Origin of the sequence: uncultured Sphingomonas sp., assembly GCF_964250165.1 — a bacterium.
GTDB lineage: Bacteria > Pseudomonadota > Alphaproteobacteria > Sphingomonadales > Sphingomonadaceae > Sphingomonas.
The window spans coordinates 1-41608 of record NZ_CAXUEK010000023.1 but is presented as its reverse complement, the minus strand read 5'-3'; the positions used below and the strand labels follow the sequence as shown (position 1 = coordinate 41608).

General features: G+C 68.1%; 44 protein-coding genes, 1 tRNA gene and 1 pseudogene. 20 read left to right on the top strand and 26 right to left on the bottom strand.

Annotated features, from left to right (window positions below; translation table 11 throughout):
• The 5 genes and pseudogenes from ACFE64_RS07150 to ACFE64_RS07130 form a co-directional block, all read left to right on the top strand.
• A pseudogene (locus ACFE64_RS07150) lies at positions 1-368 on the top strand (Ti-type conjugative transfer relaxase TraA); the annotation flags it as partial.
• A gap of 10 nt (positions 369-378) precedes the next feature.
• Positions 379-1125, top strand: coding sequence for a DUF6118 family protein (locus ACFE64_RS07145; RefSeq protein ID WP_375391771.1), 747 nt, complete (start codon positions 379-381; stop codon positions 1123-1125).
• Between the two features lie 62 nt (positions 1126-1187).
• Complete coding sequence (locus ACFE64_RS07140; protein WP_375391770.1) at positions 1188-1529, top strand: HigA family addiction module antitoxin; 342 nt, start codon at positions 1188-1190, stop codon at positions 1527-1529.
• A gap of 78 nt (positions 1530-1607) precedes the next feature.
• Complete coding sequence (locus ACFE64_RS07135) at positions 1608-2123, top strand: DUF488 family protein (RefSeq protein ID WP_375391769.1); 516 nt, start codon at positions 1608-1610, stop codon at positions 2121-2123.
• Positions 2086-2874 carry a hypothetical protein gene (locus ACFE64_RS07130; RefSeq protein WP_375391768.1) on the top strand — a complete coding sequence of 263 codons (789 nt, stop codon included), beginning with the start codon at positions 2086-2088 and terminating at the stop codon, positions 2872-2874. The genes ACFE64_RS07135 and ACFE64_RS07130 overlap by 38 nt, the downstream gene beginning before the upstream one ends.
• 23 nt (positions 2875-2897) lie before the next feature.
• Here ACFE64_RS07130 and ACFE64_RS07125 read toward each other — a convergent pair whose 3' ends face one another.
• The 9 genes from ACFE64_RS07125 to ACFE64_RS07085 form a co-directional block, all read right to left on the bottom strand.
• The gene (locus ACFE64_RS07125) at positions 2898-3470 is read right to left on the bottom strand and encodes a hypothetical protein (RefSeq protein ID WP_375391767.1); all 573 of its coding nucleotides are present in this window, start codon (positions 3468-3470) and stop codon (positions 2898-2900) included.
• Positions 3470-4516, bottom strand: a complete 1047-nt coding sequence (locus tag ACFE64_RS07120) for a hypothetical protein (RefSeq protein ID WP_375391766.1) — start codon at positions 4514-4516, stop codon at positions 3470-3472. Before ACFE64_RS07120 ends, ACFE64_RS07125 begins: the two co-directional genes overlap by 1 nt.
• 35 nt (positions 4517-4551) lie before the next feature.
• Positions 4552-8649 (bottom strand): Eco57I restriction-modification methylase domain-containing protein, encoded by a 4098-nt coding sequence (locus tag ACFE64_RS07115; protein WP_375391765.1) that lies wholly within the window; start codon positions 8647-8649, stop codon positions 4552-4554.
• Positions 8650-8926: 277 nt separating this feature from the next.
• Positions 8927-9002: transfer RNA gene (locus tag ACFE64_RS07110), tRNA-Lys, on the bottom strand.
• A 79-nt stretch (positions 9003-9081) separates the two neighbouring features.
• Positions 9082-10194: a rod shape-determining protein RodA gene (gene rodA, locus ACFE64_RS07105; RefSeq protein WP_375391764.1), complete on the bottom strand. Its 1113-nt coding sequence runs from the start codon at positions 10192-10194 to the stop codon at positions 9082-9084.
• Positions 10191-12272 carry a penicillin-binding protein 2 gene (gene mrdA / locus ACFE64_RS07100; protein WP_375391763.1) on the bottom strand — a complete coding sequence of 694 codons (2082 nt, stop codon included), beginning with the start codon at positions 12270-12272 and terminating at the stop codon, positions 10191-10193. The genes rodA and mrdA overlap by 4 nt, the downstream gene beginning before the upstream one ends.
• Positions 12269-12784, bottom strand: a complete 516-nt coding sequence (locus ACFE64_RS07095; protein WP_375391762.1) for a rod shape-determining protein MreD — start codon at positions 12782-12784, stop codon at positions 12269-12271. Before ACFE64_RS07095 ends, mrdA begins: the two co-directional genes overlap by 4 nt.
• The gene (gene mreC, locus ACFE64_RS07090; protein WP_375391761.1) at positions 12781-13650 is read right to left on the bottom strand and encodes a rod shape-determining protein MreC; all 870 of its coding nucleotides are present in this window, start codon (positions 13648-13650) and stop codon (positions 12781-12783) included. The genes ACFE64_RS07095 and mreC overlap by 4 nt, the downstream gene beginning before the upstream one ends.
• A 63-nt stretch (positions 13651-13713) precedes the next feature.
• Entirely contained in the window at positions 13714-14757 is a 1044-nt protein-coding gene (locus ACFE64_RS07085) for a rod shape-determining protein (RefSeq protein ID WP_375391760.1), read from the bottom strand.
• Between the two features lie 118 nt (positions 14758-14875).
• On the opposite strand from ACFE64_RS07085, the gene mutL reads away from it, so the two are divergent.
• The 3 genes from mutL to ACFE64_RS07070 all read left to right on the top strand — a co-directional run bounded on the left by mutL (position 14876) and on the right by ACFE64_RS07070 (position 17324).
• Complete coding sequence (gene mutL / locus ACFE64_RS07080; protein WP_375391759.1) at positions 14876-16678, top strand: DNA mismatch repair endonuclease MutL; 1803 nt, start codon at positions 14876-14878, stop codon at positions 16676-16678.
• A gap of 251 nt (positions 16679-16929) precedes the next feature.
• The gene (locus ACFE64_RS07075; protein ID WP_375391758.1) at positions 16930-17130 is read left to right on the top strand and encodes a hypothetical protein; all 201 of its coding nucleotides are present in this window, start codon (positions 16930-16932) and stop codon (positions 17128-17130) included.
• Positions 17124-17324 (top strand): PEP-CTERM sorting domain-containing protein, encoded by a 201-nt coding sequence (locus ACFE64_RS07070; RefSeq protein WP_375391757.1) that lies wholly within the window; start codon positions 17124-17126, stop codon positions 17322-17324. Before ACFE64_RS07075 ends, ACFE64_RS07070 begins: the two co-directional genes overlap by 7 nt.
• A gap of 427 nt (positions 17325-17751) precedes the next feature.
• Here the strand turns inward: ACFE64_RS07070 and rplI are convergent, their stop codons facing one another.
• Genes rplI through rpsF form a run of 3 tightly spaced genes read right to left on the bottom strand, consistent with a single transcriptional unit; the run spans position 17752 to position 19040 of the window.
• Positions 17752-18339, bottom strand: a complete 588-nt coding sequence (rplI, locus tag ACFE64_RS07065; protein ID WP_375391756.1) for a 50S ribosomal protein L9 — start codon at positions 18337-18339, stop codon at positions 17752-17754.
• Between the two features lie 12 nt (positions 18340-18351).
• Complete coding sequence (gene rpsR, locus ACFE64_RS07060; protein WP_095996642.1) at positions 18352-18576, bottom strand: 30S ribosomal protein S18; 225 nt, start codon at positions 18574-18576, stop codon at positions 18352-18354.
• Positions 18576-19040 (bottom strand): 30S ribosomal protein S6, encoded by a 465-nt coding sequence (rpsF, locus tag ACFE64_RS07055; RefSeq protein ID WP_375391772.1) that lies wholly within the window; start codon positions 19038-19040, stop codon positions 18576-18578. The genes rpsR and rpsF overlap by 1 nt, the downstream gene beginning before the upstream one ends.
• Before the next feature lie 199 nt (positions 19041-19239).
• Here rpsF and fabD point away from each other — a divergent pair, with 199 nt between their 5' ends.
• The 7 genes from fabD (at position 19240) to mltG (ending at position 24622) form a co-directional block, all read left to right on the top strand.
• Complete coding sequence (gene fabD / locus ACFE64_RS07050) at positions 19240-20199, top strand: ACP S-malonyltransferase (RefSeq protein ID WP_375391755.1); 960 nt, start codon at positions 19240-19242, stop codon at positions 20197-20199.
• Positions 20196-20519: a hypothetical protein gene (locus tag ACFE64_RS07045; protein WP_375391754.1), complete on the top strand. Its 324-nt coding sequence runs from the start codon at positions 20196-20198 to the stop codon at positions 20517-20519. Before fabD ends, ACFE64_RS07045 begins: the two co-directional genes overlap by 4 nt.
• Positions 20519-21151 carry a hypothetical protein gene (locus ACFE64_RS07040; protein WP_375391753.1) on the top strand — a complete coding sequence of 211 codons (633 nt, stop codon included), beginning with the start codon at positions 20519-20521 and terminating at the stop codon, positions 21149-21151. The genes ACFE64_RS07045 and ACFE64_RS07040 overlap by 1 nt, the downstream gene beginning before the upstream one ends.
• Positions 21152-21205: 54 nt before the next feature.
• Positions 21206-21949: a 3-oxoacyl-[acyl-carrier-protein] reductase gene (gene fabG, locus ACFE64_RS07035; RefSeq protein ID WP_375391752.1), complete on the top strand. Its 744-nt coding sequence runs from the start codon at positions 21206-21208 to the stop codon at positions 21947-21949.
• 100 nt (positions 21950-22049) lie between these two features.
• The gene (locus ACFE64_RS07030) at positions 22050-22286 is read left to right on the top strand and encodes an acyl carrier protein (protein WP_375391751.1); all 237 of its coding nucleotides are present in this window, start codon (positions 22050-22052) and stop codon (positions 22284-22286) included.
• 85 nt (positions 22287-22371) lie between these two features.
• Positions 22372-23631 (top strand): beta-ketoacyl-ACP synthase II, encoded by a 1260-nt coding sequence (fabF, locus tag ACFE64_RS07025; RefSeq protein WP_375391750.1) that lies wholly within the window; start codon positions 22372-22374, stop codon positions 23629-23631.
• Between the two features lie 25 nt (positions 23632-23656).
• Complete coding sequence (mltG, locus tag ACFE64_RS07020) at positions 23657-24622, top strand: endolytic transglycosylase MltG (protein ID WP_375391749.1); 966 nt, start codon at positions 23657-23659, stop codon at positions 24620-24622.
• A gap of 113 nt (positions 24623-24735) precedes the next feature.
• Here the strand turns inward: mltG and pgl are convergent, their stop codons facing one another.
• Genes pgl through ACFE64_RS06995 form a run of 5 tightly spaced genes read right to left on the bottom strand, consistent with a single transcriptional unit; the run spans position 24736 to position 28493 of the window.
• Positions 24736-25443, bottom strand: coding sequence for a 6-phosphogluconolactonase (pgl, locus tag ACFE64_RS07015; RefSeq protein ID WP_375391748.1), 708 nt, complete (start codon positions 25441-25443; stop codon positions 24736-24738).
• 30 nt (positions 25444-25473) lie between these two features.
• A complete protein-coding gene (zwf, locus tag ACFE64_RS07010; protein ID WP_375391747.1) occupies positions 25474-26937 on the bottom strand; it encodes a glucose-6-phosphate dehydrogenase in 1464 nt (487 codons plus the stop codon).
• 14 nt (positions 26938-26951) lie between these two features.
• Complete coding sequence (gene argC, locus ACFE64_RS07005) at positions 26952-27866, bottom strand: N-acetyl-gamma-glutamyl-phosphate reductase (protein ID WP_375391746.1); 915 nt, start codon at positions 27864-27866, stop codon at positions 26952-26954.
• Complete coding sequence (locus ACFE64_RS07000) at positions 27863-28141, bottom strand: SH3 domain-containing protein (protein WP_375391745.1); 279 nt, start codon at positions 28139-28141, stop codon at positions 27863-27865. The genes argC and ACFE64_RS07000 overlap by 4 nt, the downstream gene beginning before the upstream one ends.
• A 25-nt stretch (positions 28142-28166) precedes the next feature.
• Complete coding sequence (locus ACFE64_RS06995) at positions 28167-28493, bottom strand: MarR family transcriptional regulator (protein ID WP_375391744.1); 327 nt, start codon at positions 28491-28493, stop codon at positions 28167-28169.
• Between the two features lie 207 nt (positions 28494-28700).
• On the opposite strand from ACFE64_RS06995, the gene secG reads away from it, so the two are divergent.
• The 3 genes from secG to ACFE64_RS06980 all read left to right on the top strand — a co-directional run bounded on the left by secG (position 28701) and on the right by ACFE64_RS06980 (position 31618).
• Entirely contained in the window at positions 28701-29084 is a 384-nt protein-coding gene (gene secG / locus ACFE64_RS06990) for a preprotein translocase subunit SecG (protein ID WP_375391743.1), read from the top strand.
• Between the two features lie 75 nt (positions 29085-29159).
• Positions 29160-30794 carry a CTP synthase gene (locus ACFE64_RS06985; RefSeq protein WP_375391742.1) on the top strand — a complete coding sequence of 545 codons (1635 nt, stop codon included), beginning with the start codon at positions 29160-29162 and terminating at the stop codon, positions 30792-30794.
• A 65-nt stretch (positions 30795-30859) separates the two neighbouring features.
• On the top strand, positions 30860-31618 hold the full coding sequence (locus ACFE64_RS06980) for an EAL domain-containing protein (RefSeq protein ID WP_375391741.1): 759 nt from the start codon (positions 30860-30862) through the stop codon (positions 31616-31618).
• 46 nt (positions 31619-31664) lie between these two features.
• Here the strand turns inward: ACFE64_RS06980 and ACFE64_RS06975 are convergent, their stop codons facing one another.
• From ACFE64_RS06975 to ACFE64_RS06960, 4 genes are all read right to left on the bottom strand, one after another.
• Positions 31665-32132: an Hsp20 family protein gene (locus tag ACFE64_RS06975; RefSeq protein ID WP_375391740.1), complete on the bottom strand. Its 468-nt coding sequence runs from the start codon at positions 32130-32132 to the stop codon at positions 31665-31667.
• A gap of 301 nt (positions 32133-32433) precedes the next feature.
• On the bottom strand, positions 32434-33084 hold the full coding sequence (locus ACFE64_RS06970; RefSeq protein ID WP_375391739.1) for a hypothetical protein: 651 nt from the start codon (positions 33082-33084) through the stop codon (positions 32434-32436).
• Between the two features lie 22 nt (positions 33085-33106).
• Complete coding sequence (locus ACFE64_RS06965) at positions 33107-33412, bottom strand: hypothetical protein (protein WP_375391738.1); 306 nt, start codon at positions 33410-33412, stop codon at positions 33107-33109.
• Positions 33413-33531: 119 nt separating this feature from the next.
• Positions 33532-33795, bottom strand: a complete 264-nt coding sequence (locus ACFE64_RS06960) for a GlsB/YeaQ/YmgE family stress response membrane protein (protein WP_375391737.1) — start codon at positions 33793-33795, stop codon at positions 33532-33534.
• 259 nt (positions 33796-34054) lie between these two features.
• Between ACFE64_RS06960 and ACFE64_RS06955 the strand changes: the two genes are divergently transcribed.
• Positions 34055-35482: a PAS domain S-box protein gene (locus tag ACFE64_RS06955; RefSeq protein ID WP_375391736.1), complete on the top strand. Its 1428-nt coding sequence runs from the start codon at positions 34055-34057 to the stop codon at positions 35480-35482.
• 25 nt (positions 35483-35507) lie between these two features.
• Here the strand turns inward: ACFE64_RS06955 and ACFE64_RS06950 are convergent, their stop codons facing one another.
• The 3 genes from ACFE64_RS06950 to ACFE64_RS06940 form a co-directional block, all read right to left on the bottom strand.
• Complete coding sequence (locus ACFE64_RS06950; protein ID WP_375391735.1) at positions 35508-35942, bottom strand: DUF3617 domain-containing protein; 435 nt, start codon at positions 35940-35942, stop codon at positions 35508-35510.
• Positions 35943-36007: 65 nt separating this feature from the next.
• Positions 36008-36997 (bottom strand): Gfo/Idh/MocA family protein, encoded by a 990-nt coding sequence (locus ACFE64_RS06945; RefSeq protein ID WP_375391734.1) that lies wholly within the window; start codon positions 36995-36997, stop codon positions 36008-36010.
• On the bottom strand, positions 36994-37968 hold the full coding sequence (locus ACFE64_RS06940; RefSeq protein WP_375391733.1) for a zinc-binding dehydrogenase: 975 nt from the start codon (positions 37966-37968) through the stop codon (positions 36994-36996). Before ACFE64_RS06940 ends, ACFE64_RS06945 begins: the two co-directional genes overlap by 4 nt.
• Positions 37969-38039: 71 nt before the next feature.
• Here ACFE64_RS06940 and ACFE64_RS06935 point away from each other — a divergent pair, with 71 nt between their 5' ends.
• Positions 38040-39917, top strand: a complete 1878-nt coding sequence (locus ACFE64_RS06935) for an APC family permease (protein ID WP_375391732.1) — start codon at positions 38040-38042, stop codon at positions 39915-39917.
• A 9-nt stretch (positions 39918-39926) separates the two neighbouring features.
• Here the strand turns inward: ACFE64_RS06935 and ACFE64_RS06930 are convergent, their stop codons facing one another.
• Together ACFE64_RS06930 and ACFE64_RS06925 are read right to left on the bottom strand one after the other, a co-directional pair.
• Positions 39927-40847 (bottom strand): beta-xylosidase, encoded by a 921-nt coding sequence (locus tag ACFE64_RS06930; protein ID WP_375391731.1) that lies wholly within the window; start codon positions 40845-40847, stop codon positions 39927-39929.
• Positions 40844-41608 (bottom strand): TIGR04290 family methyltransferase (locus ACFE64_RS06925; RefSeq protein ID WP_375391730.1); only part of this gene is annotated, 765 nt, incomplete at its 5' end. The genes ACFE64_RS06925 and ACFE64_RS06930, both read right to left, overlap by 4 nt.

Below are 41608 nucleotides of genomic sequence, written 5' to 3'. Positions count from 1 at the left end.
AGCTTGAGGCGGAGGTGCGCACCAACCCCGAGCTGCGCGCCGACCGGTTCGTCGCGCAGTGGCGCCAGCTCGGCGAACAGCGCGACGGCCTCTCCGGCTGGCAGAACGATGCCCGGAAAGAGATCGAGACACGCATGCGCGCGCTCGCCAAGGGTCTGGAAAAGGACCCGGCGCTCGACCGGGCCTTGGCGACGCGTCACGGCCAGCTCGGGCTTGGGCCGCGCCAAGCGCTCGAATGGAGCCCCGGCAGTCGCTCCGGCGACATGGGCCGCGAGCTTGCCGACCGAACGCGCACCCGCTCGGTCGCGCAGGCGCTGATCGACTCCCTTGGAAGCGGCCGCAGCCGCGATGTCGGACTCAGCCTGTGAGGAGGATGCTATGGACCATCAGGTGATCGAAGCGCAGCCGGACAGCGATGCGGACGCGCTCGCCGCGTTCGAGCGGATGAGCGGCCAACTCGCCATGCTCACCGCTGCGGTGGAGGGGTTTGCCGCGCGGCAGGCGCGAATTGAGCAGCGCGACTACAGCCAAGACCTCGCGCAAATTGCCGAGCGTCAGGATAAGACGACCGCCGCCATCCATACGCTCGCCGATCGACCGGGGGTGAAGCTCACCCCCGACGGGTTTGCCGCCGACATCGACCGAGCCGCCGCCAAGCTGCGCGCGCCAGATCAGGTGGCGCTGACCTCAGCAAAGGCCGCGATGGGCGATGCGCGCGCTGCTATGTCCGCCGTCGTCGCGGCCGCTCGGACAAGGCGGGCACAGCGCGACGCGCTGACCTGGGCAGCTATCCTTGCCATAGGAGCGACAGCGCTGCTGCTCGCGCTTGCACCACTCCTCATCAATGCACTCTGGCCGGCGGGGGCAGAAGACCAAGCTGCCGCGATTCTCCACAAGAGCCGTTGGGAGGCCGGTGTGGAGTTAATGGCGAGCGGTGACCCCGCGCGTTGGCGTCAACTCGTCGACGCCGATAGCTTCCAGCACGACACCGCTCAAGCGGTATCAGCATGTCGGAACCGGGCCACCGAGGCGAGGCGGCCGGTGCGCTGTTTGGTACAGATCGCACCTACTGATAGAGGTTCAGCGCTTCTCCTTCCCAAGCATCCCGCGAATGAGAAACCGTAGGGCGTCACTTGACACCGAACGCACCATAGCGGATTTGAAGGGCGATCGTATAGGAGCTAGCCATGGATGCGACTGCCAACATTCGCATGAAGAGCCCGGCGCATCCGGGAAGCTTCCTGAAATCCGAGGTAATAGAGCCGCTAAGCCTCTCGGTCACAGCGGCGGCTAAGGTGTTAGGCGTTACCCGCGCGACGCTTTCTACGTTGATCAATGAACACTCTCAGCTTTCGCCCGAAATGGCGCTCAGGATCGAAAAAGCGTTCGGGGTGTCGATGGACACGCTGATGCAGATGCAAACCAGCTACAACATCGCGCTAACCCGCGGTCGGGCGAGCGAAATTAAGGTAGCGCCGTTTAGGGGTAAACCTATCAAGGCGCGCTCGGCTGATGGCCGAGCCCGTTAACGGTATGCGGGTACACAGCCGTTTTGCCTCACTAAAGACTCGATTTCCGGCCAGACGCATCACCGTCGGGGAGCTATAATGACCGAAACGCTGTTCACGATTGGGTATGAAGGCGCGGAGGTTAACCACTTCCTCGCAACGCTTGCGGATGCTGGCGTGATGCACGTCATCGACATCCGGGACGTTCCGGCGTCTCGTAAGCGCGGTTTTTCAAAGTCTTCTTTATCGTTGGCGCTTGAAGAACAGGGAATTGGCTACACTCATCTTAAACCATTAGGCGATCCGAAGCCAGGTCGCGAGGCGATGCGGCGCGGCGATTTTGCAGCGTTTCTTGAAATCTACAACGATCATGTCGATCAGCCGATAGCGCAGGCGTCGCTTCTTGAGGCGGTCAATATAGCCGTAGCCGAGCCGTCGGTTCTCCTATGTTATGAGCGTGATCCCAAGCATTGCCATCGGACCCTCGTGGCGGGCATGATGAAAGGAATAGCCTCATTCACAGTCCGTCACCTTGGGATAAATCCTCGGGGCACGCGAGCAGAGGCAAGGGGGGTTGATGGCGTTGAGTTCGGGGCAGCCTACGCGGTCATCTGAGATCGAGGCGACGATCCTCGTAAAGGCGCTGCCGCAGGTATCGGAAAATCATGGCGAGACGGTCTGTGTTGCCGCGTTGGACGACAACCGGAGGTGGTTTCGCTTCTACCCCGTGGCTTTCCGTCAGCTTGAGGATCCGCAGAAATTCAGCCGATGGAATCGCGTTCGGTTGAAGGGGCGTCTGCCCGACGTGCAAAAAGATAATCGGGCAGAGTCGCGTAACGTCGATCAGAGTAGCATCAGCTTAATGGGGAAAATGCCTGCCGATCGGAGAGCCGCTTTCCTGGAACCGGCGATCGTCCGCAGTACGAAGAAGGAACGGGCGGAAGGCCGCAGCCTTGCGCTGATAAAGCCGGAGGAACCCATATTCTTCCATCGGCGTCGGGACGCCACTGAGATCGCTAAGCGTCAAGCTATGTATACGCGTTTGCTTGCGTCTCCTGATATGTTCGCGGCCAAAGAGATCGTGCCGCTCACGCCTGCACCCTACGAATTCGGCTATCGCTACCGCGATGATGATGGTCAGCATGAATGCCTTTGCCATGACTGGGAGGTCGAGCAGACATTTCTAAATTGGCGACGGACCAATAGCGAACAGCGGACACTGGAACTTGTTACCGAGACGTTCGGCGACCGATATCCGAGGGAGGGTATGGTTCTCGCGATGGGAACACACTCTCGATATCCCGATGTTTGGATGATAATCGGGGTTATTCGGATGCCGCCGGTTACTCAGCTAGCGTTGTTTTAGGAAGACCACAGTAGCCGCAAGCCTCACTCTCCCCAAGCCTTCGGTTCAGCTACGCTGATTTTCCGAAGGCCAGCGGATCGAATGTCCGCGATTTTATCGATCGAGGCCTTTGTTTCAACCGCTTCGACATCTCGTGCCGCCGAGGCGTCAATCAAGTGTTTTTGGAGCTTCACAATGTCGAGATCACGCCAGACAACATAAGCCATTCGAGCGACGCAAAGGGCAGCGCCACCGCCGATCGCGCCCGAGGTGATATACCGAAGCCAACTCGGCCAAGCTGCTTGTACTTCCGTCTTCCCAACCACGGTCAGAGCGACCAAACCAGCTAACGCCGTCGCGTTGATCGCTATGATCCGGCCATACTCCCGCGAAAGATCGACAATGCGTGAGGTCAGTTGGGTTCGCTTCTCTAGTTCGAGGCTCTTCCATTCGAGGGTCGGCATCCCCCGATTAAGCCGGACAAAGATCGCGGCGATCATGATCGAAAGCGCGACCATCATGGGCTGAAAGGCGTCGAAGAGTCGCACTAGCGGAACGCCCCAGCCGAAAAGCGCGGCGAAGCAAAAAACCGGGATAATGGTCAGCCAGCGGGCCATCAGGCCTTGATCTTCCCGTCCTTGACGAACCGGGCATACACCTCTTGAAGCTGGTCCGACACGTTATCAAATTCAAGCAGATTGCTTCCTTCGTGAGGCAGGTGAAATGGCATACGCGTCCGAAGGATGGCGTCGCCGTCCGATACCTTGCCATCCTTGCCTTCCACCTGAACCTCGCCCTCGGTCATATCGGCCAGATCGTTCGCGATCTCTCGGAGCTTGGCGCGAGACTCCTCTGTCCGACGCCCTCGGACCTTCACAGACGCGTCGACGGCTAGATATTCCCCATCGCCAAGGCTGTTGACGAGCGAGTCAGCTTTTGATTTGCCAAACAGAGCTTCCACCACCGGCACCGCCTGACCGAACTGGACAAACTTGTCCGCGACAGTGCGGGAGGTTTTCACCACCCGGCTCTCGCCGGGCACCTCTTTGGGCGGAGTCACCGATAGCTGCGGAGCAGCCTTGCCACGGACACGAAGGCTACGGATGTCTCCGACATCCCCGGCGACTTGGGATGGGTCGAACTCAGCTTGCAGCGTGAACCCAACCGATTTGTCCACCGTTGACGTGCAGGTCTTGAATAGCCAGTCCAAATAGGAGTGTAAGTAATCAGAGGTCATCGAATGCGTCTTTACGAAGAAGATATGATTTCCAATCGCTAGCCAATATGCCATGCCACGCACGAACTGAGAGCCCTTGGGCGCACTTCGCTCATCAAGATTGAAAATCTCAGCCATCGTTATATTGGAAAGCTGAACCTTAGATGGTGTGAGTTCAAGAAGAGCTTGCAGATCACGACTTTGCACGAGGCACATTTCGCCGAAGACAGCGCTGGAGAGGTCGGCGACTTTGTTGAGCAGGATTTGACGGCCGTCGCTTTCCGCTATGTCGAACAGCCGATCCTGCGCCCGCTCCCACAGCTTGACGCTTGTCTTATCCGTAACGTCCAGAGCCGATCGGCACAGCGTCTCTATCGTATCACCATTCAGGTTGGCACCGCCTGCATCGAAGCGGCGATAATGAACCATGTGGTAAGCGGTCGGCATCTTGTTCCTCTCTCAAATCTCGCGTGACCCATAGATCATGCTGCTACATCCGTATCCGGCTGACCAGCCATCAAGGCATTGATCCAGGCGAGGCACAGGTCGCGACTTCGGTAGCTGCCCCAAAGCGCCGTTTGCTCGCGTTCGACTATGGGGAAAGTTGAATAGATATAGCGGATGTCGTCGCGGCTTTGGACTGCGTCGGCAGGATCGAAGACCCCGTAGAGAATGAAATAGAGCGCATCGAGCTTGGCGCGGAGGTGAAGGCGGCGTTGTTCATCCCACACAAAGGGCGGCAGCACGTCGCCGTTCGCGTCGACGTGGCCCATGTCGCGCGCGAACGGGGCGAGATCGTTTGCGGTGTAGCTGAGTTCAAGTACGGCTTCGCAAGCGATATCGGCGGCGGATTTGGGGCCGAACGTACGGGCGTATGCGCCCGGCGGCACGACCGGTAGCTGCTCGACGATGAACCAGTTGAGGTGCTGGCCCTGGATTTTCTGACGGGCGATAAAGTCGTAAATCAGCGCGTTGAGATTCGCCATCAGCAGAGCCAGCCGAGCCGCATCAGGCTTGCCGCTTCCGGGATCGACTTCGATCAAGGGCAGGGTGTTGCCCGCCGCTCCACTCGGAATGATGGCAGCGATCATAGACCGCATATTCGTTGGCGACGATACGTCCTTAAATCCTAGAACGTAGGGATGCCGTCCCAACTCTGGCGGAGCCTGTACCCAGAACTGGGGATCGGCGACCCACGCGGGATCAGAATGCTGCGCCTTCGTGGCGGGCAGCGGCTGCGCCGGACGGTTGGCGTTGGCCGGATTGACGACAATGCTGGCGGCGCGGTGATCGAACGCCTGGACCATCTTCCCCTCGTAGAGCGGCACCCACTCGCCTGTCGCCGATTGGTAGCGATTGCCGCCGATGCTCCACGCGCCTTGCGTCTCCTCCAGTTCGGCGCGGGTGCGGAACAGGTGACTATCGTTCGTCATGTGGAACATAGTCGCATAGCGCACCGGCCATGCCGCGACCGGCGCGGTACCCGAGCGATCGACGAGGACTGGTAGGCGCGAGTAGATCGCGATGGTGATCGCCATGTCGCGGCGCGATCGAAAGATCGGCGCCGTGCCGGTGTTCGGATTCACACTGGCGAAGTCGGCCGCCGTGATCGCGAAGCCGCGTTCCGGATCAAGCCGTTCGCGCACGTCGTGCAGGAAGAAGGCGCAGGTCGCGGCCGTGAAGGTCCGCGCCGGGCTGGCGACGATCGCCGTGAACTTGAACCGGCTGTCAACGTCAGGGAAGAAGGCGTCGAGGCCGTAGCGGGTACGCCGGTTCTCGAAATCATAAAGCGCCTTCAGATGCCCGCCGGTGGCGACGCCGCGAAAGAAGGCGCTGGCCGAGAAGTCCGACGCGATACCGCTCGGCACCAGCAGCCCGATCATGCCGTCCGGCTTCACCAACGCGTGGGCGCGCTCCACGAACAGGCTGTAAAGATTGATATCGCCCCGGCTGAGCAGCGGATAATGCCCCGAAGCCCGCGTCATCCGCGCCGCGTCGGCCGCGCGGGCATCGGCATGGGCGAAGTCCTCCCAGAGTGGATCGGCGTCGGTTTTCAGCAGGGCTATCATGCGGCCTCGATCCGAGGCGCGTTGCGCGAGGGCGATTTCAGGCCGCCGGGCCGCGAACCATTCGACCTGTTGCAGCTTGATCCGGTCCCACGGCGGGTTGCCGACCACCGCATCGAAGCCGCCTTCGCGGCCCTTGCTCGCCCAATTGTCCCACACGCCGGGAAAGCCGATTTGCCAGTTGAGGAAACGCTCTTCCTCGATGAGCGCGCGGGCGCGTTCCCATATCGCGGTGAAGGCTTCGACCTCTTCCGGCTTGGCGCGCACGGGCGCGGGCCGTGTCTTGCCGCGCGCGATCGACAGCGGCTCGCCGAACTGGCCGTCCAGCCAAAGCCGCGCAAGCCCCGTCTCAGCGGTCGACAGGCGCAGCCAATCAAGCGCGTGCATGAAGCTGACGAAGCCGTCGAGCGGGCCGGTCTGGAACTCCACATCGGTCCACATTTCGGCGGAGCGATGCGCCTCGGCGATCTCGGCGTCGGTCGCCAGCTCGATTGTCCTCATCGCGCGCGCCTGGCGCTCAGCATTCTTGAGCGCCTCGTTCCACAGCAACTCGCCGCCGAGCGCCCCGGCCTTGTCGATCGCGTCGCGCACCCACAGGCCGAATAGGCTGTCGCCGGCGCGGAGGTGATGGTCGATAAAGGAGAGCGGCGCGCCGACCGTGAAGGTGTGCAACCACAACGCGACCTTGGCGAGTTCGACCGCCATCGGGTTCTTGTCCACGCCATAGACGCAGCGTTTGAGCACCATGCGGCGGATGATATGACGATCGTCGAGTTGACCTTCGTCGATCGTCCAGTTGGCGGCTCGCGCGTTCTTCAGGATGGTGGCACGGATATCCTCGATCTTGTCGGCCAGCGGCGACGTGTAGGCCAGATCGGCGCCCAGCGACGCCGCTTCCGCCATCGCGTCGAGGACATGGTCGGCGAGCGTGTCGACCAGGCTGACGAGGAAATGACCCGACCCCATCGCCGGGTCGCAGACACGCAGCGACAGGATCGCGTTCGCCGGATCGGCATCGCGCAGCTCCCGCCGCCGATAGTCTTCGGCGTCCCTGGGGTTCAGCTTGCCGAGCGTCGCGCGGAAGGCATCGAGGCGTTCCAATATGAGCGGCTCCAGCGTCTCATCGAGGATCAGCCCGACCAGCTCGTCGGGGGTGTAGTAGCTCCCCGTATTCTTGCGCGCGAAGAGGTTCGGGCGGACGACGATCGCGCTCGCCTCGTCACGCACGATCTCGAACTCGAGCAGCCGTTCGTAGATCGACCCGAGCTGCTGCACGGAGAGGTCGCGATAGTTGATGTAGCGCCGCTCGCCGGTGGAACGCTCATACGAAAGAGCATCGAGCGCGGGAGCCATGACGCTATCGGGGATGCGCACCGTTTCCAGCAGCGATGCGCCGTCCATGGCGAAGAGTCCGCCATTGTAGGGCGGGATACCGACCGAGGCATCGCCCTTGTCGATGATCCGGGACAGGTCCGCGATATGGCCCCAGATGCGCGCGGCCGACGAAGACAGCGCATCCCCGTCGGACACTCGCTTGCCCACGTCGATGCGCAGCGGGCGCAATGCATAATCGTCGTATCGCGTATCAGTGACGGGGAGCAGGTCGCGATCTTCCGCGTATAGCAGGAACAGCAGGCGGTAGAGCAGCACGAGCGACGCTTCACGCACATCCTGGAGCGCGGCTTGCGGAGCAGCACGGGCGATGGCCGTGGCGAGGCTGGGGAACACTTGCTCGAACACCAGCCGCGACAGGCTGGCCGCCACCCGCTCCTCGTAGAACGCCGCCGCCGCCCGCGCGCGCTCGTGGAACGAGCGGCCATCCGTACCTTCCTTGAGGAACGCTTCGCGCGAGAACATGACAGCAAAGACGCGGAGCCAGTGATCGCGATCAGCCTCGCTCGCGAACAGGTCGCTGCCGCCAAGGAGCGCCAGCACGCGCCCGAGATCGACTTCCAGAAACTCCTCCGAGACCGACCGCGCGCCAGCCCAATAGAGCCGCCATTTCGTGCCGTTGGTAAGGATACCCCAGCGCAGCCTGCCGCTCGTCAGGTCGTCGATCCGACGCAGGTAACGGAGCATCTGCGTGGATGGCGCAGTAGCTTCGTCGCGCCCCGACGCTCGGTCCAGAGGCCGTGCCCACCGCTTGCTCTCCACGACCGCAAGGCCGTGAGCATAGCGCCGCCATTGCTCCCCATGGGCGTTCGCGTGTGCCTTTGCCGCCGAGTCCTCGAACAACAGCCCGTCTGGCACGTCATCGCGGCCAGAGACGGTCAGGTTTTGCTGGCGAAGCGATTCCGACCAGCCTAGCGCCGTCAGCACCGGCCAGATAAAATCATCCTCCGTCTGGCTCTCATTGGTTCGAGCATTCTGCGGGAACGCGTCCGCGATCCCGGTTAACCGAGAGCGAAGTCCGGCGATATCTACCGCGAGATAGGCCGGCGTCGCGGTGATTGCCTCGACGAGATAGTCGGTCGTGAAGAGCGAACCGGAAACAAACAGCGCAGAATCAGCCAAGCGATACTCCCCCTGCCATCCTGATTAGCGGGGTAGGGGCGACCCGGAAAGCGGAAGCCGAGCGGGGGCGGCTCCTGAGCTGGCTCGTGCGATCGGCCCACTTGGTCGCAACGGCGGCACGAACCGGTTTTAAGCAGACCCAATGGGATAGCTTGCGCATCCCTAGCACAAAATAATCTCGCGCCGACGCTGTAACCTAGAATGTAACCTACGCCAAAGTCGCTTCTCGCCGACCGGCTGCTGGAAGTCGATAAGTTATTGATATATAAGGAAAAAATGGTGGACGCACTTGGGCTCGAACCAAGGACCCGCTGATTAAGAGTCAGCTGCTCTACCAACTGAGCTATGCGTCCGGGACCGGCTCGGGGCCTCGGGGGCCCGGCGATCGGAGGCGCGTCGTTAGCATCGCGCGGGCGCGATGCAAGCGCTTTCTCACCAGCGCTGCGCGCGGCGATTCGACCGGTCGATCGACAGCAGGATGGCGAGGCACAGCAGCACCGTCATCTGCGCCGAACCGCCGAAGCTGACCAGCGGCAGCGGGATGCCGACCACGGGCGCCAATCCCATGACCATCGCCAGGTTGATCGCCACATAGAAGAAGATGGTCGTCGCCAGCCCCGCCGCCGTCAGCCGGGCGAAGCGGCTTGCGGCACGCTGGCCGACCTCCAGGCCCCAGCGGATGACCAGGAGAAAGGCGAGGATCAGCGCGCAGCCGCCGGCGAGGCCCCATTCCTCGGCCATGGTGGCGAACACGAAATCGGTCTGCTTCTCGGGCAGGTATTCGAGCGCGCTCTGCGTGCCGTGCAGCAGGCCCTTGCCCCACACCCCGCCGGAGCCGATCGCGATCTTCGACTGGCTGATATGATAGCCGGTGCCGAGCGGGTCGCTTTCGGGATCGAGGAAGATCAGGATGCGGTTGCGCTGATAATCGTGGAGCAAGAAATTGAATGCGAGCGGCGCCGCCACGCCGACGAACAGCGCCGCGCCGGCGAACAGCCGCAAGGGCGCGCCGGCGAGGAACATGACCGTGACGCCGCCCGCACCGATCATCAGCGCCGTGCCGAGATCGGGCTGCAGCATGACGAGCGCGACGGGCACCCCGATCAGCGCCAGCGCCGGCCACAGCCCGGACCAGCTGCGCGTCTCGGCTGCCGGCAGCAGATCGTAGAAGCGTGCGCAGGCGAGCACGATGGCGGGCTTCATCAGCTCGGACGGCTGCAGGCGGATGAAGCCAAGGTCGAGCCAGCGCTGCGAGCCGCCGGCGATATGGCCGAGCGCCTCCGTGCCGATCAACCCGAGCAGCAGCAGGCCATAGGCCGGGATCGCCGCCGCCTTCCACCAGCCCTCCGGCACCCGGGAGCCCACCACCGCGGCCGCCAGGAACACGAACAGGCGCAGCCCCTGCGAGAACGCCCATGGCCGAACATGGCCGCCCGCCGCCGAGTACAGCACCACCAGCCCGAAACAGCCGATGCCGAGCACCAGCAGGATGATCCGCCAGGGCAGCTCCGCGAGCGGGGCGGGAACGACGGACTGACCGCTCATTCGTTCACCCGCTCGGTGGTGCCGTCCTCGGCGACCGTGTTGCCCTGCGGCCCGTCGACCGCGAGATTCTCCTGCGTCGCGCTGGCCGATGCCGCAGCGGCGCTGACCGCGGCCGATGTGCTCGGGACGGCCGCATCCGTCTTGGTCGCGACGGCGGCGGGGGAGGGCTGGCGCGCCGCCTTGTATGCCTCGCTTTGCGCCGCCATGCGGGTCTGGATATCGCCGCCCCAGGTCGGCTCCAACGCGGCGAGAGAGGCCAACGCCCGCTCGCGGTCGAGCAGGTAGGTCATGACGTCGCGGCCGATGCCCGGCGTGTCAAGATTGCGTTCGGTGTGACCGCCATGCTCGAGCACGATCGCCGCGGCGTAGCGGGGATCGTCCGCCGGGGCGAAGCAGATGAACAGCGCATGATCGCGCATCTTGAACGGCAGCGCCGCGTTCTTCAGCACCCCCGTCGCGCGCTCGGCCATGGTGATGCGCCGGACCTGCGCCGTGCCGGTCTTGGCGGCGATCTCCACGCCCGGAATGTTGAGGCGTGCTGCCGCGCCGGTGCCGCCGCCGTTGACGACCTTGACCATGCCCTCGCGGACGATCTGGAGATGGGCGGGATCGACGGGGAGCGCCGGGGCGGGGCGCGCGGTCCCCGCCAGCAGGCTCGGCTGCAGCACGCTGCCCGACCCGATCCGTGCCGCCGCGACCGCGAGCTGCAGCGGATTGACGAGCACATAGCCCTGTCCGATCGATGCGTTGACCGAATCCGCGACCGTCCATTTCGCCTTGTATTTGCGCTGCTTCCAGCTCGCGTCGGGCACGGTGCCGAAGCGCTGGGTGGAAAAGGGCAGGTCGAACTTCTGGCCCAGGCCGAGCATCCTGAGCGCGGGCGCGAACCGGTCGTATCCCAGGCGCCGCGCCATCTCGAAGAAATACACGTCGCAGCTCTGGGCGATGGCGTTGCGCAGGTCCAACGCCCCATGCCCGCGCTTCTGGTGGCAATGGAAGATGCCGTTGCCGACGCGGATCGAGCCGGTGCACAGCACGCGATCCGCGGGCGAGACGCCGGCGGCGAGCAGCGCGAGGCCGTTCATCGGCTTGACGGTGGAGCCGGGCGGATAAAGACCCTGGGTGACCTTGTTCATCAAGGGCACATGGTCGTCTTCCGACAGCATCGCCCATTCCAGGCGGCTGATGCCGGCCGAGAAGCTGTTCGGGTCGTAGGCAGGCATCGACACCAGCGCCAGGATCTCGCCCGTTCGGCAGTCCAGCACCACCGCCGAGCCGGAATTGGTGCCGAGCCGGCGCGCGACATAGTCCTGCAGCCCGGCGTCGATCGTCAGGCGCTGGACATGGCCGGGCACATCGGGCCGGGTGGCGAGCTCGGCCACCAGCTTGCCGCGCGCGGTCACCTCCACCCGCTTGGCGCCGGGCTGGCCGCGGAGCTTGGCCTCCAGCACCTTTTCCAGCCCGTCCTTGCCCAGCTTGAAGCCGGGGGTGACGAGCAGCGGATCGTGGTTCGCCTTGTACTGCTCGGCGTTGGCCGCGCCGACATAGCCGGTCAGGTGCGCCACCGCCGCGCCGCCGGGATAGTTGCGCGAGAAGCCGCGCGAGGGCGCGACGCCGGGCAGCTCGGGCTGCCGCAGCGACACCGCCGCGAAACGCTCCCAGCCGATATTCTCGGCCACCTGAACGGGCTGGAAGCCGGCCGCCTGCTTGACGTCGAGCCGGACGCGTTCGACGTCTTCGGGCGGCAGGCCCAGCAGGCGCGCGAGCAGCATCAGCTCCTGTTCCAGGTCACCCAGCCGTTCGGGGATGATGTCGACGCGGAAGTCGGTACGGTTGTTGGCGATCGGCTGCCCGTGGCGATCGACGATCCAGCCGCGTCGCGGCGGCACCAGCGTGGTGTTGACGCGATTGCTCTCCGACAACGTCCGGTAATGCGCGTTTTCGGCGACCGCGAGCCAGCCCATCCGCGCCGCGAGCAGCAGCCCCACCGCGCCCTGGCCCGCGCCCAGCAGCCAGGCGCGACGTGAGAAGCTCAGCGCCTGGGTCGCCTCGGTGACGATGCGGGGCGAGCCGCTCACGCGTAGTTCCGACGCGCGTCGACGGCGGCGGCGATCCAGGTCGCCAGCGGAAACAGCAGCGCGGTGCCGGCGATCTGCAGCAGGATCGCGGTATCGACGGGCGCGGTCAGCGGCAGCGCGACCAGCCGTCCACCCATCAGGCAGAACGCGATCGCGGCGGCGGCGAGCAGCCAGTCTTTGCGGAAATCGCGAAACAGCAGCCGCGTGTCGACCAGTTCCAGCGCGAGGAAGCAGAGCGACCAGAGCAGCACCGCCGAGCCCAGCGGCTGACCGCTCACCAGATCGTCGAAAAAGCCGAGCGGCGCCGCCGCCCAGCGTCGCAGCGCAAAGGGGGAGAGCAGCCGCCAGGCGAGCAGCATGAGCAGCCCGCATGGTGGCAGCAGCGGCGCGGGCGCGATCACCGGCACCAGGGGAACTGCCGCCGAGCCGGCCACCACCGACAGCCAGGGCAACGCGCGGGCCGGCGCGCGCGGGATCAGCGGCGCGAACGCGCGCCCGCCCGCGTCGCTCATCGGCCGGGCTCCGGCGCGGCCGGCGGCAACGGCAGGAAGGCCCGCTCGACCAGCGCAAAATCCAGCCCGTCGGCGCGCGCGAACGGCTCGGCGGCGGCGTTGTCCAGCCCGACCGCGGTCACCTGCGCGACGGGAACGCCGGGCGGATACAGGCCGCCGGTGCCCGTGGTGACGAACAGGTCGCCGGGCCCGAAGCGGACGTTGGTGGCGACCGAGCGGATCTCCATCCGGCCGTCGCCACGCCCGGCCGCGATCGCCGGCGTCCCGTCGCGGGTGCGGCGCACCGGCACCAGGCTCTCGACATCGGTAAGGAGCAGCACGCGCGCGACCGCCGGGCCGGTCTCCACCACGCGGCCCACCACGCCCTCGGGACCGAGCACCGGCATGCCGGGCTCGACGCCCTGCCAGCGCCCGGCGTCGAGCAGCGCGAAGCGCCGGCCGGACGCCGCGGTGGAGCTGACCAGCCGCGCGGTCACGACCGGCTGTGCCGACCGATCGCGCAGGCGGAGCAACGCGCGCAGGCGACGTTCGTCATAGGCGATGGCGCGGGCGCGAATGAGGAGCGCGCGCTGGCGCTTGAGCTCGGCCCGGAGTGCCGCATTGTCGGCATGGACGGCGACATGATCGGCGATCGCACCGGGCACGCCCGCGATGGCGCCCACCACCGCATCGAGGCCGGCAGCGACCGGCGCGGTGAGGCTGGCCGCCGTCATCCGCAACGCGGCGAAGGCCGGCGGGTCGAACCGGGACGCAACGAGCAGCGCCGCGCCGATCGCCGCGCCGGCAACGGCGAACACATAGCCGAGAAAAAGACCATATTGCCGCCGCCGCGAGAAACCCGCCCGGCGATCCCTGACCGGCGCCATGCGCCCGCTCCTACCCCGAAACCCGAGCCTTGGCGAACCCCGCGCCGGGCGTCGTCACCCCGCTCACCCGTTGTGCAGCACCCCGCGGAACATCGGGTCCTCCAGCGCGCGGCCGGTGCCGAGCGCGACGCAGGTCAGCGGGTCCTCCGCCACCGTCACCGGCAGCCCGGTTTCGTCGCGCAGCACCTCGTCCAGACCCTGCAGCAGCGCGCCACCGCCGGTCAGCACGATGCCCTGGTCGACGATGTCGGCGGCGAGCTCGGGCGCGGTGTTCTCCAGCGCCACGCGCACGCCCTCGACGATCGTCGCCACCGGCTCGCTCAGCGCCTCGGCGATCTGGCCCTGGTTGATCTGGATCTCCTTGGGGACGCCGTTGACCAGATCGCGGCCCTTGATGTAGATGATCGCGCCGATGCCGTCGGCGGGCGGCTTGGCGCAGCCGACCTCCTGCTTGATCCGCTCGGCGGTCGCCTCGCCGATCAGCAGGTTGTGGTTGCGGCGGACATAGGAGACGATCGCCTCGTCCATCTTGTCACCGCCGACGCGGACGCTGGTGGTGTAGGCGAGGCCGCGCAGCGACAGCACCGCCACCTCGGTCGTACCGCCGCCGATGTCGACGACCATCGACCCGATCGGCTCCGTCACCGGCATATCGGCGCCGATCGCGGCAGCCATCGGCTCCTCGATCAGGAAGACCTGGCTCGCGCCGGCGTTGGACGCGGCGTCGCGGATGGCGCGGCGCTCGACCTTGGTGGACCCCGACGGCACGCAGATGATGATCTCCGGCCGCCGCCACGGCCAGCTCTTGCCGCCGTGCACCTTCTGGATGAAGAACTTGATCATCTGCTCGGCGACGTCGATGTCGGCGATCACGCCGTCGCGCAGCGGCCGGATCGCCTCGATGTTGCCGGGCGTCTTGCCCATCATCAGCTTGGCGTCGTCGCCGACGGCCTTGACGCGCTTGGCGCCGTTGATCGTCTCCACCGCGACCACCGACGGCTCGTTGAGCACGATGCCGCGGCCCCGGACATAGACCACCGTGTTCGCGGTGCCGAGATCGATCGCCATGTCGTGGGACATGAACTTGAGGAAGCCGGGGAAACGCATCGGGGGTGACGGGTCCAGTTCAGGCGGGCTCGGGCGGCCCCGCGCGCTCGCTGCGACGCGGGCGGCGTCCGGTTCAGCGGGGTCGCGGGATGAGGCGGATTGGGGTAGTGGCTTCCCCGTGTCAATACGCCGACTGCCCGAGCATCTGGTCAACCGCATCGCGGCGGGCGAAGTGGTGGAAAGACCGGCCAGCGCGTTGAAGGAACTCGTCGAGAACGCCCTCGACGCCGGCGCGACGCGGGTCGCGGTGACGTTGGCGGCGGGCGGCACCGATCGGATCGAGGTCGCGGACGACGGCTCCGGCATGACGCCGGACGAGATCGCGCTGGCGCTGGAGCGGCACGCGACGTCCAAGCTGCCCGAGAGCCTCGTCGGAGAGAGCGGAGCGATCGAGGCGGTGGCTACGCTGGGCTTTCGCGGCGAGGCGCTGCCGTCCATCGCCAGCGTTGCGCGGCTGACCATCGAGAGCCGAGTCGCCGGCGGGGAAGGGTGGTCACGCACCGTCGACAACGGCCTTGTCGCGCGCGACGGCCCCGCCGCGCTGCCGCCCGGCAGCCGGGTGGTGGTGGAGGGGCTGTTCGCCCGCGTCCCGGCGCGCCGCAAGTTCCTGCGCTCGCCGCGCGCCGAATATGCGGGCTGTCTCGACGTGCTGCGCCGGCTGGCGATGGCGCGGCCGGAGGTCGCCTTCCAGGTCGAGCATGACGGCCGCCGCGTGCTGTCGGTCGGCGCGGCCGACAGTCGCCCGGCGCGCGTCGCGGCGTTGACCGATCGGGCGCTGGCCGGCAACAGCGTCGCGGTCGATCTGGTGCGGGACGGCCATGCGCTGGGCGGCGTCGCAAGCCTGCCGACCTTCAACCGCGGCGTCGCCGACCACCAATATCTGTTCGTCAACGGCCGGCCGGTGCGCGACCGGCTGCTGCTCGGCGCGATCCGCGGCGCCTATGCCGAGATGCTGCCGCGCGATCGCCATGCGGTGGTGGCGCTGTTCCTCGACCTGCCGCCGAGCGAGGTGGACGTGAACGTCCATCCCGCCAAGACGGAGGTGCGGTTCCGCGATGCGGCGCTGGTGCGGGGGCTGATCGTCTCCGGCCTGCGCCGCGCGCTCGACATGGCGGGGTTCCGCGCCGCGCAGCCGGCGGGCGTGGACCTGAAGGCGCTCTTTCGGCCTGAATCCGCTGAACGGCCTCCCGCTTGGCCGGAGCTTGCCGGCGATACCGCAGCACGCGGCCGGATGGCACCGCCGGGCCGTGCCACCCAGCTCCGCGATCGTCCGACCTTCTTCACCCCGCCGCCCCAGGCCCGCGCGGAGCCGGCGCTCGCGCCGCCGCCCGCCAGCGTGGATCACCCGCTCGGCGTCGCGCGCGGGCAGGTGGCGAAGACCTACATCGTCGCGGAAGCCGCCGACGGGCTGGTGCTCGTCGACCAGCATGCCGCGCACGAGCGGCTGGTGCTGGAGCGGATGCGCGCCGCGCTGGCCGGTGGGCAGGTCGCCGCGCAGGCGCTGCTGATCCCGGAGGTGGTGGAACTGGATGAGCCGGCCTGCGACCGGCTGGAGGCGCGGATCGACGAACTGGCGCGGTTCGGGCTGGAACTGGAGCGGTTCGGCCCGGCCGCGATGCTGGTCCGTGCCACCCCCGCGCCGCTCGGGACGGCAGACCCGGCCGGGCTGGTGACCGACCTGGCGGACGAGCTCGCCGCCTACGACCAGGCGCTGGCGCTGACCGAACGGCTCGACCATGTCGCCGCCACCATGGCCTGCCACGGCTCGGTACGCGCCGGCCGGGTGCTGTCCGTCGCCGAGATGAACGCGCTGCTCCGCGAAATGGAGGTAACCCCGCGCTCTGGCCAGTGCAATCACGGCCGCCCGACTTGGGTCAAGCTGGCGCATGGCGACATCGAGAAGCTGTTCGGCCGCCGCTGAGCGGCTTGGCAGCTGCGTCGGGCGTCCCGCATCCGATGGGACAGCGGTCTGGCCTCATCGGTCCCGACAATGGCGTCTGTTTGCGCCTCTCCGTTAGCCTTACGCCCTCCCACCAGGAGACAAGCTTAAGGTCGCCGAGGCCGGCGACGTGGCGGATATTCCAATACGCGGCGTCCCCCATCCGACGGCTTTGACAGGCATTACCGACCGGCGAGCCGGAACGGTCATGGCAGCACCGGGGAACCAAGACCATGAACATGAAGATCACCAGCCGCATCGTTGGCCATCGCATCGCCCGGGTCGGCGGCGACGATTGCCGCCTCTTCAACAAGGGCGTGGGTGCCGACGGCACCACGCCGCTCGCGGTCGGCACTGCCGATCCTCATTACATCCTGAATGGCGGGACCAGCAGCCCGACACCGGGATCGGCGTCAACGGTTTCGGCGTGCTGACTCTCTTCAGCGTCGCCAGCGGCTTCGTCAGCGGGCAGAATGTCCTCGCATTTTGGGTGATCGACATTGCTGGGCCGCCGTCTGCGTTGGTCGTCGATCGGATCGAAGGCTCCGTGCAGCCGCAGGCCACGGGCGCCGTTCCCGAGCCCGCCGGTTGGGCGATGATGCTGTTCGGCTTCGGTGGTGTCGGCTAGGCCATGCGTCGCCGCTCCAAGGTCGCGACCCGCGCCCGGTTCGCCTGAGCTGCGACAATCGAGGGCCGCGCAGGGAGCTGTCGGCGCCCGGGACGCGAGGTCTCGTCCGCGTGAGAGGCGACGACGCGATCCGTGGCGGCAGCGCTGCAGTGAGAGGCGCGCCGTCCGAAGAGCCATTAACCAATCTTAACTTTTCCGTTCAGCGCGGCAACCTTTCCGGTGGAGCGTGCATTATCGGAGGCGAACCGATTTCCTGATCAAGGTTGCGCCATGAAGCAGATTTTCCCCGTCATGCTCGCCCTCATCCCGCTGTGCGCGGTGATCAGCGCCTGCGTGACCTGCCCCTGACCCGCGTTCCCCGGCGCCAACGAAAAAGGGCCGCCCGGCATCATGCCGGACGGCCCTTTCTTCGTGTCGATCGCTCGGATTATGCCGGCTCGGCGCCCGCCGGTGTCTCGGCGGTCGCGCCCGGCTCGGCGTTGGGGTCATAGGCCTCGGTGAAGCCCGCCTCGTCGCGCTCGAACATCTGCGTCATCACATCGACGCCGGAGGCCTGCATCTCGGCCTCCTCGGGCGAGCGGGCGACGTTGACCTTGACGGTCACCGCCACCTCGGGGTGCAGCGCGACCTTCACCTCGTATAGGCCGATGGCCTTGATCGGCTTGTCCAGCGCGACCTGGCTCTTCGACACCTTGTGTCCGGCGGCGGTGAGCGCATCGAGCAGATCGCGCACGGCGACCGAGCCGTAGAGCTGGCCGGTGTTCGAGGCCTGGCGGATCAGCGTGACCGACGCACCCTTGAACGTACCCGCCTGCTTTTCCGCGTCACCGCGCCGCGAGGCGTTGTCCGCCTCGATGCGCGCGCGGTTTGCGTCGAACACCTTCCGGTTCGCCTCGTTGGCGCGCAGCGCCTTCTTGCGCGGCAGCAGGAAATTGCGGGCGAACCCGTCCTTGACCTTCACCACGTCGCCGATCGCGCCGAGCTTCTCGACGCGCTCCAGGAGAATGACGTCCATTGCCTCAGCTCCTCACTTCACGACGTAGGGCAAGAGGCCCAGGTGCCGTGCGCGCTTGATCGCGACGGCCAGCTCGCGCTGCTTCTTGGCGGAGACCGACGTGATCCGGCTCGGCACGATCTTGCCGCGCTCGGAGACGAAGCCCTGCAGCAGGCGCACGTCCTTGTAGTCGATCCGGGGCGCATCCTTGGCCGAGAAGGGGCAGGACTTGCGGCGGCGGAAGAAGGGGCGAGCCATTATGCGTTCTCCTCGTCACGGCGCGCGCGCGGGGCACCGCCATCGCGGCCGCCGTCACGGCCCCCATCACGGCCATCGCGACCACCGTCGCGGCCGCCATCACGACCACCCTCGCGGTCGGCGCGACGCTCGCGGTCGCGCTCCTGCTTGCGCATCATCACCGACGGGCCGGCCTCGCCCTCATCGACCTTGACGGTCATGTAGCGGATGATGTCCTCGTTGATCGCCGCCTGGCGCTCCAGCTCGGCGACGGTATCGCCCGGCGCATCCAGCTCCAGCATGACGTAATGCGCCTTGCGGTTCTTGGCGATGCGATAGGCAAGGGAACGCAGCCCCCAAGTCTCGGTCTTCGTCACCCGGCCCTGATGGGCGATGACGATGTCGGTGGCGGCCTGCGCCATCGCGTCCACTTGCGCCTGCGCCAGATCCTGGCGCGCAAGGAAGACGTGCTCGTAAAGAGCCATGTGCTTCATTCTCCATGCCGATCGCTGGTGCGGCCCCATGCCGCGCCCCTCCGGCTGTCGTGCAAATCAAAGCGGGCGAACAGCTCAACGCCTTCGCCCGCTGCCGCTGTAGTTAGCCCAAACGCCACCGTATCGCAACTCTTGCCGCGCGCCTCCTCCTGCTCCTAACGACGGGGCAGCAGCATAAGAGAGGAAGCCCATGCGCGCGTTCATCTTTCCCGGCCAGGGCAGCCAGGCGGTCGGCATGGGCGCGGCGCTGGCGGCGGCGAGCACTGCGGCGCGCGAGGTGCTGGAGGAAGTCGACGACGCGCTCGGCGAAAAGCTGTCGCGGCTGATGGCCGAGGGGCCGGCCGACGAGCTGACGCTGACGGAGAATGCCCAGCCCGCGATCATGGCCAACGCGATCGCGACGCTGCGGGTGCTGACGCGCGAGGGCGGCGTGCGGCTGGCGGAGAAGGCGGACTATGTCGCCGGCCACAGCTTGGGCGAATATTCCGCGCTCTGCGCCGCGCAGACGATCGACCTGCCGACCGCCGCGCGGCTGCTGCGCACCCGCGGGCAGGCGATGCAGGAAGCGGTGCCGGTGGGAGTGGGGACGATGGCGGCGCTGCTCGGTGCGGATGTGGCGCTGGCGGGCGTCATCGCCGGCGCCGCGGTCGACGCGCTGCTGGCGGAAGGGGGCGCCGCGCTGACCTGCACCGTCGCCAACGACAATGATCCGTCGCAGGTGGTGATTTCCGGCCACCGCGCCGCGGTCGAGCGCGCGGTCGCGCTGGCGAAGGAGCTGGGGGCGAAGCGGGCGGTGCTGCTGCCGGTGTCCGCGCCCTTCCACTGCGCGCTGATGCAGCCCGCCGCCGAGGTGATGGAGAACGCGCTGCTCGACGCCGACTTGGGCGCGCCGCTGCTGCCCCTCTACTGCAACGTCGACGCCGCGCCGATCGCGACGGTGGCCGAGATCCGCGTCGCCCTGGTCCGGCAGGTCACCGGCATGGTGCGCTGGCGCGAATCGGTGCTGGCGATGGTCGCGGCGGGGGTGACTGAGTTCGTGGAGTTCGGCGGCAAGGTGCTCACGCCGATGGTCAAGCGGATCGCGCCGGACGCCACGGCGACCAGCGTGACGACGATGGACGAGATCGAGGCGCTGGCGGCGGCGCTGTGATCCGCGCGGTGCTCCTGCTGCTGGCGTTGCTGCCCGCGCCGGCGCTCGCGCAACGCGCCGAGCTGCCGGTGCGGGAGGTCGATTTGCCCAATGGCGATCGGCGTTTCGCGACGACGCTCAGCATCGACGGGCAGGTAGTCGAGGTCGGCATCGACACCGGCTCCACCGGCCTGCGCGTGCTACCCCGCGGGCTGAGCGCTGCCGGGCGGGCGACGAACGGCGCGCGCGTCACCTACAGCTTTGGGGCCGGCACGGGCTTCGCGGGCGAGGCGGTTACCGTGCCGGTCGTCGCGGGCGCGGTCGCCGGACCGGTGAGGTGATGCGCGTCACGACGGTGGGCTGCACCAGGGATCACCCGGACTGTCCGGTCGCTCATGCCGATCTGTCCGCTTACGGCATTCAGGGCGACGGCATCGCCGGCCAGGGGTTCGCGGCGATCCTCGGTATCCGGCCGAAGCGCGACCCGATCGACAATCCCTTCGCGCAGCTCGGCGTCCGTCGCTGGATCATCGAGTTGCCACGCTCGGCGGCCGAGCAGGGGCGCATCATTCTCAATCCGGATGACGCCGAGCTTGCCGGCTATGTCCGGCTCGGGGTGGATGCCGACGGCACGACGCCCGGCTGTCTGACCGGCCCGGACAGGATCTGCGGCCGCGCCTTCTTCGACAGCGGCGCGGCGGGCCTGCGCGTGCTCCGCGCCGCGCCGTTCCGGCCATGGCCCAACGGCACCCCCGCGACCATCACCGTCGGCGCCGGAGCGTCGGCGCAGAGCATGGCGGTGACGATCGGCCGCCGCGACCAGGCGAGCGGGCTGTTCGGCGCGCCGGGTAGTGTCGACACCCGCCTCTCGCTGGGTTTGCCCCCTATTTCCATTGGTCGGTACTCTACGACGCCGGCGCGCGCGCGATCGGGCTCAAACGCTATCGTGGATGCAACGCGCTTTGGCGGGTGACGCCAATCTCTGGAAAACGGTAAGAACCGGCGCCTCACGGCAGGACGCGACACCATGTTCGATCTCACTGGCATGACCGCGCTCGTCACCGGCGCGTCGGGCGGCATCGGCGCGGCGATCGCCCGCGCGCTGGCGGGGCAGGGGGCGCGGCTGGCGCTGTCCGGCTCCAATGCGGAGAAGCTCACCGCCTTTCGCGCCGAGCTCGGCGGCGCGCATGTCGCGGTGCCGGCGGATTTGGCCGATTCGGTCGCGGTCGACCATCTCGTGCCCGCCGCGGCGGCGGCGCTGGGCGGGCGACTGGACATCCTGGTCAACAATGCCGGGGTGACGCGCGACAACCTCGTCCTGCGGATGAAGGACGACGAGTGGGACACCGTCATCCGCGTCAATCTGGAGGCGGCGTTCCGCCTGATCCGCGCCGCCGCCAAGCCGATGATGAAGCAGCGGTTCGGACGGATCGTCTCCATCACCTCCGTGGTCGGCGCGACGGGCAATCCCGGCCAGGCCAACTACGCCGCCTCCAAGGGCGGGCTGACGGCCATGTCCAAGGCCCTGGCGCAGGAACTCGCCAGCCGGCGGATCACCGTCAACTGCGTGGCGCCGGGCTTCATCCGCTCGGCAATGACCGACGGGCTGCCGGAGGCGCAGAAGGCGGCGCTGCTCGGCCGCATTCCTGCGGGCGATCTGGGCAGCGGCGAGGATGTCGGCGCGGCCGTCGTCTATCTCGCGTCGCGCGAGGCGGGGTACGTCACCGGGCAGACGCTGCACGTCAACGGCGGCATGGCGATGCTGGGGTGACGGGCGGGCGCCGTCCTGATCTGGATCCGTCCCCCGCTTGCACGGCAACGCCCTGCGTTCTACGGACGTTCAGGAAACACCACACCCAAGAGGGAAGACCATGAGCGAGACCGCCGACCGCGTGAAGAAGATCGTCGTCGAGCACCTCGGCGTCGAGGCCGACAAGGTGACGGAGGATGCCAGCTTCATCGACGATCTCGGCGCGGACTCGCTCGACATCGTCGAGCTGGTGATGGCGTTCGAGGAGGAGTTCGGGGTGGAGATCCCCGACGACGCCGCCGAGAAGATCACCACGGTCAAGGACGCCATCGCCTATATCGACGAGCATCAGGGCTGAGCCACGGCTGACGAAGGTTTCGAACGGCTCCCGCCCGGGCCACGGGCCGGGAGCCGTTTTCGTCAGGGCACGAGAGGGATAAGGGATGCGTCGCGTCGTCGTCACCGGACTGGGGCTCGTCACGCCGCTGGGCAGCGACGTCGAGACGGCTTGGGCCAACATCACCGCCGCCAGATCGGGTGCGGCCACGATCACGCGCTTCGACGCGACCGATTACCACACCAATTACGCCTGCGAGGTGAAACCCGCGGATCACGCCTACGGGTTCGATCCGAACAAGCGCGTCGACCACAAGGTGCAGCGCCAGGTCGACCCCTTCATCGTCTACGGCATCGACGCCGCTGGGCAGGCGATCGAGGACGCCGGCCTGCTCGACATGAGCGAGGAGGAGCGGTTCCGCGCGGGCTGCTCGATCGGCGCGGGCATCGGCGGGCTGCCGGGGATCGAGAGCGAATCGCTGGTGCTGGCCGAGAAGGGGCCCAAGCGCGTCAGCCCGCATTTCGTCCACGGCCGCCTCATCAACCTCATCTCCGGCCAGGTCTCGATCAAATACGGGTTGATGGGACCGAACCACGCGGTGGTGACCGCGTGCTCGACGGGCGCGCACTCGATCGGCGATGCGGCGCGGATGATCGCGATGGACGATGCCGACGTCATGCTGGCGGGCGGCGCGGAGGGCGCGATCTGCCCGATCGGCATCGCCGGCTTCGGCCAGGCACGCGCGCTGTCGACGGGCTTCCGAGACGAGCCGTGGCGCGCAAGCCGTCCCTACGACAAGGACCGCGACGGCTTCGTCATGGGCGAGGGTGCTGGCGTCGTCGCGCTGGAGGAATATGAGCGTGCCAAGGCGCGCGGTGCGAAGATGTATGCCGAGGTGATCGGCTATGGCCTGTCGGGCGACGCCTATCACGTCACCGCGCCGCACCCGGAAGGCTCGGGCGCCTATCGCGCGATGCAGATGGCGATGAAGAAGTCCGGGCTGGCGCTGGACGACATCGACTATATCAACGCGCACGGCACCTCGACGCCATTGGGCGACGAGCTGGAACTGGGCGCGGTGCGGCGGCTGTTCGGCGATGCGATGGGCGGCCTGTCGATGAGCTCGACCAAGTCGGCGATCGGCCACCTGCTCGGCGGCGCGGGCGCGGTCGAGTCGATCTTCTGCATGCTCGCCCTGCGCGACCAGATCGCGCCGCCGACGCTCAACCTGGACAATCCCAGCCAGAATTGCGCGGGTGTCGATCTGGTGCCGCATCGGGCGAAGGAGCGGCCGATCCGGGCGGTGCTGAACAACAGCTTCGGCTTCGGCGGCACGAATGCGTCGCTGGTGATGAGGGCAGTGTGACGGCGCGAGCCGGCGGGCAGGCCGGGTGAGGCGGCTCGGCTGCTCCGGGCTGACCGCGGCGCTGATCGCCGTTGCCGCGCTGCTCTGGGTCGTTCATGGCTGGAGCGGCGCGGGGCCGAACCCGCGCACGCTCGCCTTCCAGGTGCCCGACGGCGCCACGCTCGCCACTACCGCGCGCGACCTGGAGAAGGCGGGCGCGATCCGCTCCGCCCGCACCTTCCGGCTGTTCGCGCGCGCCTTTGGTTCGGGCGCCGGGGTCAAGGCGGGCGAATACCGCCTGCCCGCCCACATCAGCGCCGCCCGCCTGCTCGGCCTGCTGCAAAGCGGCCGCACGATGCAGCGCCTGGTGGTCGTGCCGGAGGGCTGGCCGGCGGTGCTGGTGCAGGAGGCGCTGGAGCATGCCGACGGGCTGACCGGTCCCGCGCCGCTGCCGCCCGAAGGCTCGGTGCTGCCCGACAGCTACGCGTTCGGCAAGGGCGACACGCGTGCGAGCGTGGCCAAACGGATGCAGCGCGCGATGCGGACCTATCTCGCCGAGGCGTGGGCGCACCGCAAACCGGGGATCGCGGTCAAGACCCCCGCCGAGGCGATCGTCCTCGCCTCGATCGTCGAGAAGGAAACCGGCAAGCCGTCCGAGCGGCGGCTGGTGGCGGCGGTCTATGGCAACCGGCTGAAGCGCGACATGCCGTTGCAGGCCGACCCGACCGTCATCTACCCCATCACCAAGGGCAAGCCCCTGGGTCGCCGCATCCTGGCATCCGAGCTGCACGCCAAGAATGGCTACAACACCTATGCCGAGCGCGGGCTGCCGAAGGGGCCGATCGCCAATCCCGGCCGCGCCTCAATCGACGCGGTGCTCGATCCGGCGGCGAGTCAGGCGTTGTATTTCGTGGCCGACGGGTCGGGCGGGCACGTGTTCGCGAACACGCTGGAGCAGCATAACGCCAATGTCGCGAAATGGCGGGCGTACCGCAAAGAGCACGGGATCTGAGGGAGGTTCATGTGACCAGGCCGTCATCCCCGCCTGCGCGGGGATGACGAACTCAGCGGCGAAACCTGCGGTTTAACCGCCCCAGCGAACTTCGGTCGGCGTCGCGGCCCCGCTCACGCCATCCAGTGGATATCCACCGGCTGCTCCGCGCCCGCGAGCACGCGGCCGATCGGGTAGGGGGACGACTCACCCGCCGTCAGCGCCTGCTCCAGCACCTCGCGCTTCTTGGCGCCGGTGATGACGATGGTCAGCGCCTTGGCCGTGACGATCCCCTGCCGCGAGAGCGTGACGCGCGGCACCGGCGCTTCCTCGGGCAGCGGCTCGGGCATGACGCCCAGCGCCCGACGCTCGCGCGGGCCCGAGAGCGCCTCGTCATAATCGGGGCCGTGGAAGATCGACGCGGTATGCCCGTTCTCGCCCATTCCGAGCAGGCAGAGGTCGAGCGGCCAGTGCAGGTCCTGCAGCAGCGCGTCGGCGGAGCGGCCGGCCGCCTTGTAGTCCGGCGTCGCGGTTGGGACGATCGGCATCACCCGCGCGCCCTTGGGCAGGAAGGTCTTGGCGATCATCGTCACGTTGGACAGCGGGTCGCCCAGCGGCACGATCCGCTCGTCGCCCGGCACGATCGTGACGCGCTTCCAGTCGAGCTTGGCCGCGGCCAGCTTGGCGTAGATCGGCGCGGGCGTCTTGCCGCCGGCGAGCGCGATCACCGCGCCGCCCCGCGCGTCGAGCGCGCTCTCGATCACGAACTGGACATCGCCCGCCACCGCCTCGGCCAGTTCGGTGGCGTCGTCATATTCCCACCATTCGACTTCTTCGGTCATCAACGTCGTCCTCGCTTGAGCGCCTGCATCTCAATCATCCTGCCACGTCACGCCGTCCCGCTCGGTGAGCGCGATGGCGGCAGACGGTCCCCAGCTGCCCGACGCATAGCTTTTGGGCCGCGTGCCGTTCGCCGACCAGCCGGCCCGGATCGAATCGATCCAGGTCCATTGCGCCTCCACCTCGTCGCGCCGCACGAACAGCGTCTGATCGCCCTCGATCAGGTCGAGCAGCAGCCGCTCGTACGCGATCCGCCGCCGCGCGCCCGCGAACTCGGCGTCCAGCGACAGGTTGAGCGGCACCTCGCGCAGCTTGACGCCGTCCCGGTCGAGCCCCGGCTCCTTCGCCATCACCAGCAGCTGGATATATTCCTCCGGCTGCAGCCTAATTACCAGTACGTTGGGCTGGAGCATGCCACCGCGCCCGGCGAACATCGAGTGCGGCACCGGCTTGAACTGGATCGCGATCTCGCTGCGCCGGACGGGCAGGCGCTTGCCCGTGCGCAGGTAGAAGGGAACGCCCTGCCAGCGCCAGTTGTCGACATTGGCCTTGATCGCGACGAAGGTCTCGGTGTCCGATGCCTTGCCGAGCTCGTCCGTATAGCCCTTGACGATCTCGCCGCCGGACGCCCCGGCGCCGTATTGCCCCGTGACGACGACCTTGCCCACGTCCTCGGGCGTGATGCGGCGCAGCGAGTGGAAAACCTTGGCCTTCTCGTCGCGGATCGCCGTCTTGTCGTAGCGCGCCGGCGGCTCCATCGCGACGAGCGCGAGCAGCTGCAGGATGTGGTTGGCGACCATGTCACGCAGCGCGCCGGCGCCATCGTAATAACCGGCGCGCTCTTCCAGCCCCACCGTCTCGGCAATGGTGATCTGGACGTTCTCGATCCCGCGGGCATTCCAGATCGGTTCGAAGAAGGTGTTGCCGAAGCGCAGCGCCATGATGTTCTGCACCGTCTCCTTGCCGAGATAGTGATCGATGCGGAAGGTGCGGTCCTCCGGGAAGACCTTGGCGACCGCGTCGTTGATTTCCTGGCTCGACGCGAGATCATAGCCGAGCGGCTTCTCCAGCCCGATCCGGACGGTCGGGCCGCCCAGCCCGGCCTGTTCCAATCCCGTGATGGCGGCCTCGAACAGCGACGGCGCAGTGGATAGATAGATCGCCAGCCCGCCCGTCACATCGCCGACCTTTTCCGCCAGCGGCTTGAACTGGGCGAAGTCGCTCATGTCGATCGGCTGATAGGCCAGCCGCTGGAGATAGGTGTCGACCGCCGACTCGTCCTTGCGATCCTCGGGCAGGAACTTGTCGAGGGCCTTTTTCGCGAACTCGCGATAGCTGTCGTCGGTGTGCTCGGTCCGCGCCGCGCCGACGATCGTCAGCCCCTGCGGCAGCAGGCCGTCGGCGTGCAGGCCATACAGCGACGGCAGCAGCATGCGCTGGGCGAGATCGCCGGTCGCGCCGAACAGGAGAAGCTTGTTGACGGGATCGCGCGGCATGGGCGCTCCTTTGCTTAGAGGACGAGGCCGGCGAGCGGATCGAGCCCGGCCATCAGGTTGAGGCTTTGCACGGCAGCGCCGCCGGCGCCCTTGCCGAGATTATCAAGCGTCGCCACCAGTCGCGCCTGCGTCTCCGCCGCGTCGGTGAAGACGTAGAGATCGAGGCGGTCGCTCGGCGCCGCGCCGCTCGCCATCAGCAGCTCGTCGGGCGCCTCGTCATGGACGTGGATCAGCGGCCAGCCTGCAAAGAAGGCCGCCAAGGCGTCGTGGATCGCCCGCCGGCTCGGCCGCGCCGGCAGCGCGACGAGCGGCAAGGGCACCTCGACGATCATGCCGCGATAGGCGCGCGACACCATCGGCGCGAACACCGGAGGATGGCTCAGCCCGGCATGAACGGTCATCTCGGGCACATGCTTGTGGGCAAGGCCGAAGCCATAATCGCGAAACGCCAGATCGGGCGCCGCGTCGAACCGCTCGATCAGCGTTTTGCCGCCGCCGGAATAGCCCGAAACGGCATTGACGGTCAGCGGCCAGTCCGGGGGCAGGAGACCGGCACGGAGCAACGGCACGACCAGCGCCAGGAAGCCAGTCGGATAGCAGCCCGGGTTCGCCACCCGGCGTGCGTCGGCCACCTCGAACCCCAGCTCCGGAAAGCCATAGGTCCAGCCGTCGGCCGTCCGGTGTGCGCTGGAGGCGTCGATCACCCGCGTCGTCCCGTCGATCAGCGCCACCGCCTCGCGCGCCGCGTCGTCGGGCAGGCACAGGATCGCGACGTCGGCGTCGTTCAGCGCCTCGCGCCGTGCGGCCGGATCCTTGCGCCGCGCGTCCTCGAGCGTCAGCAGCGACAGGTCGGTCCGCCCCGCCAGCCGGTCGGCGATCTCCAGGCCCGTGGTCCCCGCCGCCCCATCGATGAAGACGCAGACGGTCACGCCAGCTCCAGCGCGGCGCGGTCGACATAGCCGACGCGGCCCGCCGCCGTGGCGATGCCCCAGCCATGCATACCGGCTAGCTCGAGCAGCTCGAACGCGTCGCCGGGCGCCAGCTCGGCCAGCCGTTCGCCGCCGTCGCGCTCGGCGAACACGCCCGCGGTTCGCCCCGCCACACAGGTGATCGGCGCGGCGTAGTGCGGCGCGAACACCTGCGCCGCCAGCCGCACATCGGCCAGGTCGCCGCGCACGGCGTGCGTCTGCGGGTCAAAGCGCACGGAAGGGCCGGTGAGCGCGAAGACGCTACGCGGCGACGTGATGGAAGAGCGCGGGCCGGGGGTCTCGTTCGCCGATGAATTGCCCGAACTCTTCAAGAAACTCGGCTCCCTGGGACGTGCGCGCGACGAAGATGTTGCGCTTGTCGCTGTCGTCCCGCTGGCGGCGCAGATAGCCGAGCGCGCCCAGCCTGTTCAAGGCGCGCGTCACCACCGGCTTGGAGACGTTGAGCGCGCGCGCCAGACCGCGGACGGTGTGTGGCCCGGGATTGAGGTAGACCACCATCAGCAGGGCCATCTGCCGGTTGGTGAGGTCGGGCTCGCCCGAGCGGACATAGTCCACCAGCGTGGCCATCCAGTTCGACAGGGTAGGGCCGGCCGTCGCCAAGCGCATCGCTCTTTTCCGATCGTGTGCCCCACCATAACGCCCTGCCGAAGCCCTGGTTTCGCGCGGCCCGGCACATTGCGGGGCAGACCGGCGGACCGGCGGCGCGGTTGATCGCGCGGGGGGGCTCGCCTATGTCCCCGCCGACGTCCCGGTCAGAAAGAGCACGCCCGCGCCATGTTTCCCTTCCTGCTCGTCCTCCACGCGATCGTCGCCGCGGTGCTGGTGACCTTCATCCTGATGCAGCGCTCGGAGGGCGGTGGCCTGGGCATGGGCGGCAGCCCGTCCGGGCTGATGAGCGCGCGCGGAGCGGCCGATTTCCTGACGCGCGCCACCTCGGTGTCCGCGGCGCTGTTCGTGGCGCTCTCGATCCTGCTCGCCTTCCTGGCAGCCACCCGGCACAATCAGGCGCTCGACACCTCGCTCGCCCGCCGCGCCGCGACCGCGCCCACCGCGGTGCCGCCGCCGGCGATCGATCCCGGCGCGCCGCCCGCTGCCGCGCCCAATGCCGCCGCGCCGGCGTCGCCCCCCGACAACTCGTCGGTCCCGCTCGCCCACTGATCCGCCGGCGCGAGCGATCTTCCGTCGCGCGGGTGCTTGCCGCGCGCGTCCGTTTGCCGCTATCCGATGGTTCCCATGGCCCGGTTCATCTTCATTACCGGCGGCGTGGTGTCTTCGCTCGGCAAAGGCCTCATGGCCGCCTCGCTCGCCGCCCTGCTGCAGGCGCGTGGCTACCGTGTGCGCCTCCGCAAGTTCGATCCCTATCTGAACGTCGATCCGGGGACGATGAGCCCCTACCAGCACGGCGAGGTCTACGTGACCGACGACGGCGCCGAGACGGACCTGGATCTGGGACATTACGAGCGCTTCACCGGCGTCGCCTCGCGCCAGTCGGACAACATCACCAGCGGCCGCATCTACAAGACGATCATCGAGCGCGAGCGCCGCGGCGACTATCTCGGCGCGACGGTGCAGGTGATCCCGCACGTCACCGACGCGATCAAGGCCTTCGCGCGTGCCGAGACCGACGATCTGGATTTCGTGCTGTGCGAGATCGGCGGCACGGTGGGCGATATCGAGTCGCTGCCCTTCATCGAGGCGATCCGCCAGCTCAGGAATGATCTGGGCCGCGGCCGTTCGGTGTCGGTCCACGTCACGCTCGTCCCCTACATCTCGGCGGCCGGCGAGCTGAAGACCAAGCCGACCCAGCATTCGGTGCGCGAGCTCGCCGCGCTCGGCGTCCGGCCCGACGTGCTGGTGTGCCGCTGCGAGCAGCCGCTGCCCGCGTCCGAGCGCGCGAAGATCGCGCTGTTCTGCAATGTGCCGGCCTCCGCCGTGATCCCGGCGCTGGACGCCAAGAGCATCTATGCGGTCCCCCTCCAATACCATGCCGAGGGGCTGGACGAGGAGGTACTGCGGGCCTTCGGGATCGAGCCCGGCGCCGCGCCCGATCTCGGCCGCTGGCGCGACATCGTCGACCGGCTGACCAACCCCGAGGGCGAGGTGACCGTCGGTGTCGTCGGCAAATATGTCGGGCTGCAGGACGCCTACAAGTCGCTCAACGAAGCGCTGGTCCATGGCGGCATCGCCAACCGGGTGCGCGTCAACATCCGCTGGATCGACGCCGAGCTATTCGAGGGCGAGGGGGAGGACGTCGCCGGGGCGCTGGAGCCCTGCCACGCGATCCTCGTTCCCGGCGCGTTTGGCGAGCGTGGCGCGGAGGGCAAGATCGCCAGCGTCCGCTTCGCGCGCGAGCGTCGGGTGCCATATTTCGGCATCTGTTTCGGCATGCAGATGGCGTGCGTCGAAGGCGCGCGCGACCTGGCCGGCATCGCCGCGGCCTCCTCGACCGAGTTCGGTCCGACGTCCGAGCCGGTGGTCGGTCTCATCACCGAATGGATGGGGCCTGCCGGGCTGGAAAAGCGCGAGGCGGCGGGCGATCTCGGCGGCACGATGCGGCTCGGCGCCTATGAGGCGCGGCTGGACGGCAACTCGGTCGTCTCGACCATCTATGGCGAAACCACGATCAGCGAGCGCCACCGGCATCGCTACGAGGTCAATACCGGCTATCGCGACGCGCTGGAGAAGGGCGGGCTGGTGTTCAGCGGCATGTCGCCCGACGGCACGCTGCCCGAGATCGTCGAGCGCCCCGATCACCCCTGGTTCGTCGGCGTTCAGTTCCACCCGGAGCTGAAGAGCAAGCCGTTCGACCCGCACCCGCTGTTCGCCAGCTTCATCGCCGCGGCGGTGAAGCAGAGCCGGCTGGTCTGACCGGAAACGCCTTCTTAGGCACTGGCCGCTAGTCGCGGTGTTCGGTCAAGCGAGGCAAGGTCAGCATGACGTGTGAGGGTTGCCGGACACGGGCGGAGGATTTCGGCCTGTCGATGGCGTTTCAGCCGATCGTCGATGTCGAGACCGGGCGACCCTATGCCTATGAGGCACTGCTGCGCGGCAACAATGGCGAGGGTGCGGCCGAGGTCCTGTCCCGCGTCACCTCGGCCGACCGCTACGCCTTCGATCAGCAGTGCCGAATCGCCGCGATCGAGCAGTCGGTGGCCGCGGGCATCATCGACACCGGGGCCAGGCTGTCGATCAACTTCCTGCCCAACGCCATCTACTCGCCCGTCGCCTGCATCCAGGTGACCCTCAAGACCGCACGCGCCGTCGGTTTCCCGACCGGGCGGCTGATCTTCGAGTTCACCGAGAACGAGCAGATGACCGATACCGCGCATGTCGCCAATATCGTCGACAGCTATCGCCGGATGGGCTTCGCGACCGCGCTGGACGACTTCGGCGCCGGCCATGCCGGGCTGGGGCTGCTCGCCCGCTTCCAGACCGATCTGGTCAAGCTGGACATGGAGCTGATCCGCGACATCGACGCAAGCCTGCCGCGGCGGCTGATCGTCGAAGGCATCGTCAGGATGCTCACCAAGATGGATATCGCGGTGATCGCCGAGGGCATCGAAACCGAGGCGGAGTACCGCGTGCTGCGCGACTTGGGCATCCGGTATCAGCAGGGTTACTGGTTTGCCCGGCCCGGCTTGAGAACGCTGCCCGCGATCGCGCCAAACTCGGCTCGGCGTATCGCCGCCTGAGAAAGGCAAGGCCCCGGATTATCGCCGGAGCCTTGCCTGAGGTCGATTACGCGGCCTGCGCCGTGTCGGTCGCATTCTCGACGGCGGCCAGCGGCGCACCCGTCTTGATCGCCACGGTCTTGGGCTTCATCGTCTCGGGGATCTCACGAACCAGGTCGATCACCAGCAACCCGTCGTTCAGTCGTGCATCCTGCACCAGCACGAAGTCGGCCAGTTCGAAGCGGCGCTCGAACGAACGGTTGGCGATGCCGACATGAAGGAAATCGCCGGAGGGCGCCTTATCATCCTTGCGGCCGGCGACCAGCAGCAGGTTCTGCTGCGCCGTGATGTCGATTTCGTCGCGGGTGAAACCGGCGACCGCGAGCGTGATGCGATAGCGATCCTCGGCCAGTCGCTCGAGATTGAAGGGCGGGTAATTGTCTGCGGTCGTGCCGCGGGCGCTGGTCTCGAGCATGTCGAACAGCCGGTCGAAACCGATCGTCGAGCGGCGATAGGGGGTGAGATCGAGTCGCATATCAAATCCTCTGCTGAGCGAGTTGATGTTGACCGAGCGCCCGCCGATGGCGCGACGCCCGTGCGGCCCATCCGGCGCCGCAGCGGTGATCTGGGGGCCGTTTCGGCCATTTCAAGCATGAATCCGGCTCGAATGCGCGCGCTGGCGACAGGCGCCGAATGCGGCCGACACACAGCCGAGGGCGGGAGATCGAACGACCTCCCGCCCCGATTGTCGGCCGTAGCGAGCTAATTCGCCGGCCGCCGGCGCGCTCTGAACCAGCGCTCCGGCGGATGACCCAGGACCGGGCTGCGGCACGCCATCAATATCGGTCAACGCCTGCTGCGGCCGTGGCCCCGTAGCGGTTACGCTCCTGGTCGACCTGATCGCGTGTGTACGCCGGAGCATCGGCATCGAAGGAACTCCAGCCGGACTGGCGATATGCGGCGCCGCGGGTCGTCGCGTCGACCGACTTGTTACGGTCCAGCACCGCCTCGGCCTGCGCGACATGGCCGTCGGCCACCTTGGCGCTGACCAGCGTGCCGCCGCGCCGCACGCCTTCGGAATAGACGTTCGCCTCCTCCTCGCTGTGGCCGCTGTTCTTGAGCGCGCCGACGAGGCCGCCGGTCGCGGCGCCCCCCGCCGCACCGATGCCCGCGCCGACCGCTGTGGCGGCGAGCCAGCCGGCGGCGACGACCGGGCCCAGCCCCGGGATCGCCAGCAGACCGAGGCCCGCCAGCAGACCGCCCGCGCCGCCCAGCAGCGCGCCCGTCGAGGTGCCGCGGCTGACGTCGCCGTGGTCGTTGACGCCGTCGTGATCGTTGACGCCGTCGTGATCGTTCACCTCGCGACCATGGGCGTTGTTGGCGACGATGCTGATCTCGTCATGGCTGATGCCCAGCCCCTCCAGTTCGCGCACTGCGGCGGTGGCATCGGAGTAATCGTCGAACAGGCGGGTGATGGTCTTTGACATGGTCGCTCTCCGTAATTGGGGATCAATGGACGGTGACGTTGCCCTTGTAGTCGAGCGCGACGTTCACCTTGGCGCCGCCCTTCATCGCCGTGCCCTGCCAGACGCCGTTCCGGTTCTTGGTGAGCTTGCTCACCGCGCTGTAGCCGCCCTTGGCGATGCGCCCGCGCGCCTGTGCCTCGGTGAACGAGTTGCGGCCCTTGGCCGCCATCGCGGTCGTATGGACCGCGGCGTTCTTCATCGCCGGGTTGTGGGATCCCGCGTTGGCCTGGGCGAACGCGCCCGTGGCCACGGTCGCCGCCGCGGCGGCCAGGATAATCGAGATGCGCATAGCTCTCTCCTTGGTGAACTTTTATCGTGTGCGCGGATCAACGCCCCGGTAGATGAGATGGGGCCGCCCGGGCGCCGGGGGCGTCGATCCGCGCTGCCCGCCGCCCGAGCGATCGCCGCTCAGCGCACGGAGCCGCGACGGACCAGGTTGATGATCGCGAGCAGCACGATCGCGCCCAGCAGCGACACGATGATCGACTGAATGCCGATGACGCCGCTGGTGATCGGCGCGCCGCCGATCAGCGGGGTGACGATGAACCCGGCCAGGATCGCCCCGACGATGCCGACGACGATGTTGAGGAAGAGGCCGGTGTTGTCCCGCATGATCATGCTGGCGATCCAGCCGATGATGCCGCCGACGACGAGAAGAACGAGAAGACCCATGTTACCCTCCGACTTCGCTGCACACGCGGCGGAATACCGGTGCACCTGGATAGTCCGGCTGCATCAACGCCGATTGCGAGAGGACGTTCAGCGGACGCTGCTGCAGTTCGGGCATCGATAGGTGCTGATGTAACGATGCCGTTGGTAGCATATGGGGTTGTACCCAGGAACTCCGCGAGGATCACGGCGCTTTCACGACATGGGACAAGATCGGACGAACACGCCCCCGCCGCCGACGCTGCGCCACCTGGAGCAGCTGATGGCCGACCTGACCGCCGGCATTATCCTCGTCGATCCGTCCGGCACGCTGATCGGGGCGAACGCCGCCGCGCTGCGGATGCATGGCGTCGGCAATCGCGAGGAGCTGGGCGCGACCGCCGACGACTATTGCCAGCGTTTCTGCCTGCGCTACCGCAACCACCACCGCCTGCCCAAGCGTGAATACCCCATCATGCGGATGCTGGCGGGCGAGAGTTTCCCCGACATGGTAGTCGAAGTGGCGCCGATCGGCACCAACGAGCCGCGCTGGACCCACGCCGTCCACGACGTCGTGATGGACGAGGACGGCGGTGACCCCGATTGCCTGGCGCTAGTGATCCAGGACGTGTCCGAGCGCTATGACGCCGAGGCGCGGTTCGAGGCGATGTTCCAGGCCAATCCGGCGCCCGCCCTGATCCTGCGCCTGGCGGACCAGCGCTACATCCGCGTGAACGCGGGCTTCGCCGAGCTGTGCGGCTGCCCGCGCGACGCGATCGAGGGGCGGCACCTGCGCGACCTCGACATTCTCGCCCGGGCCGAGCGCCACGCCTATGTCGCCGAGCGGCTGGCGGCCGGCGCGACCATTCCGCAGGTTGAGGCGCAGCTGCCGCTGCCGGACGGTTCGACGCGGCTCGTGATCCTTGCCGGCCAGCCGATCGAGGTGGCGGAGCAGGCCTGCATGCTGTTCACCTTCGCCGATCTGGAACCGCGGCGGAAGGCGGAGCACGCGCTGCGATCGAGCGAGCACCGCTCGACGACGATGTTCCGGCTCGCGCCGGTGGCGATGGCGGTCACGTTGCTGCCGGATCATCGCCTCGTCGAGGTCAACGAGGCGTTTTCACGGCTGACCGGCAGGACCGGGCATGAGCTCGTCGGTCGCGTGGCGGACGACTTCCAGCTGTGGAACGACGCAGCCCTGCGCCAATCCATGGAGGAGGAGATCGAACGCCGCGGCGGGCTCCGGACGTGCGACGTCCGCATCCTGCCGAAGGACGGCGATCCCGTCGATTGTCTCGTTTCCGCGGAGGCGGTCGACGTCCGCGGCGAGCGCTGCGTGCTATGGCTCTATCAGGATGTAACCGCGCGGCGCCACAGCGAGATCGAGCTGGTCGAGGCGATCGAGGCCGTGATGAAGGATGCGAGCTGGTTCAGCCGCTCGATCATGGACAAGCTCGCCACCCTGCGCGGTAGCGGCGTCGCGTCGGCGCCGGCGACGGGCGAGCTGAGCAGGCGCGAGCGCGAGGTGCTGGAGCTGCTGTGCGAGGGGCTCGACGACCGGGCGATCGCCGGTCGCCTGGGCCTGTCCGGCAACACGGTGCGCAACCATGTGTCGCGTCTTTATGCCAAGATCGGCGTCAATCGGCGTAGCGCGGCGGTAATCTGGGCGCGGGAACGCGGGATCGGCGGACGCGCCGCAGACCGAGATTGAAGGCGTTGCGAAAGGCCGTCCGCCGCTAGCGGCCGACGCGGGCGGCGCGCTGGTCGAGCGCGATGCGCAGCGCCCCTCGCGGGGTCGTCCCCGTCACGGTGGCGCGACCCGTAAAGCCGGTCGCGTCATAAATGCCGGTCCGGACGATGCGGACCGGCTCGCCGCGCTTCTGCGGACAGGTGAGCCCTTGAGCGTAGCGGCCGTCGGCGATGCTCTGGCTGTCGACGTGACAATTCGCCTTGGGATCCGGCGCGAGCAGTTCGGCCACACCCTGGCCGGCCGCCAGACGCTTGTGTTCGGCCTTGGCCTTGCCGCGCGCCATCCGTTGCAGGAATCTCGGCACGCCGGGAATAGAAAACTCGACAACGGTCGAGGTGACGTCCCAGGCGCCCGGCGCGACGGTCTGTGCCGTCGCCAGGCTCGGGAGCAGGGTCAGCAGGATGGCGAGCAGGCTGCGCATGAGCAGGCCCTGCCCCGCCGACGAGGTGGGGGCAACCGAGGATGTGAGATAAGCCGGTTGGGCGGTCAGCCTGCCGCGGCGTACACCGCATCGAGCGCGCGGGCGACCTGCGCCAGCTCCGCGGTAGCGGGGTCGAAGCGTTCGCCCCCCGCCAGACGGCGCGCCCAGTCGGCCGCGGCGCGCCCACCCCAGTCGTCCGGACCTTGCGTCAGCCCTTCCGCGCGCGTGCCGTCGAACCGTTCGGCGGTGAAGTCGTAGAAGCTGCCCGCGACATTGCGTAGCGCCGCGCCGCCGCGCGTGCCGTAGAACGCCGCCTCGATGACCGCATCCTGGCCGGCATGCAGTCGCCAGGAGCAGGCGAGCCGCACCGCGACGCCGTTCGCCAGCCGGAACTGGGCGGCGGCATAGTCCTCCACCTCGCTCGATCCGGACGACAGCAGCTGGCCGCCGGCGCGCAGCTCGGCCGCGACGGCGCCCTCGACTGTCGGAAAGTCCAGCGCCCAGAGCGCGAGGTCGACCAGGTGAACGCCCAGATCCATCACGCACCCGCCGCCCGATTGCGCGCGGTCGTAGAACCAGGGCTTGTCCGGGCCGTAGGCGTTGTGGAAGGTCAGATCGACCGCAAACAGCTCGCCCAGCGCGCCGTCGCGGACCAGCGGCGCGATCGCCTGCATGCCGGCGGTGTAACGGTAGGAGAAGTCGACGCAGAGCAGCCGATCCATGGCCCGCGCCGCGGCGATCACGGCCTCCGCCTCGCCGGCGTTGCGCCCCAGCGGCTTCTGGCAGAACACCGCCACGCCGGCGTCGAGCGCCTTGATCGACTGCTCGGCATGGAGCGCGGACGGGGTCGCGATCACCACGCCGTCCAGGTCGAGCGCGAGCAGGCCGTCGAGCCCTTCGACCACGGCCGCGTCGGGCGCGAGGGCGTGCGCCTCCGCGGCCATCTCCGGCGAAGGATCGGCGATCCCGACCGCCGCGACCAGGCCCGTCTCCAGCATCGCCGCCATCCGGTGCCGCCCGATCCAGCCGGTGCCGAGAAATCCGATGCGCTTCATGACGGGTCGAGATCGATCCAGGCCTTCACGAAACCCGCCGGCTTGTCGCGCGTCGCCGCGATCGCCGCACCGACCTGCGCGAGCGGATACCGGTGGGTCAGCAGCGGCGCGAGCTCCAGCCGGCCGCTCGCCACCGCGTCGATCGCCTCGCGCAGCCCGCGCATCTGCACCGCAGGATCGCGCTCGTGGGCGTTGACCACGTCGATGCCCTTCCAGTTCCACATCTGCATTGACACCTGACGTGGGCCATCCTGATGATAGCCCGCGATCACCAGCCGGCCGCCCTCGGCGACCAGCTCGCCGGCAAGATCGAGCGGCCATTGCTTGCCCACCGCCTCGATCACCCGATCGCAGCCGCGGCCGTCGGTGAGCCGCTGCACCTCGGCGATGATCGCATGGTGATCGTGCATGGGGATCGTCTCGGCCGCGCCGTAGCGCCGCGCGAGGTCCAGCGACTCCGCGCGCCGCGAGATCGCGATCACCCGCGCGCCGGCGTCGCTCGCCAGCCTGGTCAGCACCGCGCCGAGGAAGCCGATGCCGACGATCGCCACCGTCTGGCCCAGCTCGATCGCGCTGCGCCGGAAGATGTTGAATGCGCAGCCGAGCGGCTCGCCGGGCATCGGCCGGCCGGACAGGGCAGGGGGTAGCGTCACCGTCCGGTCGGCCGCGACCACCTCCCGGCCCGCGAAGCTCCAGCCGCCCAGAAACGCCACGCGATCCCCGATCGCCGGCGTCGTCACCCCGTCGCCGACCGCGTCGACGACGCCCCAGCCTTCATGCCCCATCCCGCCGGGCTCGCCGGGAAAGCTGGACCACGGCTGGCCTTCGAAGGGCTCGACATTGGAGGCGCAGACGCCGCAGCCTTCCAGCCGCACCCGCACTTCCCCCGGGCCGGGCGTGGGCGCCGGGACCTGGGCCAGGTCCATGTTTCCGGGCGCCGTCAGCACCGCCGCATCCATCATCTCGCTCATCGCCGGTGCCGATGCCCGCTCGGCGGCGACGCGTCCAGAACCAAGTCGGGACAGCGGCGTTAGGTCCAGCAATGAAGATGATCGATCTGCTCCTCGGCCGCCGCCTCGCCAACCGCGAAGGGGAGGAGCAGAAGATCGGCTGGGTGGCGGCGGTGCCGGCGATGGGGCTGGATGGGTTGGGCTCATCTTCCTACGGGCCGGAAGCGGCGCTCACCATTCTGATTCCGCTCGGCGCAGCGAGCCTCGCCTGGGTCGGCTGGGTGATCGCGCCGATCGTCGTACTGCTGGTGGTTCTGTACCTGTCGTACCGGCAGACGGTGGTCGCCTACCCGTCGAACGGCGGCGCCTACACGGTCGCCAAGGAGAATCTCGGCGCCGCCGCCTCGCTGGTGGCGGCCGCGGCGCTGATGATCGATTACGTGCTGAACGTGGCGGTGGGCATTTCGGCGGGGGTCGGCGCGCTCACCTCGTCGGTGCCGGCGCTGCATCCCTGGACGCTCCCGCTGTGCCTCGGCGTCCTTGCCGTCGTGGCGCTCGCCAACCTGCGCGGGACGCGCGAGGCGGGCTGGCTGTTCGCGCTGCCGACCTACGTCTTCATTGCGAGCTTCCTCGCGCTGATCGCCTGGGGCGTGGCGCAGATCGTGCTAACCGGCGGCCATCCTCATCCTGTCGTGCCGCCGCCTGCGCTCGCCCGCGGCACCGAGGCGGTCGGGCTGTGGCTGCTGCTGCGCGCCTTCGCGGCGGGCTGCACCGCGATGACCGGGGTGGAGGCGGTGTCGAACGGTGTCGGTGCGTTCAAGGAGCCGGTAGTCAGGCACGCGCACTGGACGCTGACCCTCATCTGCGGGGTGCTCGGGCTGCTGCTCGCGGGCATCGCGCTGGTGGCGCACGGCTATGGCCTCGGCGCGATGGACCAGGCCAAGCCCGGTTACCAGAGCGTGCTGTCGCAGCTCACCGCCGCCATCGCGGGCCGCGGCGTCGTCTACTACGTCGCCATGGCGAGCCTGCTCGCGGTGCTGTGCCTGTCCGCCAACACCAGCTTCGTCGGCTTCCCGCGGCTGTGCCGGCTGGTGGCGCTCGACGATTATCTGCCGCGCGCCTTCGCCGTGGCGGATCGGCGGCTGGTCTTCTCGGTGGGCGTGCTGTTCCTGACCGTCACGGCCGGCGGGCTGTTGATCGTGTTCGGCGGCATCACCGACCGGCTGATCCCGCTGTTCGCGATCGGCGCGTTCCTCACCTTCACGATGAGCCAGCTCGGCATGGTGGCGCATTGGCGCAAGCAGGAAGGCCGCAATGCCGGCCGGCTGGCCCTGAACGCGCTCGGCGCGGGGACGACGATGGTCGCGCTCGCGGTGATCCTGGCGGCCAAGTTCCTGGAAGGCGCGTGGATCGTGGTGCTGGCGGCCCCGCTCGCGATCGGCGTGCTGCTCGCGGTAAAGCGCTATTATTCCCGGCTCAACCACCGGCTGCGGAGCCGGGAGGCATTCAGCGTCGAGGAGACCGAGCCGCCGACGGTGCTGGTCGCCTATGAGGAACGCAACCGCATGACCGATCGGGCGCTGCGGTTCGCGATGACCTTGTCGCCGGACGTGATTGCCGTCCATCTGCTGAGCCTCGGCGGACCGGACGAGGACGAGCGGATCGCCGAACGCCGGCGCGCCTTCGAGCGTGAGATCGCCGCACCGGTGCGCGAAACCGGCCAGCGACCGCCCCGGCTGGTCCAGATCGCCGCGCCCTATCGCGACATCCAGGGGCCGCTGCTCGAGCTGGTCGACCGCATCGACGCCGACACGCCCGGGCGCTCGGTGGCGATCCTCATCCCCGAGCTGGTGCTCCGTCACTGGTGGGAGCGGCTGCTCCATTCGCGCCGCGCCGCCCGCCTGCGCACCGCGCTGCTCGCGCATGCCGGGCCGCGGCTGATGGTGGTAAGCTCGCCCTGGCGCAGCTGAGCCGCCGCGTCAGGCCGCTGCCGAGGCGGCCCGCACCATCGCCGGCGCATAGCGCTCGATCATCTCCTGGCAGAAGTCGGCGAACTGCTGCGGATCGCGCGCGGGGCTGGTGTGGTGCGGCTCGACGCCGAGATGCTCGGGGGTGAAGCAGAAGGTGACGGTCAGGTCGAAATCGGCCAGCGCCGCCATCTGCCGATCGAACCAGTCGAGCGCGCCCGGGCGGTGACGATCGGCCCAGCTCAGCCCCGTGCGCAGCCGCTTCGTCCCCAGCCGCTTCATCCAGCGGACCGCGTCGTCGAGCCGCGGATCCTCGAAATGAAACCACTGCATCAGCCCCATCTCGCCCGCCACTCGCGCATAATGTTCCAGCGCCGGTTTGGGTGTCCCGTCGGCGCGGATCAGGCCCATGTAGAAATGCCGGTAATAGCTGGAGCCCTCGGCCTCGCGATGGCGGGTCGTCGCGCCCCATTCCATCGGCAGATCCATCAGCGAATACCAATAGACACGCGGCACGCGGCCGATCAGCAGCTCGGCGGTCCGCTGCACGCCGAAGACCTGCACCTCCTCCGCCCCGAACGAACCGACGCCGACCTCGGTCACCCAAACCGGCTTGTCGGTCACCGCCTCGATCTCGGCGACCTTGGCCGGCCAATCGTGGATCGACCACAGGTTCCAGTCGAGCGGAAAGCCGTGCACCGCCACCACGTCGACCTGGTCGAGCCCGCCATGGCCCTGCATCCGCCGCACCCAGAGCGGGTCGATCGGGCTCATGCCGCCGAGCACGCGGGTGAGCGCCGGGTTGACGCGCGCGATCGCCTTGCCGGCGAGCGTCACCGTGTCGGCGAAGATCGACCAGTCGGGGTCGAGCGCCGGATCCCAGTGCGACTTGTTGTTGGGCTCGTTCCAGATCATCGCGGCTTCGACGGTCATCGCGCCGCCTCCCGCGCCGGATAGACCGCGGCCGGACCCCACTCGGCATAGGGCACCGGCGCGACCCGGCAGAGATACACTTCATCTTCGGGATGCGCCTCGACCGTGAAGCCGGCGGCGCGCAGCATCGCCTCCGAGCAGGCCCGGTTGGGCGCCCACCAATTGGTCCAGTCGCCGGCGAACCGCCGCTCGATGAAGTGCATCTTGGGGTAGGCCACCGCGTCGAAAAAGGCGGGCGGCTCGAACGTGCCGGGCTTGTGGAAGGGATGATCCTCAATCGGCTGCCAGCCCGCCGTGGAGCCCTGCTGCATCGTCTGGAACAGCATCAGATCGCCGGCGACATGCTCGCGGATGAGATCGAGCGCGAGCAGCGGATGGCGCAGATGGTAGAGCACGCCCATGAAGATCACGAGGTCGAACCGCTCGCCGAGCGCGCCGACGTCATAGACCGAGAGGTTGCGGAACTCGACATCCGCGAACCCCAGCGTCGCCGTCGCGAGCCGCGCCTGGGCGAGATAACGTTCGTCCGCATCGATGCCGAGCACCCGGGCCGCGCCGCGTTTGGCCATCTCGACCGAGTAGAAGCCCGCGTTGCAGCCGATGTCGAGCACGGTCTTGCCGCTCAGGTCGGTGGGCAACGCGTCGGCGAAACGGGCATATTTGAAGCGCGGATAGTCGCCGAGGAAATGGTCGGGCGCGGTCTCGACGCCGCCGCCCAGATCGATGTTGTGGAACCAGGGCGCGAGCGCCGTCACCTTCTC

Bases quoted from the DNA above. Each gene is read 5' to 3' on its own strand.
- ACFE64_RS06935 (WP_375391732.1), top strand. From the start codon at position 38,040: ATGAAGATGATCGATCTGCTCCTCGGCCGCCGCCTCGCCAACCGCGAA.
- ACFE64_RS07085 (WP_375391760.1), bottom strand. From the start codon at position 14,757: ATGCGTTTCCCCGGCTTCCTCAAGTTCATGTCCCACGACATGGCGATC.
- fabF (WP_375391750.1), top strand. From the start codon at position 22,372: ATGCGTCGCGTCGTCGTCACCGGACTGGGGCTCGTCACGCCGCTGGGC.
- ACFE64_RS06955 (WP_375391736.1), top strand. From the start codon at position 34,055: ATGGCCGACCTGACCGCCGGCATTATCCTCGTCGATCCGTCCGGCACG.
- ACFE64_RS07125 (WP_375391767.1), bottom strand. From the start codon at position 3,470: ATGGCCCGCTGGCTGACCATTATCCCGGTTTTTTGCTTCGCCGCGCTT.
- rpsF (WP_375391772.1), bottom strand. From the start codon at position 19,040: ATGGCTCTTTACGAGCACGTCTTCCTTGCGCGCCAGGATCTGGCGCAG.
- ACFE64_RS06950 (WP_375391735.1), bottom strand. From the start codon at position 35,942: ATGCGCAGCCTGCTCGCCATCCTGCTGACCCTGCTCCCGAGCCTGGCG.
- mreC (WP_375391761.1), bottom strand. From the start codon at position 13,650: ATGGCGCCGGTCAGGGATCGCCGGGCGGGTTTCTCGCGGCGGCGGCAA.
- ACFE64_RS07095 (WP_375391762.1), bottom strand. From the start codon at position 12,784: ATGAGCGACGCGGGCGGGCGCGCGTTCGCGCCGCTGATCCCGCGCGCG.
- ACFE64_RS07140 (WP_375391770.1), top strand. From the start codon at position 1,188: ATGGATGCGACTGCCAACATTCGCATGAAGAGCCCGGCGCATCCGGGA.
- pgl (WP_375391748.1), bottom strand. From the start codon at position 25,443: ATGACCGAAGAAGTCGAATGGTGGGAATATGACGACGCCACCGAACTG.
- rodA (WP_375391764.1), bottom strand. From the start codon at position 10,194: ATGAGCGGTCAGTCCGTCGTTCCCGCCCCGCTCGCGGAGCTGCCCTGG.
- ACFE64_RS06965 (WP_375391738.1), bottom strand. From the start codon at position 33,412: ATGCGCATCTCGATTATCCTGGCCGCCGCGGCGGCGACCGTGGCCACG.
- ACFE64_RS07120 (WP_375391766.1), bottom strand. From the start codon at position 4,516: ATGCCGACCGCTTACCACATGGTTCATTATCGCCGCTTCGATGCAGGC.
- ACFE64_RS06940 (WP_375391733.1), bottom strand. From the start codon at position 37,968: ATGAGCGAGATGATGGATGCGGCGGTGCTGACGGCGCCCGGAAACATG.
- secG (WP_375391743.1), top strand. From the start codon at position 28,701: ATGTTTCCCTTCCTGCTCGTCCTCCACGCGATCGTCGCCGCGGTGCTG.
- ACFE64_RS07040 (WP_375391753.1), top strand. From the start codon at position 20,519: ATGCGCGTCACGACGGTGGGCTGCACCAGGGATCACCCGGACTGTCCG.
- ACFE64_RS07075 (WP_375391758.1), top strand. From the start codon at position 16,930: ATGAACATGAAGATCACCAGCCGCATCGTTGGCCATCGCATCGCCCGG.
- ACFE64_RS07145 (WP_375391771.1), top strand. From the start codon at position 379: ATGGACCATCAGGTGATCGAAGCGCAGCCGGACAGCGATGCGGACGCG.
- fabD (WP_375391755.1), top strand. From the start codon at position 19,240: ATGCGCGCGTTCATCTTTCCCGGCCAGGGCAGCCAGGCGGTCGGCATG.
- ACFE64_RS06975 (WP_375391740.1), bottom strand. From the start codon at position 32,132: ATGCGACTCGATCTCACCCCCTATCGCCGCTCGACGATCGGTTTCGAC.
- ACFE64_RS07030 (WP_375391751.1), top strand. From the start codon at position 22,050: ATGAGCGAGACCGCCGACCGCGTGAAGAAGATCGTCGTCGAGCACCTC.
- fabG (WP_375391752.1), top strand. From the start codon at position 21,206: ATGTTCGATCTCACTGGCATGACCGCGCTCGTCACCGGCGCGTCGGGC.
- ACFE64_RS06970 (WP_375391739.1), bottom strand. From the start codon at position 33,084: ATGTCAAAGACCATCACCCGCCTGTTCGACGATTACTCCGATGCCACC.
- ACFE64_RS06980 (WP_375391741.1), top strand. From the start codon at position 30,860: ATGACGTGTGAGGGTTGCCGGACACGGGCGGAGGATTTCGGCCTGTCG.
- ACFE64_RS06930 (WP_375391731.1), bottom strand. From the start codon at position 40,847: ATGACCGTCGAAGCCGCGATGATCTGGAACGAGCCCAACAACAAGTCG.
- zwf (WP_375391747.1), bottom strand. From the start codon at position 26,937: ATGCCGCGCGATCCCGTCAACAAGCTTCTCCTGTTCGGCGCGACCGGC.
- ACFE64_RS06995 (WP_375391744.1), bottom strand. From the start codon at position 28,493: ATGGCCACGCTGGTGGACTATGTCCGCTCGGGCGAGCCCGACCTCACC.
- rpsR (WP_095996642.1), bottom strand. From the start codon at position 18,576: ATGGCTCGCCCCTTCTTCCGCCGCCGCAAGTCCTGCCCCTTCTCGGCC.
- ACFE64_RS06945 (WP_375391734.1), bottom strand. From the start codon at position 36,997: ATGAAGCGCATCGGATTTCTCGGCACCGGCTGGATCGGGCGGCACCGG.
- ACFE64_RS06985 (WP_375391742.1), top strand. From the start codon at position 29,160: ATGGCCCGGTTCATCTTCATTACCGGCGGCGTGGTGTCTTCGCTCGGC.
- ACFE64_RS06960 (WP_375391737.1), bottom strand. From the start codon at position 33,795: ATGGGTCTTCTCGTTCTTCTCGTCGTCGGCGGCATCATCGGCTGGATC.
- rplI (WP_375391756.1), bottom strand. From the start codon at position 18,339: ATGGACGTCATTCTCCTGGAGCGCGTCGAGAAGCTCGGCGCGATCGGC.
- ACFE64_RS07135 (WP_375391769.1), top strand. From the start codon at position 1,608: ATGACCGAAACGCTGTTCACGATTGGGTATGAAGGCGCGGAGGTTAAC.
- ACFE64_RS07130 (WP_375391768.1), top strand. From the start codon at position 2,086: ATGGCGTTGAGTTCGGGGCAGCCTACGCGGTCATCTGAGATCGAGGCG.